This is a genomic window from Promicromonospora kroppenstedtii, from assembly GCF_044389675.1.
Lineage (GTDB): Bacteria > Actinomycetota > Actinomycetes > Actinomycetales > Cellulomonadaceae > Promicromonospora > Promicromonospora kroppenstedtii.
Genome location: NZ_JBIRYI010000008.1, coordinates 111,457 through 167,291, shown reverse-complemented (window position 1 = coordinate 167,291; position 55,835 = coordinate 111,457). Strand labels below are relative to the sequence as shown.

Below are 55,835 nucleotides of genomic sequence, written 5' to 3'. Positions count from 1 at the left end.
CGTACTACGAGAGCGACGTGGCCAAGGCCCGGTTCACGTCCGGCTCGCCCGACTCCGAGTACGTCGTGGCCATCGAGGAGTCGACGCGCGGTCCGGTCATCTCGGTCGATGTGACCGACAGCAGCCCACAGGGCGCCCTGGCGACGCTGGAGCTGCTCACGACGTCGGTCCCCGTGGAGCTGCGCCGCCTCCAGGAGGAGGTCGACGCGCCGGAGAAGGCCATCGTCTCGACACTGGTCCTCGCCAAGGACGAGAAGGCGCAGGCCGACAACAGCGGCACGGTGCGCATGATCATCGCCGCGTCGGGCGTCGGGCTCGTGGTGACCGTCGTCGGCGCCGTGGCGGTCGACGGGCTGGCGCGCAGCCGGGTGCGCGGGCGCAAGCGGGTGGGCCTTCCGGAACCGGTGCCCGGGGATCCACCCGTCGCGGACCCGGCGACGCCGGACGCGAAGGCCGGGGCGAAGCCCTCCGGGCCGAAGCAGGCCGACCCGGAGGCGGAGCAAGCCCAACGGGCGGACCCCGGCACGCACACCGTGAAGCCGTTCGTGGCCAGGCCGCCGACCGTCAAGCTGCCCACCCTCCGCCCGCCGTCGGTACAGCCGCAGCCCGGCGGCGGCTCGGACGACCGGACCCTCCCGCCCTGGCACAACCCCTCACCGGAGTCCCGTGAGCGACGCCGCGACGAGGCGGCCGCCCGGGCCTCCTCCGCGGAGTCCCGGTGACCCAGGCCCGGCCCGCCGCCGTCCAGCGGCACGCCGCACCCTCGCAGCCGCTGCTGCGCGGGGCGGTGCGGTTCGACGTCGTCACCTGGCTCTCGGTCTACCTGCTCCTCCTGTTCGCCATACCCTCCAAGCTGGTGATCGGGCCGCTCGGCAGCGCGGGCGCGCCCTCCATGGTGGTGGGCCTGGCGAGCCTGCTGCTCTGGGTGCTCATGGGCGTCGGGAGGGCCCGGCCCACGCTGAGCGGCCCGCGGCTGATCCGCGTCTCGCTCGCCGTGTTCCTGTTCAGCGTCGGGGTCACGTACGTCCTGGCGATGTCGCGGCCCGTCGTGTCGAACGAGGTGAGCCCGGCCGACGTCGCGATCCTGGCACTGCTCGCCTGGTCCGGGGTGCTGCTGCTGGCGCACGACGGCATCACGTCGGCCGCCCGGCGCGACCAGCTCGTCTGGCGGCTGGCCCTCGCCGGGGGCGCCCTGGCCGTGCTCGGGCTGGCGCAGTTCGTGCTCGGCGAGCTCTTCGTGGACCGGCTGACCCTGCCGGGGCTCACCCTCACGTCGCCGTACGAGCTGGGGCAGCGCAACGGCCTGTTCCGTCCGCAGGGCACCGCGACCCACCCGATCGAGTACGGCGTGCTCGTCACCATGCTGCTGCCACTGACCCTGCACGTCGGCTTCGAGCACACCGAGCGCAGGCCGCTGCTGCGCTGGGCGCCCGCCGCGGCGACGCTCGTCCTGGTCCCCGCGACGGGCTCCCGGTCCGCCTACGTGGGCGCCGCCGTCGCCCTGATCGTCATGCTGGTGGGCTGGAAGGGCTCACGGCGCCGGGTCATGCTCGCCGTCACCGCCGTCGGCGCCGTGGCGGGCATGGTGGTCGCGCCCAACATGCTGTCCTCGATCCTCGGCCTGTTCACCGGAGCCTCGGAGGACCCGAGCGTGACCTCCCGGACCGGCTCGTTCGAGCTGGCGGGCGAGTTCATCGCGCGCGACCCCCTGTTCGGGCGCGGCCTCGGCACCTTCCTGCCCACCTACCGGATCTTCGACAACCAGTACCTGCTGCTGCTGGTGACCGTCGGCCTGATCGGAACGCTGCTGTTCCTGGGCATCTGCGTGGCCACGGTCCGGGTGCTCGTGCGGGTGCGCAGGCGCAGCGCGGGGACCGACGCCCGGACCTACGACCTGGCCCTTGCCCTCATGGCGGCGGTGCTCGTCGGGTTCGTCAGCCTGTTCTTCTTCGACGCCTTCGCGTTCCCGATGACGATGGGCGCGCTGTTTCTCCTGGTCGGTGTCGCGGGTTCGCTGCGCACCCGGGCATAGGTCTGCCGACATGCCCCGAGAATCACCCGGAGAATCACCCGGTAATACATTCCGCGGTGCCGGCCCTTCGTTCACGATAAACAAATGATCAATCTCTGCTTTCACGGTATCGGGACGCCGCCGGACGACGTCCCGGCCGAGGAGGCGGCCTACTGGATCAGCGCCGACACGTTCCGGCGCGTCCTCGACCTGGTCGCCGTCCGGCCCGACGTGCACCTCAGCTTCGACGACGGCAACACCTCCGACCTGACGGTGGCGCTCCCCGAGCTGGTCGAGCGCGGGCGCGCCGCCGAGTTCTTCGTGATCGCCGGCCGGCTCGGGCGCCCGGGCTCGCTGTCGGCCGCCGACGTCCGGGCACTGCGCCGGTCGGGGATGGGCGTCGGGTCGCACGGCATGGACCACCGCGTCTGGCGCCGGCTGACCCCACCGCAGGTGCACACCGAGCTCGTCGAGGCCCGGGACCGGCTCCAGGAGGTGCTGGACGAGCCCGTGGTCACCGCCGCCTGCCCGCTGGGCCGGTACGACCGGACCACCCTGGGGGCCCTGCGCCGGCTCGGCTACGCGCGGGTCTACACGAGCGACCGGGCGCTGGCCCGGCCCGGCGCCTGGCGGCAGGCCCGGTTCAGCCTCCGCGCGCACGACACGGCCGACGACGTCGCCGGCTGGCTCCGGCACGGCGAGCGCTACCCGGTCCGCGCGGCGGACCAGGTCCGCACCTTCGTCAAGGGCCTGCGCTGATGGGGGCCGAGGTCGCCGCCGTCGTCGTCACGTACAACAGCGCCAGGCACATCGACGCCCTGCTGGACAGCCTGCCCGCGGCCTTCGGCGACGTCCCGTACACCACGGTGGTGGTCGACAACGGGTCCACGGACGAGACGCTCACGCTGCTGCGGCGCCGGGGCGACTGCAGCGTCGTCGAGAGCGTCAACGACGGCTACGGCGCGGGGATGAACAGGGCGGTGCGGTACGCACCGGAGGCGGCGGAGATCCTGGTGCTCAACCCGGACGTGGAGCTCGACCCCGACTCCGTTCCGCGCATGCTGCGCGTGCTGCGCCGGCCCGACGTCGGCATCGTGGTGCCGCGCACGCGGGAGGTGGACGGCAGCCTGTCCCCGACGCTGCGCCGCACGCCGACCGTCGCGCGCGCCGGCGGGCTGAGCTTCACCCGCCTGCCGGCCTTCGCCGAGCGGATCGAGGACCCGCGGGCGTACGCCACCGAGCACCCCGTGGACTGGGCCGTCGGCGCGATCTGGCTCGTGGACCGCGAGTGCTTCGACGCCCTGGGCGGGTTCGACCCGTCGTACTTCCTCTACTCCGAGGAGACCGACTTCGCGCTGCGCGCCCGCGACCGAGGCTGGCTCACGGTGTACGCGCCGGCCGCCGGGGGCATGCACGTGGGCGGCGGCTCGGGCACCAGCCACGAGACGCACACCATGATGATGGTCAACCGGGTGCGCCTCGTCCGGCGCCGGCGCGGGGTGCGCGCGGCCTGGATGTACTACGGGATCACCCTGCTGGTGGAGCTGCGGCGGGGCCTGCTCGGGCACCGCGCGTCGTGGCCGACGCTGCGGGCGCTGGTCCGGCCGTCCCGGCGCCCGGTGGCGCTGGGCGCCAGCGACGCGGTGCTGCCGCGATGACCGGCCCCGTGGCGTCCGTCGTCGTGCCGGCGCACGACGAGGAGCGCACGATCGGGCGGCTCCTCGCCGCCCTGTGCGCCACCCCCGGGCTGCTGGAGGTGGTGGTCGCGTGCAACGGCTGCACCGACGGCACGGCGCGGGTGGCCGCGGGGTACCCCGTGACCGTCCTCGACCTGCCGGAACCGTCCAAGTCCCGCGCGCTCCGCGCGGCCGACGCGGTGGCCACGACGTTCCCGCGTGTGTACCTGGACGCCGATGTCGAGATCACCGCCGACGGCGTCGCCCGGCTCGCCGCTGCCGTCGGCCCCGGGCGCGCGGCCGTCGCGGCGCCGTCGCGCACGGTCCCCCGGACAGGGGTCGCGCCGCTCGCCCGCTGGTACCTCGACGTGTGGGAGGCGCTGCCCGCGGTGCGGTCGGGCCTCTTCGGGCGCGGGGTGCTGGCGGTGTCGCGGGAGGGCGCCCGCCGGGCCGCCGCGCTGCCCGAGGTGATGGCCGACGACCTGGCGCTCTCCGAGGCGTTCGCCCCGGACGAGCGCGTCGTGGTGACCGACGTCGCCGTCGTGGTGCACCCGGCACGCACGACGCGTGACCTCGTCCGCCGTCGGGCACGGGTGACCACGGGCAACGTCCAGGCGGACCGCGCCGGGCTGCGGGGGGACGGCGCCCGCACCTCCATGGGCGACCTCTGGCGGGTGGTCCGGGAGCGGCCGGCGCTGGCGCCCAAGGTCCTCGTGTTCGTCGGGGTGGTGCTGGCCGGGCGGCTGCGTGCCCGCTCCGCCGTCCGGGCGGGCGACTTCACGACCTGGGAGCGGGACGCGAGCTCGCGCGCCTGAGGGGCGGGCCGCCCCCTGCCCTTCGAGGCCTAAGTTTCTTCGCTTTCCGCGGTCGGAAAGCGAAGAAACTTAGGCCTCGAAATGGATGCCGCCCAGGGAGGAAAGGGGCAGATCGCGGCAGAGCAGACACCGACGTCCGTCGAGTGTCGTCCCGGCCGTCAGGCGCCGACCGTCAGTTGCCGCTGCCGGCGCACTCGATCGGTTCGCCCGGCCGCGTGGCTCCCCTGCCGACCGTCACGGTGTGCGCCTGCCACTCGGTGAGGGCGCCGCACAGGACGTCGACCGGGCCGTAGCCCCACGCGTCCTGCACGATCTGGAGGTTGCGCACGCTGCCCGGGGTGCCCGCGCGGAACGCGTAGCCGCCGCCCTCGACCAGCAGCCCGTCGACCGTGAGCGACGTGTTGCCCTGGCCGCTCGGGTAGAAGAACGGCGCGGTCCCGTAGCAGTCGGGCGCCTCCTGCATGATGATCCGGACGTTCCGGACGGTCACACTGCCGCCGCCGTAGCCCTGGATGCCGTCGCCGTGCCAGTCCTCGCAGACGTCGGGCGGGACGATCCGGACGTACGTGTCCTCGACGACGACGTCGCCGCACTCCTTGGCGCCGACCCGGATGCCCTCGGGCAGCTCGTCGATCACCACGTCGCGCACGGTGAACCCGCCGTTCCCGATGATGGGCTGGTCGGTGTCGCGGGTCTGGACCGAGCTGCGGACGAACTCGGACTGCTCGACCACCATCCCGGACCCGCACACCCCCGGGGTCGCGTCGTTGACGACCCGCGACCCAAGGGCCTGGACCCGGCGCAGTGTCACGTTCTCGGCCTCGACGTAGATGACGCCGTCCGTGATCCGCAGATCGCTGACGACGGTCCCGGCCTCGCGGATGAAGAGGTCGCCGGTGTGCGTCTCCTTGGGGGTCCAGCCCTCGGGCAGGCCCGCGGTGTCCGGCGTCGGGAAGGTCAGGGGCTCGCCCTCCTCGACCACGCTCGCGGGCGGCGACGGCGCCTCGGTGGACGCCGGGCTCTCCGCGGGCGCGGGGGCGCCGGACCCGGCCGGGTCCGTGCCCGGTGCGGTGGTGGCGACGGTGGTCAGCGCGGCGGCGAGCAGCGCGCCGACGGCCAGACGGAGCGGTGACCGCCACGACAAGGTACCCATGCCGGTCATCGTCACACGCCGGTCGTTCTCGCTCATCCGGACGCCTGTGATCCCGAGGTGAGCCGCGTCGCGGCGACCTGCTCGTACAGCTCCACCATGCGGTCGACCTTGCGCTCCCACAGGTGCGTGGCCGCCACGTGCTCGCGCGCCGCCTCCCCCATCTTGAGGCGCAGGTCGGGGACGGCAACCAGGCGGCGGACCGCCCCGGCCACGTCCCGCGCGAGCTGGTCCGGGGACTGCGCGGGCACCCGGACGGCGCACGCGTCCGACACGTTGGCCCCCGGGCCACCCCGGTCGCAGACGACGAGGGGCAGCCCGTGCGCCATCGCCTCCAGCACGACGGCGCCGCCCGGCTCCCGGTAGCTGGGGAACACGAAGATGTCGGCGCGCTCGTAGAACCCGTCCACCTCGGCGCGGGGAACCGCGCCGTGCACCGTCACCCGGTCGGTCAGCCCGAGCTCGCGCACGAGGTCGTCGCACGCCTGGCGGTCGTTGCCGTCTCCCACGACATCGAGCACCACGGGCAGGTCACGGAGCTGGGCCATGGCTCGGATCGCGTCCCGGGCCCCCTTGGTACGCACCAGGCGGCCGACGTGCAGCAGCCGGACCGGCCCGGTACGCCCCGTGCGGTCGACGGCGGGCCGGACGGCGTCGACGGACACGTCGCCGATCGTCTCGAACCGGCGCAGACGCAGGTCGCCCAGGAGCTCGCGCACATAGGGCGCGATGCCCACCACGCAGTCGGCCTGCTCGTAGGTGGAGCGCAGGAGCGGGTCGTGCCGCAGCCGCACCCCGTCGAGCCGGCGCAGCTGCTGGTACCAGGGCGTGGCCGCCTCCTCGGCGGCGAAGGCGGGCGGTGACTCCAGGCTGCCGCCCACCGGGCCGATCAGGAACGGGATGCCCAGTCCGACGACGGGCGAGGGGTACCGCAGCGCCACGGGCGTCGCCTGGTGCGCGACGTCGAACCGCTCGCCCTCCGCGAGGCGCGCGCGGACCCAGCGACGGGCCCGCCCGTAGAACGGCACGTACGCCGGCTGGAGCAGGCTGTTCAGTCGTTCCGCGCGGTGCACCAGCGGTGGCTCGGGCCACTCCACGACCCGCACCCCGGGAAGCTGCCTGGAAGGCGGTACGTGGCCCTTCTTCCAGGTGGACAGCAGGGTCACCTCGAACCGCCGCGACAGGCGCTGCGCCCACTGGTGGGCGAGCCACGACTCGCCCACGTCGTTGCCGTCGCACGCGGGTGCGACCAGCAGCACGTGGGCCCTGCGGGCGGACCCGGCCCCATCGAAGACGACCACACCCCGATAGTGACGTCTGGCCCGTGCCCGAGGCACCCCCGGGCCGGGTGAACACAGGGGTGAGAAATGCGCCCGCGGCAACTGTTAGGGAATTACCGGATGAAATCAGCGCCAGGCGCCCCTTTCACCCCGGGAACCCCCGCCCGACGCCTTTTCCCGGGGTCATACTCACCGACGTGGCACATTCGAAAGAGGCCGGGCTCGCTCCCGTCACGACAGCCGATCTGCCGCGCGTGGGCGAATTCCTGCATGCGCATCTGGACAGCCGGCTGAGCCCTGCGGTATGGGCCCGTTCGCTGCGGCCCACCTGGAGCACCAGCCATTCCGACCACGGGTTCCTGCTCGAGTCCGAGGGCCGGGTCGTGGGCGTGTACGCGGCGCTCTACTCGGAGGCGGACGGCCCCGACGGACCGAGCGCCGTGTGCAACGTCGCGGCGTGGTGCGTGCTGGACGAGTTCCGCCACCACTCGCTGCGGCTGCTGCGCGCGATGCTCGCGCAGCGCGACCGGGAGCTCACCGACCTCTCCCCGAGCGGCACCGTGATCCCTCTGAACGAACGGGTCGGTTTCCAGCACCTGGACACGGCCGGAGCACTGGTGGCCAACCTTCCGCTGCCCACTCCCGGGGTGCGGCTGCTGACCGGGCGGCCCGACATCGAGTCCGTGCTGCGCGGCGCTGACCTGGCCGCATACCGCGACCACGCGGAGTCTCCCGCCGCGCGGCACGTCGTGGCGGTCGTCCGCGGCAAACCGTGCTGGGTGGTCTTCCGCGCCGTGCGGCGCAAGCGCCTGCGGCTGTTCGCCTCGGTGCTCCACGTGAGCGACCGCGACCTGTTCCGCGCCGCGGCGCCCGCGGTCTACCGGCACGTCCTGCTCACGCACGGGCTGCCGTTCACCCTGCTGCAGGACCGCGTGAGCGGACCCCGGCCGTGGCACTCCGTCCGCCTGCCCGCGCAGCGCCCCACGATGTACCTGAGCCGCACGGGCCGGCCGCCGGAGTCGGTCTCGTACCTCTACAGCGAGCTGACACAGGTGCCGTGGTGAAAACCGGCCGGGTGAATCCCGCAAGGTGAAAAGGGTGCGGAGAAGCGCAATTCACTATGCGCTTTCCTTGAACAGGGGATGACATCCGGTCCATGCACGGTAATTCACCTCCTGCACCTCCTGGGGGTGATTGGCATAGCGCTGCGCACGTGGTGTCGCCGCGCTTTTTTCACCTCTCCCCCGGTTCACCCGCTTTTCGGCCCTATTCACCCTCGCTCGGCCTGCCGAAAATGATCGTGCGCGCTTTACCGTGATGTTCGTGACCACCATCCATCAGCATCTGGAGCATCAGGCGCGCCTGAGGCCCGGCGCACCCGCGCTGTCGGCCCGCGACGCGACCCTGACGTACGCCGAGCTGTGGCGCGCCGTACGGCAGGCCGGCGCCCGCTTCGCCGGGCTCGGCATGGCCCGGCACGACCGGGTGGCGGTCTTCCTCGAGAAGCGGTTCGAGACGGTCGCGGCCCTGTGGGGCACCTCCGTGGCCGGCGGCGTCTTCGTCCCCGTCAACCCGCTCCTGAAGGGCAAGCAGGTCGCGCACGTGCTGCGCGACTCCGGCGCCCGCGTGCTCGTCACCTCGCCCGGCCGGCTGAACGCCGTCCGCGACCACCTCGGCGACACCGGCCTGACCACCGTGCTGCTCGTGGACCCGGCCGACGGCGGCCTGCCGCACGACCTGCCCCACCTGCCCGAGCTGCCGGGGCTGACCGTGCTCCGCTGGGCCCCGGCGTCCGACGACGACGCGGAGCCCGCCGCCGCCCCCGCGGGTGCGCCGGCCCCCGACACCGACATCGCCGCGATCCTGTACACGTCCGGCAGCACCGGCGCCCCCAAGGGCGTGGTCCTGTCGCACCGGAACCTGGTCGTGGGCGCCACCAGCGTGTCCGGCTACCTGCACAACACGGCCGAGGACGTGCTGCTCGCGGTGCTGCCGCTGAGCTTCGACGCCGGCCTGTCCCAGCTCACCACCGCGTTCGCCGTCGGCGCCCACGTGGTGCTGCACGACTACCTGCTGCCGCGGGGCGTCACGGCCGCCTGCGAGCGGTACGGCGTCACCGGCATCACGGGCGTGCCGCCCCTGTGGACGCAGCTGGCCGGCGTCGAGTGGCCGTCGGGCGCCCGCTTCGCCCTGCGCTACTTCGCCAACACGGGCGGCCGCATGCCCGCCGCGCTCCTGGGCGAGCTGCGCGAGCTGTTCCCCGCGGCCGCCCCGTACCTGATGTACGGCCTCACCGAGGCGTTCCGCTCCACCTACCTCGACCCCGCGCAGGTCGACGCGCGCCCCGGCTCGATCGGGCGCGCCATCCCGAACGCGGAGGTGCTGGTGCTGCGCCCGGACGGCACGCCGTGCGGGCCCGACGAGCCCGGCGAGCTGGTGCACCGCGGCAGCCTGGTCGCGCTCGGCTACTGGAACGACCCGGAGCGGACCGCGGCCCGGTTCCGCCCCGTGCCCGGGTACGACGAGCCGTGGCGCGCCGTACCGGAACCCGCCGTGTGGTCGGGCGACACCGTGGTGCGCGACGCCGAGGGCTACCTGTACTTCGTGGGCCGCGAGGACGAGATGATCAAGACCTCCGGGTACCGCGTGAGCCCCACCGAGGTGGAGGAGGCGGCGCTGAGCACCGGCCTGGTGCGCGAGGCCGTCGCGATCGGGGTGCCGGACGAGCGGCTCGGCCAGCGCATCGCGCTCGCCGTGCTGGCCCCCGAACCCGTCGACTCCGAGCGGCTGCTCAAGGAGATGCGTCAGTCGCTGCCCACGTTCATGCTCCCGGCCGAGGTTCACGCGGCCGAGTCGTTCCCCCGTAACCCCAACGGCAAGCTGGACCGTCCGGCCATCCGCGCGGGCCTCGTCGCGGAGGTGGCCGAATGACCGCGCAGGTCGCCGAGGCGACGACGACCCCGACCGCACCCGCCCCGCACCCGGCCGTCGCGGCGCTGCCCGTCGTGGGGGACGAGGTGCTCGTGGGCGGGGTGCCCCTGACCCGCCTGGCCGCCCGGGTGGGATCCACGCCCTTCTTCGCCTACGACCGGCGGCGCATCACCGACCGCGTGGCCGAGGTCAGGGCCGCGCTCGGCGACGCGGTGCGCCTCGGGTACGCCGTCAAGGCCAACCCGATGCCCGCCGTCGTGCAGCACCTGTCCGGGCTGGTCGACGCGCTCGACGTCGCCTCGGCGCACGAGATGCACACGGCCCTGGACACCGGGACCACCCCGGAGCGGATCAGCTTCGCGGGACCGGGCAAGACACCGCAGGAGATCCGCTCGGCGGTCGCGGCGGGCGTGCTGGTCGAGCTGGAGTCGTCCACGGAGGCACGCCGCGTGGTCGCGGCCGGCGAGGAGCTCGGCATCGTGCCGCGCGTGGCGATCCGCGTGAACCCCGACTTCGCCGTTCGCGGCTCGGGGATGCGCATGTCCGGCGGCCCGCAGCAGTTCGGCGTCGACGCCGAGCAGGTGCCCGACCTGCTGGCCTATCTCGGCACCACGGGCGCGGACGTGACCGGGTTCCACGTGTTCGCCGGCTCGCAGAACCTCGACGCGGAGCTGATCGCCGGCGCGCAGCGTGCCACGGCCGACCTCGTCGTGGCACTCGCCGAGCACGCGCCCGGCCCCGTGCGGTACGTGAACCTGGGCGGCGGCCTGGGCATCCCCTACTTCCCCAAGGACCGGCCGGTCGACCTGGCCCGCGTGGGCGAGAGCCTCGCAGCCGTGGTCGCGGAGCAGATCGCCCCGGCGCTGCCCGAGGCCGACGTGCACATCGAGCTGGGCCGGTACCTCGTCGGAGAGGCCGGCACCTATGTGACCCGCGTGGTGGACCGCAAGGTCTCCCGCGGCCGCACCTACCTCGTCGTCGACGGCGGCATGCACCACCAGCTCGCCGCGTCGGGGAACCTCGGGCAGGTGATCCGGCGCAACTACCCGGTGCTCGTGGGCAACCGGATGGCGGCGGCGGAGCTGGAGCAGGCGACCGTCGTCGGCTGCCTGTGCACCCCGCTCGACCTGCTGGCCGACGACGTCCCGCTACCGCGGGCCGACCCCGACGACCTCGTGGTGGTGCTCCAGGCGGGGGCCTACGGCCTGACCGCCAGCCCCACCGGGTTCCTGGGCCACCCGGCGCCCGCCGAGGTGCTGGTTTGAGTACGACCCCTTCGACAGGAGATCTGATGAGCAGCGACGTGACAGACAGCCCCGCGGGCAGCGCGACGGACGACGTGACGCTCGCCGACGTGCTCGAGGTGCTCGGCAAGGTGCTCGGCATCGAGGACCGCGTGCTCACGTTCGACGCCGGCACCCCGCTGTTCGGCGACGTGCCCGAGCTCGACTCGCTGGCGGTGCTGGAGCTGGTGACCGCGCTGGAGGACCGGTTCGCGATCACCGTTGAGGACGACGAGCTGGCCGGCGGCCTGCTGGAGACCGCGGGCAGCCTGCACGCGTTCGTCAGCGCGCGGGCGCGGTGACGGGACGGGGCATGCCATGACCATCGACGAGCAGGGGGCGGCGCGGGTCCAGGACTCGGCCGACGTCGACGACCGCGCCACGATCGGCGCGGGCACCACCATCTGGCACCTGGCCCAGGTGCGCGAGGACGCCGTCGTGGGGTCCGGGTGCATCGTGGGGCGGGGCGCCTACGTCGGGCCCGGGGTGCGCCTGGGCGACGGCTGCAAGCTGCAGAACTACGCTCTCGTCTACGAGCCGGCGGTGCTGGAGGACGGCGTGTTCGTCGGACCGGCCGCCGTGCTGACCAACGACCTGTACCCGCGGGCGGTGACCCCGGACGGCACGGTCAAGACCGGCGATGACTGGCAGGCTGTCGGCGTCACGATCCGCACCGGCGCCGCGATCGGCGCCCGGGCGGTGTGCGTGGCCCCGGTGACGATCGGCCGGTGGGCGACCGTCGCGGCGGGCGCGGTCGTGACGGCCGACGTGCCGGACTTCGCGCTCGTCGCAGGGGTACCCGCCCGCCGCATCCGGTGGGTCGGCCGTGCCGGCGTGCCGCTCGAGCGCACCACCGGTGACGGCTGGCGCTGTCCGGTCACCGGGGACGAGTTCACGGAGACCGACGGGGTGCTGCACGAGACCTCGTCCAACGCGTCTTTTCGCCGCTGAATGAAGCTCGGTTATTTCTTTCCCCGGCTACTGTCTCACCCCTTCACCGAAAAGGGTGAAGTGCCGGGTGAAGGGCCCGGAAAAAGCCGTCCGGCAGACGACAGAATACGGTGACCCTCATATTATCGTGATCAATAAGTAGCAACGAGAACCGGGCACACACCACGCCCCGAGGCTGCTGTCGCAAGGCCCGGACCACCACCCCCCGGCTCCACCAGGGCGCGTAGACGCGCCGCGATCCAGTGCGCCCAAAGCTCATTCCTGGCCAGAGGGAAGGAAGGAATCGACGTGGCGAGCCAGACGATAGGTGGCGGTTTCGAAATTCGCCCGCAAACCGCAGAGAAAAGGGTGAAGAATGCGACGTCGCGTGGTTTTCACGACGTCCGCGCACGGCGCGCTCACCCGCAGTGGCAGGTGCGTTATCGCGCACGGCTGCGCTACACCGACACGGCCGTCGTCCTCGCCTCGGTGATCCTCGCGTCCGTGCTCGACGCGACCCTCCTGGCCGGCACCCCCGGGCACCCCGGACTGCTCGGTTCCCTCGCCGTGTCGGCCCTGGTGGCTGTGGTCTGGATCGGGGCCGTGGCCGCGCGCAGCTCGTACGACCTGCGGGTCGTGGGCCGCGACCACACGGAGTACCGGCGTATCTTCGCCGCCACGTGCACGGCGGTGAGCGTGCTCGTGCTCCTGGCCTGGCTCACCGGGGCGGTCGAGCCCCGGGACGTGCTCGCGCAGGCGATCGTGCTGCCGCTCGGGCTCGCGGGGCTGATCGGCTCCCGCTACGGCTGGCGCCAGTGGGTGGCCCGCACACGGAGCCGCGGCACGGGCTGCATGACGCCCGTCCTGGTGGTGGGTCACCGCGAGCAGGCGGAGCGCGTGATCCGCCGGCTCAACGGCGCGCCGCACCGCGGGTTCGTGGTGGTGGGCGCCTGCCTGCCGTCCGGCGAGACGCCCGCCGGCGAGACCGCACCCGGCGAGGCCCCGCCCCGCGACGGGCTGCCCGGCGACGAGGTGGGCGGGGTGCCCGTGCTGGGCGACCTGTCCCGGGTGGGCGAGGCGGCCGCTCTGGTCCGCGCGAGCGCCGTCGCGGTGAGCGCGTCGGGGAGCATCACCTCCGACGTCGTCCGCCGGCTCGGCTGGCAGCTCGAGCGTGTGGGCGTGGACCTCATGCTCACCACCGAGCTGGCCGACGTCGCCGCCTCCCGGATGAGCGTGTCCCCGACGTCGGGCCTCTCGCTGCTGCACGTGGACGCGCCGCGGTTCCGGGGGGCCAAGTTCCGCGTGAAACAGGGCATCGACTGGGTGCTCGCCGCCCTGATCACGGTGCTCGTGTCGCCGATCCTGCTCGGCGTGGGGCTGGCCGTCGCGTTCACCAGCAAGGGCGGGCTGTTCTACCTGTCCGAGCGCGTGGGCCGCGACGGCAAGATCTTCCGGATGTTCAAGTTCCGCACCATGCGTGTGGGCGCCGACCGCGAGGTCAAGGCCCTCACGGCGGGGAACGACGGCGCGGGCCCGCTGTTCAAGATGCGCACCGACCCGCGCATCACCCGGGTGGGCCGCGTGCTGCGCCGGTACTCGCTCGACGAGCTGCCCCAGTTGTTCAACGTGCTCGGCGGCCACATGAGCCTCGTCGGACCCCGGCCGGCGCTGCCGCACGAGGTCGCGGCGTACGAGGAGCGCATGCGGCGCCGGCTGCTGGTCAAGCCCGGGATGACGGGCATGTGGCAGGTCTCCGGCCGCTCCGACCTGCCGTGGGAGGAGGCGGTCCGGCTCGACGTCTACTACGCCGAGAACTGGACGCCGATGCAGGACCTGGCCATCCTCGGGCAGACCGCCCGCGCCGTGGTCTCGGGGCGCGGGGCGTACTGACGCCCCGCGGCCCGAGCCCTGCCAGGCCTGGCAGAGCGTGGGGTCAGACCTTCTCCCACACCGAGACGTGGTTCTCGGAGTCCGCGGTGAACGGCGACCGGTCCCAGCCCGCCCAGCGGTGCCGCAACCGGAGCCCGGCGATCCGCGCCATCAGATCCATCTCGGCGGGCCAGGCGTACCGGAACGGCACCGAGCGGAACCGGCCGGTGCCGTCAGGCCGCACGGTCACGTGGTTCGACGTGAACAGCTGGGTCGCGACGTCGTACCGGTCGAACCCCACGTAGCCGGTGTCCCCCGGGCCGGGCACGACCGTGAACGGGACGGTGTCCTGGCCCGGCGGCAGGCGGCGCAGGCCCGGCACGCCCACCTCGATCAGGAACAGCCCGCCGGGCCGCAGGTGCGCCGCGGCGTTGACGAAGACGTCGACCTGTCCGTCCTGGGTGGTGACGTTGCTGATCGTGTTGAACACCAGGTAGGCCAGGGCGAAGTCACCTGGCCCGACGGCGCCGCCGAACCCGTCGAACCGGGTGGACGTCATGTCGCCGATGGTGACGCCGACGTCCGCCCCGCCGGGCTTGCCGGCGATCCGCGCGGCCATGGCCCGGCTGAGCTCGATGCCGCCGACCCGGACGCCGCGGGCGGCGAGCGGCGCGGCGATACGCCCCGTGCCGACCGCGAGCTCCAGCACGGGGCCGCCGTCGGCGAGCTCGGTCAGCAGGTCCACGGCGGGTGTCACGACGGCGGCGTCGTTCGCGCCGCCCGGGTCGTCGTAGCCCGCGGCCACGCTCTCGGGGAACTGGCCGTCGGCGGGGTCGTCGCCGGGGTGGTGGGCGCGGAGGTCCGCGGTGTGTGCGTCATCGGTCACGGCACCGAAGCTATGCCCGACGGCGGGGTCGGCTCACCTCTTTTCCGGCGCCGGGCCGGCGCCGGCCGCCAGGATTCAGGCCGAGGCGTGCACCGTGCGACGCATCGGCGTGTGCGGGATGCCGTCGTCGAGGAACTCGTCGCCGTCCGCCACGAACCCGTGCTTGCCGTACCAGCGCGTGAGCGGCGACTGGGCGTCGAGCACGATGTCGCGTTCGTCGCCGGCGGTCTCGATGTACTCGATGGCCGCTCGCATCACGTCGTCGGACAAACCCTTGCCGCGGGCCTCCTTGGCCAGGGCGACCCGCCCGATGCGCCAGACGGCGCCGTCGTCGAGCACGCGGGCCGTGCCGAGCACGCGGGTGCCGCCGTCGGACACCGAGTCGGGCGCGGCCTCGGCCAGCAGCACGACCTGCACGGCGCCCGGCTCGACGTCGCGGCCGTCGAGGTCGTGGTACGGGCAGTCCTGCTCGACGACGAAGACGTCCTGACGCAGCTTCCAGACCCCGTAGGCGATGACGACGTCGAGCTGGGCGAGCGGGGCGGTGATGATCTGCACGGATCGATCCTCGCACGCTCCCACCCCTACCGTGTCAGGCGACCGGCAGGTACCGCCTCCACCAGTCGAGGATCACCTCGAAGCGCTGCTGCCGGTGCCGCGGGCGACCGGACCGGGACAGCTCGTGGTTCTCCCCGGGGAAGACCACCAGCTCGGTCTCCACGCCGTGCCCCTTGAGCGTCGAGTAGTAGCGCTCGGCCTGGGACAGCGGGCAGCGCAGGTCCAGCTCGGAGTGCAGCACGAGCGTGGGTGTCGTCACCTGGCCGGCGACGGCCTGCGGCGACTGCGCGGCCACCTGCTCCGGCTTGTCCCCCACGTACTCCAGGCCGAAGAACGAACCGATGTCGCTGGTGCCGACGAACACCTCCGGGTCGAGGAACCCGCGCTCCACGACCGCGCCGGCGAACCGGTGGTCGTGCGCGATCGTCCAGGCCGTGAGGTACCCGCCGTACGAGCCACCGAGCACGCCCACGCGCGAGCCGTCCAGCCTGCCGTCCGACGCGACCGCGCCGTCCAGGAAGTCGAGCACGTCGTGCAGGTCCACGGTGCCCATGGCCTGCTTGATCGTGCGGCCGTGCGCCTGCCCGTAGCCCGCCGAGCCGCGCGGGTTGCAGTAGACGACGGCGTACCCGGCGTCGACCAGCACCTGCGTCTCGTCGAACAGCCCCGCGGTGTAGGACGCATAGGGGCCGCCGTGGATCATCAGCAGGGTCGGGTGCGTGCCCGTGCCCTCCGGCACCGCGACCCACCCGTGCACCGGGTACCCGTCCCGGCCCCTGACCGTCAGCTCCGTGGGCGTGACGACGCCTGCCGCCCGCAGCGGCGCGGAGAAGTCGGTCCGGCGGTGGATCGCGCCGTCCGCGACGACGCCCACCTCGCCGTAGGTGCCCGGGTCGCCGTACGCCACGGCGACCGTGCCGCCGCCCACCCCGATGTCGGAAACGACGACGTCTCCGCCGGTCAGCCGGGTTGTGGTGCCGTCGTCGTCGACGCGGACCACGTGCTGGGTGCCGCGGCTCGCGAGCACGAGCAGGACGCCGCCGTCGGGCAGCGCCACGGGCTCGTGACCGAGCTCCTGGGTCTCGGGATCGGTGAGGCGCCGCGGCTCCGGGTCGGCCCACGCGGACAGCACGTACAGGGCCGCGTTGCGGGCCACGAAGTCCTTGCCCTCGGGGCCGTGGTCCTGGGCGAGCACGTACAGCTCGCCGCCGGGGCCGAACGCCACCGCCTGCGGGCCGAGCGTGCCGAGCTCCACCTCGGAGCCCCCGCCCTCGACGCCGGCGCCCAGGGGCAGCATCCGCAGCACGCTGCGGCCCACCTGGCCCGCGCCCTGCTCGCGCTCGGCCAGGACGGCGATCGAGCCGCCGTCGGGCGTGAACGTGATCCCGCTGTGGTCGACGTCGTCCGTGGTCACCCGGCGCGGCTGGGCCACGGTGGGCCGGGGCTCGGCCGGACCCTGCGCCGTCGGGGCGGGCTGGACCACGGGCTCGCCCGCGACGTCGGGCACGTCGACCAGGTACACGTGCTGCGGGCGGTCCCGGTGGTAGCCCAGGCCGTTGCGCGTCCAGCTCCACTCGGTGATGCGGCGCGGCCCCTCGGCGGCCGGCGTGATGCCCTCGACCGAGCCGTAGCGGCCCGCCTCGGGCTCGCGGCTCAGGAACGCGAGGCGCTTGCCGTCGGGCGACCAGCGGAACCCGCTGACGCCGAGCGTGCGGTCGGTGACCTGCACGGCCTCACCGCCCGCGACGGGCAGCACCCAGAGCTGCGGGGCGGCCTGGGGCTGGGCGCGCAGGAAGGCGACCAGGGCGCCGTCGGGCGAGAAGCGCGGCTCGGTGTCGCGGAACCCCCGGGTGAGGCGGCTGGGGGCGGCCTCGGCGTCCCCGCCGAGCGGCACCCGCCAGAGCTGGCCCACGACGGCGTCGGCGTCCAGGTCGGGGCGGGTCACGGCCACGACGGCCCAGGTCCCGTCCGGGTGGACGGCGGGCCGGGAGACGGTGCGGATCAGGGGAAGGTCGGCTGCCTGCATGGCCCGGACACTACCCTTGCGGACATGTCCGAAACACAGCAGACCGACGCCCCCACGAGTGCTCACGAGGCCTGGGGCGCGCCGCGGACCCGCGAGCTGACCTGGTACGACCCCATCCAGACCGCGGCGCAGGCGCCGCTGATGACCGGGGTGGAGTTCCTGCGCCGGATGCGCGACGGCGTCATCCCGCCGCCGCCGATCGCCGCGCACTTCGGCCTCGACATCGACGAGGTCGAGGGGGGGCGCGTGACCTTCCGGTGCACGCCCGACGAGTCCGGCTACAACCCGATCGGCACGATCCACGGCGGCGTGCTCTGCACCCTCCTGGACACGGTGTGCGGCTGCGCCATCCAGTCGGTGCTGCCGCAGGGCAAGGGCTACACGTCGATCGAGATCAAGGTGAGCTACGTCAAGGCCGTGCGGGGCGGCGGCGGGCCGCTCAGCGCGGAGGGCACCGTGATCAAGGCGGGCTCCCGGGTCGGCTTCACCGAGGGCGTGGTGCGGGACGCGACGGGCGCGGTGGTCGCGACGGCGTCGAGCACCCTGCTGATCTTCGACCTGCCGACGCCGGGCGCCTGACCCGGCCCACCGCCGAGGTGCGCTTCTACCCAGTCATCGGGCCCGTAATTCACGCTGTTTCCAGGCCGAATGGCTGGGTAGAAGCGCACTTTCGTCGCCGACCCGCCCGGCCCCGGCGTCAGCCCGTGATGAAGAGGCCGACCACCCACGCGCCCGTCGCGATCAGCGAGCCCACGAGCTGGACGCCGATCGTGATCAGCGTGGCCTGGACGGCGGCCTTGGTGGCGCCCCAGGCGGCCGACACGTCCTTGCGGCGCGCCCACTCCAGCAGGAAGATCGCGGCGACGAAGAAGAGGAACAGGCCGATCACGGGCACCACGAAGAAGCCGACGATGCCCGCGATACCGCCGACGGCGAGCGTCAGCACGGGTACCTCGGCCTTGCGCATGTGCTTGCCGGCGAGGATCCACTGGAACACCTCGGCGATCGCGATGGCGACCGCGGCGATGCCGAACACCACCCACGCCTCGACGCCACCCGTGAAGATCGCCCAGACGAGGATGCCGCCCAGCACGAGCACGGCGCCCGGCAACACCTGGACGACGATGCCGATCAGCCCGACCAGGATTGCGACACCGACGAGTACCTCTGCCCAAACGTCCACGCCCGCACACTAGCCTGCTGGTGCAAATCGGACACCGAGTCCGGCGGATATCCTGCTGGCCATGACGCACGCGGCGGCCGGATACCTCGCCCGGCTGGGCCTGGACGAGCGGCCGCCGGCGACCGTGGCGACCCTGTTCGAGATCCACCGGCGGCACGCCGAGCGCATCCCGTACGAGAACCTGCACACCATGCTCGGCAGCCCGCCCGCCGTCGACGTGCCGTCGACCCTGGCGCGCGTGGCGGCGGGCGGCAACGCCGGCTACTGCTTCCACCACAACGGCGTGCTGACCGCGGCGCTGCGGTCGCTCGGGTACGACGTGGTGCCCGCCTGGGGCCACAACTGGGACTCCGCGGCCGAGCGCGCCGACGTGTACGTGGGGCACCTCGCGCTGTCCGTGCGGGGACTGGCCACCGCGGAGAACCCGGGCGGCGTCTGGTGGCCCGACGTCGGCTGCGGGGACGGCCTGCACGAACCCCTGCCACTGGTCGCGGGCACCTACCGGCAGGGCCCGTTCACCTACCGGCTGGAGGTGCGCGCGGACGGCTGGACGTTCCACCACGACCCGCAGGGCAGCTTCGGCGCGGTGGACCTCTTCGACGAGGTGCTCACGCCGGAGCAGGAGCGCGGCGCGCACCGGAAGCTCACCGCGCCGGACGGCGGCGCCTACGCGCGCAGGCTGGTGGTGCAGCGCCGTCTGCCCGACGCCGCGGAGACGCTACGCGGGTGCCAGTTCACCCGGACCGGCGCGCGCGCCGAACGGGTCGGGCTGACGGCGTACGACGACTGGCGGGACGCACTCCGGGCGCTGGGCATCTCGCTGCGGGGCGTCGACGGCGACGCCCTGCGCGGCCTGTTCGACCGCAGCCTGGCCCAGCACCGGGAGTGGTTGGCGTCCCGCTCGCCGTCCTGATGCGGAAGGGTCAGTTCCAGAAGACCGCGACGCCGATGTTCACCAGGGTGAGCCCGAGCACGGAGCCCTTGAGGCCCTGCGACACGTTCTCGCCCTTGCGCACCGCGAGCACGGCGAGCACGGCGACGGCGAGCGCGATGATCAGCTTGACGCCGATCTTCGCCATCGACGGGCCGCCGTCGTCCCAGAGGCCGCCCATCTCCGCGACGCCGACCATGATGACGCCCGCGACGACGGCACCCATGGCACCGTGCGAGACACCCTTGTAGAGGGCCTTGGTGCGCAGCGACGCGATCGCGCCGCCGAACACGAGCGCCCAGCTCGCGAAGTGCAGGAACACGAAGACGTTGTAGAGGAATTCCATGCTCGGCAGCCTATCCGCGCCAGGGGTGCAGAGCGCCTGAAAACCGCGCGTCCGGGCCATTAGTGACAATTTTCACGAGCCCGCCGCGCGCGCGGCAGTTTGCCTCGCAGACTCGGCACTTGGCATTGAGATCGGTTCAGGCCTGTGCCGATGTCGATGCCAACTGCCGACCCTTGAGGCCGACTGCCGAACCGGAGCGGCCATCCGGCGGCCCGCCACCCCCGCCGGCCCACGCGCCACTACCTGCCACGCCTTGGATCAGCCAGTTTCCCGACCTTTCCAGTAGGGAAATACATAGGCAACATTGATGCACCCAATAGACATCCACTATATGGACATGGTCTTCCACCCGTCCGAACCCGCGGTTACGGTCTTCGCCATGACCAAGGCAGCGCGCATCTCCCTCGTGACATCCCGTCACGAGATGCCCATGTGTGCCACGCCGACCTGTGCCTGCGACCGCTGTCGCAGCTGTCAGCCCTGACGCGCCCCTCGCCCCCTGCAAGGTCAGCGCGCGCCGCCGGCCCGCAGCGCTGAGTCCCTGGTCATCCCGGGAACCGGCTACCTGTGCCCGCACGACGCGCACCACTCCCCCCAGCAACGCTCCACGCCCGCGCGCCCCGCACCGAACAGGACCCCGCACATGGTGAACACGGCTCCCACCCCGCCCGAGACCCGCACCCCGGCACGACGCACGCCGACGACGTCGAAGCGCCCCGCCCGGCCGAACGGCCAGTGGAAGGTCGACGGCACCGCGCCGCTGAACCACAACGAGGAGTTCAAGCAGGAGTCGGACCCGCTGGAGGTGCGCGACCGCATCGAGCGCATCTACGCCAAGGAGGGCTTCGACGCGATCCCCGGTGACGACCTGCACGGCCGGTTCCGCTGGTGGGGCCTGTACACGCAGCGCAAGCCCGGGATCGACGGCGGCCGCACCGCCCAGCTCGAGCCGCACGAGCTCGAGGACAAGTACTTCATGCTGCGCGTCCGGATCGACGGCGGGGCGCTGACCACCGAGCAGCTGCGCACCATCGCGGGCATCAGCACCGAGTTCGGCCGCGGGTCGGCGGACATCACCGACCGGCAGAATCTCCAGCTGCACTGGATCGAGGTCGAGTCGGTGCCGGAGATCTGGCGCCGGCTGGAGGCCGTGGGGCTGAGCACCACGGAGGCCTGCGGCGACGTTCCGCGTGTCATCCTCGGCAGCCCCGTGGCCGGCGTCGCCAAGGACGAGCTGATCGACCCGACGCCCGTGATCGAGCAGATCCAGGAGCGCTTCATCGGGGACCCGGCCCTGGCCAACCTGCCGCGTAAGTTCAAGTCGGCCATCACCGGTCACCCGAGCCTGGACGTGGTGCACGAGATCAACGACATCTCGTTCGTCGCCGTCGACCACCCGGAGCTCGGCATCGGCTACGACCTGTGGGTGGGCGGCGCGCTGTCGACGGCGCCGCGCCTCGCGGAGCGCCTGAACGTGTTCGTCACCGAGGAGCAGGCGCCCGACGTCTGGCACGGCGTGGTGCGGATCTTCCGCGACTACGGCTACCGCCGGCTGCGCAACAAGGCGCGCCTGAAGTTCCTGCTCGCCGACTGGGGCACGGAGAAGTTCCGCCGGGTGCTCCAGGACGAGTACCTGGGCTACGCGCTGCCCGACGGCGTCGCCCCGCCCGCGCCCGCCTCGCTCGGGCTCGACGAGCGTGGCGACCACGTGGGTGTGTACGAGCAGTACGACGGCCGGTTCTACGTCGGGGCCGCACCGACCGTCGGCCGAGTCTCGGGCGAGACCCTGGCCGAGCTGGCCGATCTCGCCGAGGCGCACGGCAGCGGCCGGGTGCGCCTGACGCCGCAGCAGAAGCTGCTCGTCCTGGACGTCGCGCAGGAGCAGGTCGAACCCCTGGTCGCGGGCCTGGCCGACCTCGGCCTCCAGGCCCGGCCCAGCCCGTTCCGCCGCAACACCATCGCGTGCACCGGCATCGAGTACTGCAAGCTCGCGATCGTCGAGACCAAGGCGACGTCGGCCGCTGCGATCACGCAGCTCGAGGAGCGCCTCGGCGACCTGAACCACCTCAAGCCGCTGAGCCTGCACGTCAACGGCTGCCCCAACTCGTGCGCGCGGATCCAGACGGCCGACATCGGCCTCAAGGGTCAGCTCGTCATGGACGACGACGGCAACCAGGTGCCCGGCTTCCAGGTGCACCTGGGCGGCGGCCTGGCCTCGACGGACCGGGACGACGCCGGGCTCGGGCGCACCGTGCGCGGGCTCAAGGTGACCGCCGACGGCATCGGCGACTACGTGGAGCGGGTCGTGCGCCGGTACGACGCCGACCACGACGGCGACGAGACGTTCGCGCAGTGGGCGCACCGCGCCGACGAGGAGGCCCTCCGATGACGGCCCTCAACGAGGCGCCGACGTCGTCCGCCGCGCTCTCCCGGGTCGGTGCCGGCGAGAACCCGCGCCTCGCGCGGGTGCGTGCCCGAGCCGCGGCCCGGGCGAGCATCCGCGACGCGCGCCGGGACGCCCGGGCCACGCGCCGCCGTCGGACGCCGGAGGAGCTGCGGGCGGTCGTGGAGCGCGGGCAGGCCCAGCTGCATGCCTCCCCCGGCAACCCCGAGGCGGACGCCGAGGCGGTCATCGCCTGGGCAGTGCGCGAGTTCGGGCCGTGGCTGACCGTGGCGTCCTCGATGCAGGACACCGTGCTGTCGCACCTCGTGGCGCAGCAGCTCCCGTTCGTCGACGTGCTGTTCGGCGACACGGGCTACCACTTCGCCGAGACGCTCGGCACGCGCGGCGCCGTCGACCTGGAGCTCGACGTGAACGTCGTGGACGTGCGCCCCGAGCTGACCGTCGCCGAGCAGGACGCCGCCTACGGGCCGAGGCTGCACGACCGCGACCCCGAGGCCTGCTGCGCAATGCGCAAGGTCGCCCCGATGAAGAAGGCCCTGGAGGGCTACGAGGCGTGGGCCACCGGCGTGCGCCGCAGCGAGACGGCGGCCCGTGCCAACGCTCCGCTGATCACCTGGGACGAGCGCAACGGGGTGGTGAAGATCAACCCGATCGCGGCGTGGTCCGACGAGCAGGTCGCCGAGTACGCCGCCCGGCACGGCCTCGTGGCGAACCCGCTCCTGGCCGACGGCTACCCGTCGGTCGGCTGCGAACCCTGCACCGCCCGCCCGCTGCCGGGTCAGGACGCGCGCTCGGGCCGCTGGGCCGGGCGCGACAAGGACGAGTGCGGTCTCCATGTCTGACGCCGGACGTTCTGCCGCCGCGGGGTCCGATGCCGCACGCCCCGGCGCCGCACGGTCCGACGCCGGCCAGATCTATCCGCTGGGGCTCCAGGTCGCCGGGCGGCTCGTCGTCGTGGTCGGCGGCGGGCCCGTCGCCGCGCGGCGCGTCCGCTCCCTGGTCGACGCCGGCGCGCGGGTGCGCGTCGTCGCTCCGCTCTCCGTGCTCGCGGAGCAGGGCATCGCCGTGGCGCCGGAGTCCTCGGGCAGCGAGCCCGTCGGCGGTGAGCCCGAGCCCGGAACCGTGCAGTGGGTCCGGCGGGAGTACCGGGCGGGCGACCTCGACGGGGCGTGGCTCGCGCACACCGCGACGGGTTCGGCCGCGGCCGACCAGCAGGTGGCCGACGACGCCGAGCGCGCCCGGATCTTCTGCGTCACCGCGGGCGACGCGTCCGTGGGCAGCGCCTGGGTCCCCGCGGTCGCCCGCACCACCCTGACCGACGACGCCGAGGTGACCGTCGCCGTGACCGCCGGCCGGGACCCGCGGCGCGCACGGGCGATCCGGGACGCGGTCGCCGCCGACCTCGCCGCGGGCACGCTCCCGCTCCGCCGCCACCGCCCGCGCAAGACCCCGCCGGGCGAGCCCACCCTGCCGGTCGAGACCCCGGTTTCGACGGGCTCAACCCGCGCAGGCTCAACCCACGTGGCCCCAGGCCGTGTCTGGCTCGTCGGCGGAGGCCCGGGCGACACCGGCCTCATCACCGCCCGGGGCCGGGGCGTCCTGGCCCAGGCCGACGTCGTCGTCGTGGACCGGCTCGGTCCGCGTGCCCTGCTGAAGGAGCTGGCCCCCGACGTCGAGATCGTCGACGTCGGCAAGACCAGCGGCAACCACCCGGTGCCGCAGCACGAGATCAACGCGCTGCTGGTGCAGCACGCGCAGGCGGGGCGCGACGTCGTCCGGCTCAAGGGCGGTGACCCGTACGTGTTCGGCCGGGGCGGCGAGGAGCTCGCGGCATGCCGCGACGCGGGCATCGAGGTCGAGGTGGTCGCCGGCGTGACGTCGGCGGTCTCCGTGCCGGCGGCCGTGGGCATCCCGGTGACGCACCGTGGGGTGGCGCGCGGCTTCAGCGTCCTGACCGGGCACGACGGCGCCGCCCATGTGCCGGGCGGACCCGACCACACACTGGTGCTGCTCATGGGCGTGACCCACCTGGCCGAGACGGCGTCCGCGCTGACCACCGCCGACCGCCCGCCGGACACACCGGCCGCCGTGGTCGAGGACGGCTACGGCCCGCGCCAGCGGGTCACGGTCGGCACCCTCGAGACGATCGCGTCCCGCGCGACCGCGGTCGGCGTCAAGCCGCCCGCGATCATCGTGGTGGGCGACGTCGTCCGTCTCTCCCCGGCCTGGCAGGCCCACCAAGCTCGTTGAGTGCTGGGTATTTGTGGCGCGAAGGCCATCAACCCAACAGATACCCAGCACTCAACGGAACCTCAGAGGAGGCGGCGGGCCACCGCCCAGCGCGTCAGCTCGTAGCGTGAGCTGAGCTGCAGCTTGCGCAGCACCGCGCTCACGTGCGTCTCCACGGTCTTGATCGAGATGAACAGCTCGCTCGCCACCTCGCGGTAGGAGTAGCCGCGCGCGATGAGCCGCATGACCTCCTGCTCGCGCTTCGAGAGCCGGTCGAGCTCGTCGTCGGCCACGGCGATGTCGTTGGCGGACGCGCCGAACGCGTCCAGCACGAACCCGGCCAGGCGCGGCGAGAAGACGGCGTCGCCGCCCGCCACCTGCACCACCGCGGACGACAGCTCCGACGGCGCGATGTTCTTGGTGACGTAGCCGCGGGCGCCCGCCCGGATGACGGAGACGACGTCCTCGGCGGCGTCCGACACGGACAGCGCGAGGAACCGGACGCCGTCGGTGAGCAGGTCGGCGCAGCGCTGCACCACCTCGGCGCCCCCGCCCCCGTTGCCGCCGGGCAGGTGCACGTCCAGCAGCACCACGGGCGGCCGGTGCTCGTGCACCTGCGCCACGGCGCTGTCGACGTCGGAGGCCTCGCCGACCACGGTGACGCGGTCGTCGAGCGAGGCGCGTACGCCCGTGCGGAACAGGTGGTGGTCGTCCACGAGCACCACCGGCACCGGGAGCGGCACCAGCCCGCCGCCGGACGCCGTCGCCTGGGTTGTCATCTGGTCGCGCCTTCCGCTGTGGTGGGTACGGTGGCGGGGGTCGTCGCGGCCCGCGCCCGGCCGTTCTTCTCGGTCTTCTTGTCGCCGCTGCCGGGCTTCTTGTCGCCGTTGCCCGGCTTCCGGTCGCCGTTGCCCGCCTTGCGGTCGCCGTTCGCGGGCTTGTCCAGCGGCATCCGCAGCCGCACCTCGGTGCCCCAGCCGGCCCGGCTGACCACCTCGGCGGTGCCGCCGCGCCGTCGGACGCGGCCGAGGATCGACTCCCGGACGCCGAACCGGTCGACCGCGATCTCGTCGAGGTCGAACCCCTCGCCGCGGTCGCGCACGAACACCTCGGCCACGGAGTCGGTGACCTCCAGGTACACCGACACCGGCGGCTTGCCGTGCTTGAACGCGTTGAGCAGCGCCTCGCGTGCGGCCTGCAGCAGCGCGGCGGTGCACTCGGTGGGCGGGCAGTCGCCCACCACGACGGTCTCGACGGTCAGGGGCGCGACGGCGTCCTCGATCTCGGCGACCAGGTCCTTGAGCTCGGTGGCCACGGAGGTGCCGGGCTCCTGCCGGTCGTCGTACAGCCAGCCGCGCAGCTCGCGCTCCTGGGCCCGGGCCATCCGGGAGACGGCCTCGGCGTCGCCCGCCTGCGACCGGATCAGGGCGAGGGTCTGCAGCACGGAGTCGTGCAGGTGGGCGGCGATGTCGGCGCGCTCGGACTCCCGGGCGCGGGCGGCGCGCTCGTCGCCGAGCTGCCGCACGAGCCGGATCCACCAGGGCACCGAGACCAGCACGAGGCCCGCCACCATGGCGATCGAGGCGACCGTGGCCTGCATCAGCACGGTCAGGGGGGTGTCCTGGCCCACGAGCATCAGCACGCCGAGCATGGTCAGCACCACGCCCCCGGCGAGCCGGAGCAGCGCGGTGCGGGAGCGCAGGAGCGAGCCGGTGCCCGACCCGCCCACCCAGCGGTCCCGGTCGGTCGCGTCGATCTGGCTCCAGGCCAGGGCCACGCCGCCGAGCCCGATGAGAGCGGGCAGCACCCAGGAGGCGACCGGGTCCCAGCCCGCGCGATAGGCCACGAGCAGGGCCGCGCCCGAGAGCAGGGCGACGCCGAGCCAGATGTCGCGGGCCGCGAGCCGGGACACCGGCCCGGACAGGCGCATGCGCTCGGCCAGCGAGGCGGCGTTCCGTTCCTGCGCGCCGGCGTCGGCGTCCGCGTCGGTGGTCAGGCGCGGCGCGAGCCGGGCCCGGTCGGTGGGCACCGCGGCCACGGGCACGGTCGGCACGCCGGCCGGCACGGTGACCCACCAGAAGACGTAGGCGACGGCGCCCGCGCCGGCGAAGCCGGTGAGGATGACGAACGCGAGCCGGACCAGCCACACGGGCAGGCCGGTGTGCGCCGCCAGGCCGGCGGCCACGCCGGCCAGCCACCGGCCGCTGTAGCCCGGCCCGGCCTTGCCGGGTCTGCGAAGGGTGAGTCTTTGGTCCACACCCTGATCGTCACACGTCAGGGCTCCCCTGAACACGCCTGAGCCGGGATCTCAGGGTGTCGCGCGGGGGTAACCAGGGTCGGTTCAGGGCAGGTCCCGATGCCGGATCCGCCGCCGGTCGACCAGCATTGCTGTCATGAGCACCGACGAGACGCGTCCCGAGGACGCCACGAACGAGCCGGGCGGCCCGGCCGACGCCAGGTCCGGCGGACCGGACCCGGTCGACCCCGCGCCCAGCACCGCACCTGACGCAGCCGCCGACCCGAACGTCGGTCCTGCACCCGCCGCTCCCGGCCAGCAGCCGTACCCGGAGACCGGCTTCTTCGCCTCGATCCGCCGGGGCCTGTTCCCCCGCTCCGACCAGCGCTGGGTGGGCGGTGTGGCCGGCGGTCTCGCCGAGCGCATCGGCTGGGACCCGCTGCTGGTCCGCGGCCTGCTGATCGTCAGCTTCTTCCTGGGCGGCCTCGGCCTCATCGCGTACGGCGTGGGCTGGGCACTGCTCCCCGAGCGCGACGGCCGCATCCACCTGCAGGAGGCCATTCGCGGCAACTTCGACGTCGCCATGCTGGGCGCCGTGGCCGTGTTCCTGGTCGGCTTCGCGTGGGGCGGCCCGCTGGGCTGGTGGGACGACGGCGGCTGGCACTGGCTGGTCATCCTCTTCTGGCTGGCCGTCCTGGGCGTCATCCTCTACCTGATCGTGCAGGGCGTGCAGCGGGCCCGCGACAACAACGTGGCCCGGAGCCAGGGGCACGTCCCCGGTGCTCCCACGGTCCCGGGCGCCCCGGTCGGCACGCCGACGCCGGGCACCTCCGCGCCGGGCACGCCGTCCGGCCCCGGTGCCGGTACAGCCGCGCCGTTCACACCGGCGCCGCCGGTCGACTACCGCCGCACCGAGGGCCTGGTCTACGCGACCGGCGCCGGTCCCCGGCACCAGGGCCAGGCGCTGCAGGCCCCGTACCGCCCCGCACCCAACGCGGCGTACCAGCCGCAGCCCGTCTACACCGCACCCCCGGTCCGCACGTCGCGGGGCCCGGGCGGAGCCGCCGTCGGCATCACGCTCGGCGTGATCCTGCTGGCGGGAGCCCTGCTCCTGGCGGCTCACCGCCTGGACGGCGGCAGCTACCTCCTCGACGGCGGTGTGACGTTCCTGGCCGCCTGGCTGGGCATCGGCACCGTGGCGCTCGGCGTCGCGATCCTCGTCTCGGCGCTGCGCGGCCGCACCAGCGGCGTGCTCGGCTTCTTCGCGATCATCGCCCTGCTGTTCGGCCTCGGGTACGTGGCCATCGCCGGCACGACGACGCAGGACTGGGCTGAGGACGCCGTCGTGAGCGGCCGCGAGATCGAGGGTCTCGTGACCGACAACAACAACCCCGACGCCGCCACCATCACCGAGGGCACGATCGCCGTCACGACGGTGAGCGAGGCCGAGAACGGCTTCTACGTGCAGTGGGGCGACCCCACCATCGACCTCTCCGAGCTCGACCTGTCCGACGTCGAGCCCGGCGACCCGGTCGTCGTGCCGATCCAGCTCGGCGCCGGCTCGACCGTCGTCGTCGTGCCGCAGGACGCGGCGGTCGAGGCGAACGCCTACGTCGCCGCCGGGGTCGTCCAGTGGAACGTCGACGAGCAGGACCGCTCCACGAGCGGCGTCGGCTCCGACAACTACTTCGCGAGCGACGAGGTGGGTGACAAGGGCGCCGTGCTGAGCCTCGACATCGAGGCCGGCGCGGGCGAGGTCATCGTCGCCGAGAGCAACTGAGGGAGCACGCCATGAGCGAGCAGACGAACGACCGGAACGACCGGAACGAGATCCACGGCGGGCCGCAGGCCCAGGACACGAGCGAGAACATGGACGAGAAGACCACGCACGACCCGGACATCACCGAGGTGCTGCCCGCGCAGGCGACCCCGCCGACGCAGAAGATCACGCTGGGCGACACGCAGCAGGTGGCCGCGACCTCCGTCCCGGAGGGAGAGGTGCACCCCGCCTACGGCATCGCCGCGGCGCGGGTCGAGGCCGAGGAGCGGGCCGCGGCGGGCGGCGTCCACGACGCACCCGTGGCGGACGACTCCGACCCGCTGGCGCCGCTGCGCGAGCCGGCCGTGCCGGCCCAGCCCGCTGCCGGCCCGGTGGTGAGCCCGGCCGCGCAGCACACGCCGCCGCGGCAGAGCACGCGGCCGGCGCACCCGGCGCCGGGCGCCCAGCCGGCGCACCCCGCCCAGCAGCCGGCCCAGCCGGCCCAGCCGCAGGTCGCGCCCAAGCGCGGCCCGCGCGTGGGCACGGCGGTCTGGGGCCTGATCGTCATCGCGGTCGGGCTGGGCATCCTCGCGGTCGCGGCCGGGGTGGTGTTCGACCTGGGCGTCGCCCTGATCGTGCTGCTGGGTGCCGCGGGCGTGATCCTGGTGGCCGGGTCCGTCATCTCCAGCGTCCGACGGCGCTAGGGGGTCCGGGCCAGCCGGCGTAGTGCTCCCCCGATCACGCCCAGGACGATCCCGAGCCCGACCACCAGGGCACAGACCCCGAACGCGACCACCGAGGTGAACAGCGACGCACGCAGGAACGACGCGTCCATCACGGTGTCGCGGACGGGGTCGTCCTGTTCCAGCTCGGCGTAGGTGGCCCCGCCGGACGCCTCGAGCGCGTGATGGTTGATGATGTCCGCCTGGGCGTAGGCCGTGAGCGGACCCTGCACCTGCTGACCTGCGAAGACGCCTCCCATGAACGTGGAGTCGTCGGACACGGTGATCTTCTCGGCCGACAGCTGCGTCGCCACGAGGATCCACACGGCGATCCCGGCCACGATCATGATGATCCCGGCCACGATCACGAACACACCAGCACCCTTGACCCCTTTTGCGGGGACATTCGTGTAGTCGGTCATCTTTCCACGCTAAGTACGAACTACCCGGACCGCGCGGCGTAGCGCCCTGCGGCGACCCCGCCGGTGCGAGGATGTCGGGCGTGCGCATCACCCACGTCTCCGACACCTACCTGCCGCTGCTGGGCGGGATCGAGGCCCAGGTGAGCCGCCTGGCCGCGCAGCAGGCCGCGGCGGGCCACCAGGTCGAGGTCCTCACGACGACGCCCGCCCGCCCCGGTGCGCACGGGGTGAGCACCGCCGTCGAGGACGGCGTCACGGTGCACCGCATCGCCGCCCGCGTCCCGGGCGGCTGGCCGATACACCCCCGTTCCACCGCCCACGTGACCACGCACCTGCGCGCGGCGATCGCCCGGGGCGAGCGGCCCGACGTCGTGCACCTGCACATGGGGGTGCTCGCCCCCACCGCACAGGCCGCGCTGCGCCCGGTGACCCGGCTGGGGCTGCCCGCCGTGCTGACCGTGCACAGCGTGTGGGGCGGGGCGTCGCGCCTGTTCGCCGCCGCCGACGTCGTCACGGGCTGGTCGCGCTGGCCGGTGCGCTGGTCCGCGGTCAGTGAGCTGACGGCGGAGCCGCTGCGGCAGCTGCTGCCCGACGGCGGCGACGTCGCGATCCTGCCCAACGGCCTGGACCTGGAGTCCTGGCGCGTGCCGCGGACCGAGCGCGGGAACCGGCCCGAGGGTTCCGCCGTGCACGTCGTGGCGGCCGCGCGATTCGCACCCCGCAAGCGCATGCTCCCGCTGCTGGCCGCCGTCGCCTCCGCGGCGGGCCGGCTGCCCGCGGGCGCGCTGTTCGTGACGCTGGCGGGCGACGGGCCGCAGCGCACGGCGGCCCGGCGGTTCGTCGCCGAGCACGGCCTGCGCGACGTCGTCTCACTGCCCGGGCGGCTCACCGCCACCGAGCTCAAGCGGCTCTACGCGCGCGCCGACGTGTTCGCCGCGCCGTCCTCGGACGAGGCCTTCGGCATCGCCGCGCTCGAGGCGCAGGCCTCCGGGCTGACCGTGATCGCCCACTCCCGTTCGGGCGTGGCCGAGCGCGTGGTAGATGGCGCCACCGGCCTCCTGGTGCCCGACGACGCCGCGCTGACCGAGGCCCTCGTGCGGCTCGCGACCGAACCCGGCCTGCTCGACCGCCTGCTCGCGGCCGCCACGACGCCGCCGTCCGGCATGGGGTGGTCGGAGGTGCTGGCCGTGACGGACCGGACGTACGCGGAGGCGGCGGCCCTGGCCGCGAGACGGTGACGAGGCTGGCCGGGCCCCTCGGCCCGGAGGCGACCGACCTCGGGCCCGGGCCCGGGCCCGGGGCCCGCTCCGACCGCACCACCGCCCTCCCCTTTGAGGCCTAAGTTTCTTCGCTTTGGTCCGCCGCAAAGCGAAGAAACTTGGGCCTCGAAGGAGAATGGGCCGGCCGCCCGGCCTGGACCGCGCCCGGATTGCGGCCCGACGGCGGCCCGACGGCGGCCCGACGGCGGCCCGACGGCGCCCAGGCCGCGCCGAACCCGGGCTGTGAACTGCTGCGCCCGACCGGCTCCGCCGGTTAGCCTCCCCGGGTGAGCACCACCGACCCAGCCGCGACGAGCCCCGCCGAGCCCTTCGTCGTGCGCCAGTACCGACGCGCGCGGGACGAGGTGGCGCCCTTCGCGCGCGCCTCCGCCGTCGTCGCGGTGCCGGCCGTGGTCTGGGCCGGCTGGGCGAGCGGCCCGGGCTGGCTCACGCCCGCCTACGTGGTGCTCGCCGTCGTGGGCGCGGCGCTCGGGGTGATCGACGGGCGCACGCACCGGCTGCCCAACGCGCTGGTGTTCCCCCTGACCTGGGCCACGGCCGTACTGCTCGCTGTGGCGGCCCTCGGCACCGGGTCGTGGGCCGACCTCGGCCGGGCCGCGCTGGGCGCGCTCGCCTTCTTCGCGCTCTACCAGGTGCTGTACCTGGTCTCGCCGCGCGGCGGCATCGGGTACGGCGACGTGAAGCTCAGCCTGACCCTGGGCGCCGTCCTGACCTGGCACTCGTGGGGCACGCTCCTGCTCGGTGTCTTCGCCGCACACCTGCTGGCCGGTGTGGTCGCGATCGTCCTGGTGCTCGGCCGGCGCGCGGGCTGGAAGACGGGCATCGCGTTCGGCCCGTACCTGCTGCTCGGCACCATGCTCGGGCTGACCTGGGCGCGGCTGGTCGGCTGACGGCGGGCCGCAGGTCCACGACCCGACGGCCACGGCCGGGAGCTACGGCGCGACGGGCGACGGTGTCGCGCGGGTGTAGCGCCCGGCGAGCCCGCGCAGGTGCGTGACGAGCTCCGGCGGCCCGGTCACGTCGAAGTCCTCCCCCAGCAGGCCCAGGTAGACGCCGAGGGTCTCGACCGTGTCGGCGCCGGTGTGCAGCGTGCACGTGCGCTCGTCGACGGGTTCGACAGTCCCCACCGCCGGGCTGATCCGGGCGGCGACGACCTCGGCCGGGGCGTGCACGGTGACCTGGGACCGATACCGCCATGCGGCGGCGGACACCCGGCTCGACACGTACGCGGCGACGTCCTCGGGCAGGTCGCGCGGGGCGAACCGGGGCCCGGTCGGGACGCGCGGCCGCATCCGGTCGACGCGAAAGGTCCGCCAGTCGTCGCGTTCGACGTCCCAGGCGAACAGGTACCAACGTCGGCCCCAGCTGACCAGGCGGTAGGGCTCGACGGTGCGCACGGCCGCCGCACCCGCATGGTCCTCGTAGTCGAAGCGGAGCCGCTCCCGGTCGCGGCAGACCGCGGTCAGCGTCGTCAGGACCGAGGTGTCGACGCTCGGCCCTCCCGCATCGCCGGGAACCGGCACCGTGTAGCTCTGCAGGGTGTTGACCCGGCGTCGCAACCGGGCGGGCAGCACCTGCTCCAGCTTGGCCAGCGCCCGCAGCGACGCCTCCTCGATGCCCGCGACGGCGCCGTCGGTCGCGGTCCGGAGGCCGACCGCGACGGCCACCGCCTCGTCGTCGTCGAGGAGCAGCGGCGGGACGTCGGCGCCGGCGCCGAGGCGGTAGCCGCCGATGTTCCCACGGGTGGCCACGACCGGGTAGCCGAGGCTGCGCAGGCGCTGGACATCGGTGCGCACGGTCCGCCCGCTCACCCCGAGCCGCTCGGCGAGCTCGACGCCCGTCCACCCACGCGGAAGCTGCAGGAGGGAGAGCAGTCGCAGGAGGCGGGCCGAGGTATCCAACATTGCTCAAGCCTCGCAGACCATGCGGAAGCAAGTCGTCCTAATAGCCGGGCAGAGTTGTCCGCATGAGCATCCACGAGTTCCGGATCGACATCCCCCAGGCAGACCTCGACGACCTCACGCAGCGCCTGTCGCGGGTGCGCTGGACCAACGAGCTGCCCGACGGCGGCACCGACTACGGCGTGCCGCTGGAGTACCTGCAGAGCCTCGTCCAGCGGTGGCGCGACGACTACGACTGGCGCGCCTGGGAAGCGAGGCTCAACCAGTACCCGCAGTTCACCACGACGATCGACGGGCAGAACGTGCACTTCCTGCACGTCCGGTCGCCCGAGCCGGACGCCACGCCCCTGCTGCTGACACACGGCTGGCCGACGACGGTCGTCGAGTACCTGGACGTGATCGACCGGCTGAGCGACCCGCGGGCCCACGGCGGCGACCCGGCCGACGCGTTCCACCTCGTGATCCCGTCCGTGCCCGGGTTCGGCTTCTCCGGCCACACGACCGAGCGGGGCTGGAACCGGTACCGCGTCGCCAGGGCCTGGGCCGAGCTGATGAGCCGCCTCGGGTACGAGCGGTACGGCGCGCACGGCAACGACGGCGGCTCGCTGATCTCCCCCGAGGTGGGTCGCTGCGACCCGGACCATGTACTCGGGGTCCACGTCACCCAGGTCTTCTCGTTCCCGTCGGGCGACCCCGCCGAGCTCGAGGGCCTGTCCGAGGAGGACCGGAAGCGGGTCGAGTTCCTCGGGTGGTGGACGGAGAACGGCGGGGCCTACGACAAGCTGCAGTCCACCGCGCCGCAGACCCTGTCGCACGCGCTCGCCGACTCGCCCGTGGGGCAGCTCGGCTGGAACGCACAGCTGCTCGGGGCGAACCTCGACCCCGACTACGTGCTGACCAACACGATGATCTACTGGCTCACGAACACGGCAGCGTCGTCGGCCCGCCTCTACTACGAGGACTTTCACGCCACCGACAAGCCGACCGAGCCCACCACGGTGCCCCTCGGGCTGGCCAACTTCGCCTGGGACTTTCAGTCGATCCGCGTGTTCGCCGAGCGCGACCACAAGAACATCGTGTCCTGGAACACCTACGACACGGGCAGCCACTTCGCCGCGCACGACGCGCCCGATCTGCTGACCGACGACATCCGTACCTTCTTCCGCCGGGTCAGCTGACCCCCGGCCGACCCGGGAGAACGACCGCGGCCCCGCCCCTCGGAAGGGACGGGGCCGCGGGACGTCACTCCCACTCGATGGTGCCCGGCGGCTTGCTCGTCACGTCGAGCACCACGCGGTTGACCTCACGCACCTCGTTGGTGATGCGGGTCGAGATGGTCGACAGCACGTCGTAGGGCAGGCGCGTCCAGTCGGCCGTCATGGCGTCCTCGGACGAGACCGGGCGCAGCACGATCGGGTGGCCGTAGGTACGGCCGTCACCCTGGACGCCCACCGAACGGACGTCGGCGAGCAGCACGACCGGGCACTGCCAGATCTCGTTGTCCAGACCGGCCTTGGTCAGCTCCTCGCGGGCGATCGCGTCGGCGCGCCGCAGGATCTCCAGGCGCTCGGCCGTGATCTCGCCGACGATCCGGATGCCCAGGCCCGGGCCGGGGAACGGCTGGCGCGAGACGATCTCCTCGGGCACGCCGAGCTCGCGGCCCACCGCGCGGACCTCGTCCTTGAACAGGGTGCGCAGGGGCTCGACCAGCTCGAAGTCCAGGTCGTCGGGCAGGCCGCCCACGTTGTGGTGGCTCTTGATGTTGGCCGCGCCCTCGCCGCCGCCGGACTCGACGACGTCCGGGTACAACGTGCCCTGCACGAGGAACTTGACCTCCTCGCCGTGCGCACCGGCCTCCGCGACGATGTCGCGCTGCGCGTCCTCGAACACGCGGATGAACTCGCGGCCGATGATCTTGCGCTTGGTCTCCGGGTCGCTGACGCCGGCGAGCGCCGTCAGGAAGCGCTCCTTCTCGTCGCGGATCACGAGGTTCACGCCGGTCGATGCGACGAAGTCGGTCTCGATCTGCTCGACCTCGCCGGCCCGCATGAGGCCGTGGTCCACGTGCACGCAGGTGAGCTGGTCGCCCACGGCCTGCTGCACGAGCGCGGCGGCGACGGCGGAGTCGACGCCACCGGACAGCGCGCAGATGACGCGCGCGTCGCCGATCTGCGCCTTGATGGCCGCGACCTGGTCGGCGATGACGTTGCCGGGGGTCCAGTCGGGCTTGAGCCCGGCCCCCTCGTAGAGGAAGTGCTCCAGCACCGTCTGGCCGTGCGCGGAGTGCTTCACCTCGGGGTGCCACTGCACGCCGAACAGGCGGCGGCGGGTGTCCTCGAAGGCGGCGACGGGCGCGCCCTCCGACGTCGCGAGCACCTCGAAGCCGACCGGCGCCTTGTGCACGGCGTCGCCGTGGCTCATCCACGCGGTCTGGTGCTCGGGGGTGTCGGCGAGCAGCACGCCCGAGGCGCACACCTCGACCTCGGTGCCCCCGAACTCGCTCAGCCCGGTCTGCGCGACCTCGCCGCCGAGTGCCTGCGCCATGGCCTGGAACCCGTAGCAGATGCCCATGACCGGGACGCCGGCCTCGAACAGCTTGGGGTCCACGAACGGGGCACCGGCCGCGTACACGGAGGACGGACCGCCGGACAGGATGATGGCCGCGGGGTCCTTGGCGAGCATCTGCTCGACGGTGAACGTGTGCGGCACGATCTCCGAGTACACCCGGGCCTCGCGCACGCGGCGCGCGATCAGCTGGGCGTACTGCGCGCCGAAGTCGACGACGATGACCGGGCGGGGGGTCTGCGGCTGGTTCTCAGGGGCAGTGGACGACACGCGGCAAGTCTATGTGCCCGACGGCGGCCCGGCGCCCCACGGTGGAGTTGGGCTCACCACTCGGCGAACGACCCGTCGTCGTGCCGCCAGACCGGGTTGCGCCAGCGGTGCCCCTCGACGGCGCGCTCCCGGACGTAGTCCTCGTCCACCTCGATGCCCAGGCCGGGCCCCTGCGGGATGGCCACGGAACCGTCCTCGTAGGCGAAGACTCCGGGGTCCACGATGTAGTCCAGCAGGTCGTTCCCGGTGTTGTAGTGGATGCCCAGGCTCTGCTCCTGGATGACGGCGTTGTAGGCCACGGCGTCGAGCTGCAGGCAGGCCGCCAGTGCGATCGGCCCGAGCGGGCAGTGCGGCGCGACGGCGATGTCGTACGCCTCGGCCATGGCGGCGATCTTGCGCACCTCGGTGATGCCGCCCGCGTGGGACAGGTCGGGCTGGATGATGTCGACGACGCCCGTGGTGATGACGTTCTTGAAGTCCCACCGGGAGTACAGCCGCTCCCCGAGTGCGATCGGCGTCGTGGAGTTGCGCAGCACGTCGGCGATCCCGTCCACGTGCTCCGAGAGCACGGGCTCCTCGACGAACATCAGGTGGTAGGGCGCGAGCGCGTCGAGCAGCACGCGCGCCATCGGGCGGTGCACGCGCCCGTGGAAGTCGACCCCGATGCCGATGTTCGGCCCGACGGCGTCACGGACGGCCGCGACGTTCGCGACCACCTTCTCGACCTTGTCGCGCGAGTCGACGTACTGCAGCTCCTCCGGACCGTTCATCTTGACCGCCGTGAAGCCCCGCTCCACGGCGTCCTTGGCCTGGGCCGCGGTCTCCGCGGGCCGGTCGCCGCCGATCCACGAGTAGACCTTGATCCGGTCGCGCAGCCGCCCGCCGAGCAGATCGTGCACCGGCACGCCGAGCGCCTTGCCCTTGATGTCCCACAGGGCCTGGTCGATCCCGGCCAGCGCGCTCATGTGGATACCGCCGCCGCGGTAGAACCCGGAGCGGTACAGCACGGTCCAGTGCTCCTCGATCCGGCGGGGGTCCTTGCCGATCAGGTAGTCGGACAGCTCCTCGACGGCGGCGGCGACGCTGGCCGCGCGTCCCTCCAGCACCGGCTCGCCCCAGCCGACGATCCCCTCGTCGGTCTCGATCTTGAGGAAGAGCCAGCGCGGCGGCAGGACGAATGTCGTCATCGACGTGATCTTCACGGCATACCTCTCAGTTGTACTGCCTTCGGTTCAGCCGGATCAGTGCTGCTGCCAGACCCGGACCAGCTCGGCGGCCCGCGCGCCGACCACGTCGGGCTGGTCGCCCGGGCGGTACAGCGACGTGCCGATCCCGGCGCCCGCCGCGCCGGCGCGGGCCCAGTCCGCGAGATTGCCGACGTCGACGCCGCCCACCGGGACCAGGGCGGTGCCCGCGGGCAGCACGCTCGACCAGGCCCGCATCCCGTCGATGCCGACCGCCGAGCTGGGGAAGAGCTTGATCGACCGAGCGCCGGCGTCGAGCGCCGCGAACGCCTCGGTCGGTGTGGCCGCACCAGGGCAGCTCTCCAGGCCGAGCCGCACCGTCTCGGCGATCACGTCGGGCCGGGTGTTCGGCGACACGACGAGCGACGCCCCGGCGTCGGCCGCGCTCCGCACGTCGTCCGGGGTGAGCACGGTCCCCGCCCCGACCCGGCGGTGGGCCGGGCCGGCCGCACGGATCCGGCGCACGGACTCCAGCGGGTCGGGGGAGTTCAGCGGCACCTCGACGGCGTCGAACCCCGCGGCGAAGACGGCCTCCGCGACGGCGACGGCGTCGTCGGGCGTCACGCCGCGCAGGATGGCGACGAGTCCGGTGGTGCGCTGGTTCATGCGAGCTGCTCCTGGGTGGGTGCGAGCGGGGCCAGGCCGGCGTCGAGGGCGACGCGCCAGAGGCCGCGGGCGGTGGCGTCCTCGCCGACGGCGCGGACCGCGACGCCGGACCGCTCCAGCGCGACGCGGTAGCGGTCCGTGGTGGTCGCCGAGCCGCACAGCGTGACGGCGTCCGCCGGGTCGGCGCGTAGCGCGTGCCGCACCTCGGCTCCGATCAGCAGACCGGAGAGGTAGTCGGCCACCTCCGTGCCGGCGAGGCGGCCGGCCAGTACGAGCGTGCGGGCCGTGAACAGCAGCGCCGGCAAGCCACGCTCGTCGCCCTGCTCGGCCTCCGCCTCGAGCCCCCAGGTGAAGGCGGCCGACGCCGCGGTGCCGGTCTCCCCCTCCGCCAGGCGCGCGAGGATGCTGTCGCCCATCAGGAGGCCGTAGAGCTCGCCGGTCATGGCGGTGGTGAAGCCCGTGACCCGGCCGCCGTCCAGGCGTACCCACTTCGAGTGCGTCCCGGGGAGCACCACGGTCTGCCTGCGGTCGGCGGTGCCGAGCTCCGGCGCTGCGCCGTGCTCCGGCGCGGCCGCAGCCGGCGCGGTCGCAGCCGGCGCGGTCGCGGCCAGCGCGCCGACGAGCTGCACCTCCTCGCCCCGCATGACGTCCGGGTGGGTGCCGGTGGCCCGTAGCCCGGGGACGAGGTGGACCACGGAGTCCCCCGCGGGCACCACCGTCAGGCGGTAGGCGAGGGCGGTCAGCTCGGCGGGCACGTCCAGGTACCCGGCCTCGGCCCAGCCGTGGTTCGAGCCCGCCATGCCGGAGCACAGGACGGGGATGCCGGGGTGCTCGTCGAGCCACAGCCGGCACAGCCGGCCGAACGTCGCCTCGAACGCGGCGGCCCGCGCCCGGGCCGGGTCCGCCCGCTGCGAGAGGGTGAGCGCGCCGTCTGCCGACCGGACCTCGTCCAGCACCGCGCCCGTGGCGTCCAGGAGCCAGGCCCGGAACGTCGTCGAACCCCAGTCGAGGGCCACCAGCGCGGCGTCGCGCCTCGGTGCGTCGTCAGCCATGTGCTGGACGCTAGCCGCTGGTCCCGATAGTTCGAACCGCATCCCTATTATCGGGATACGGTGGGCCGATGACCGACGCCGCTCCCCCGGGCACGCAGACCCTCGCGCGGGGCATCGCCGTCGTCAACGCCGTCTCCCGTGGCCGCACGCGCCTGCGGGAGATCTCGGAGGAGACCGGGGTAGGGCGCAGCACCACCCACCGCCTGCTCCAGCTGCTCCTCGCCACCGGCTACCTGCGCCAGCTCGACGACGGCGCCTACGCGCTCGGCCCCGCGCTGATCGAGCTCGGCTACCAGGCGATGCAGGAGAACCCCGTGACCGGGGTGGCCGCGCCGGTGCTGCGGGTCCTGGCCGAGCGCGTGCACGACACCGTGCACCTCGCCATCGAGGACCGCGGGCAGGTGCTGTACCTCGACAAGATCCCGGGCACGCGCGGGGCGGTGATGCGCTCGCAGATCGGACACCGCATGCCGCTGACCCGCACCGGCATCGGCAAGGCGCTGCTGCTCGACGAGCCGGCCCGCTGGAGCGAGCGGTTCCTGGCCGAGCGGCCCGCCGGCACGGGGCAGGGCCTGGAGCGGGACGTGCTCACCGCCGAGGAGTTCGTGCAGGTCATGAAGGCTTCGGCCGGCCGGGGCGTCACCTTCGACCTGGAGGAGAACGAGCCGGGCATCCTGTGCGTCGCGGCGCCGGTGCGCGACACGTCGGGCTCGATCGTCGCCGCGATCAGCGTCACGGCGACCCGCCCCTACATGCCCCCGGAACGCCTGGAGACGCTGACCCCGATCGTCCGCGACGCGGCGGCCCGCATCTCGGCGGGGCTGGGCCGGCGCCCTCGGCAGTAGGCACGCAGATTCGGCAGTTGGCATCGAGATCGGCTCAGGGCTGTGCCGATCTCGATGCCAACTGCCGAACGCCGGACCAGCGCCGCTACTCGTGCTGCCAGCTCTGCCAGAGCTTGGCGTAGTCACCACCCGCGGCGACCAGCTCGTCGTGCGGGCCGATCTCCGTGATGCGGCCGCCGTCGAGCACCGCCACCCGGTCGGCGTCGTGTGCGGTGTGCAGCCGGTGCGCGATCGCCACGACCGTGCGCCCGTCGAGCACCGCGTTGAGCGAGCGCTCCAGGTGCCGGGCCGCACGCGGGTCCAGCAGAGACGTCGCCTCGTCGAGCACGAGCGTGTGCGGGTCGAGCAGCACGAGGCGCGCGAGCGCGATCTGCTGCGCCTGCGCCGGCGTGAGCTTGTACCCGCCGGAGCCGACCTCGGTGGCGAGGCCCTCGTCGAGCGCCTCCACCCAGCCGTGGGCGTCGACGGCGCGCAGCGCGTCCATCAGCTCGGCGTCGTCGGCCTCGACCTTGGCCAGCCGCAGGTTGTCCGCGAGCGACCCCACGAACACGTGGTGCTCCTGGGTCACGAGCGCGACGTGCTTGCGCAGGTCCTCCAGCGGCAGGTCGACCAGCGGCACGCCGCCCACCTGCACCGAGCCGCCCGTGGGCGGGTGGATGCCGGCCAGCATGCGGCCCAGCGTCGACTTGCCCGACCCGGACGGACCCACGATCGCCAGCCGCTCCCCCACCTTGAGGTCGAGGTCGATGCCGTGCAGCACGTCCGTTCCCGAGCGGTAGGCATACCGCACGTCGGTGCCGCGCACCTCCTCGTCGGCAGGCTCGGCCTCGGTCGCCGTGCGGTCCATCGGCACGAGCCGCACGCCGATGATGCGCGACAGGGAGGTCGCGGCCACCTGGATCTCGTCGAGCCAGAAGATGAGCTCCCAGACCGGGCCCTGGAGCTGGTAGGTGTACATGACGATCGTGGCGACCATGCCGATGGTCACCGTGCCCTCGGAGGCCAGGTAGCAGCCCCACACCAGCACGGAGATCGGCGCGATCATGAACGCGAAGTCCACTCCAGGGAACAGCACGGTCCGCAGGTTGAGCGTGCCGCGCTCGGCCTGGAACGCCTCGTGCAGGTCCTCGTCGCCGCGGTCCGTGCGCCGTCGGCCGATCTTGAGGGCGTCGATGGTGCGCGCGCCCTCGACCGACTCGGTGACGGTGCCGTCGAGCAGTGCGTACGCCGCGGACTCCCGCTGGTAGGCGGGCGTGGCCCGTTTCAGGTACCAGCGGGCGACGCCGACCAGCACGGGCACGCCGACGAACATGGCGATCGCCACCAGGGGCGAGACCACCAGGCTGGCCACCGACGTCAGCACGAGCGTCACGACCGCGATGACCAGCCGCGGCACGCCGAAGCGCACCGCGTTCTGGATCCGGCTGACGTCACGCGTGGTCCGTGCGATGAGGTCACCGGTGCCCGCGGTCTCGACCGTGGACAGCGGCAGAGCCGTGACCGTGTCGACGAACTCCTCGCGCATGTCGGCGAACACCGTCTCGCCGAACACCATGGCGCGGCGCTGGGCGAACCGGGTGATCAGCGACTGGAGCACGACCGCCGCGACGGCCACGAGCACCAGGTTGCGCGCCACCTCGAGGGTCGCCCCGTCGGTCACGGCGTCGACGAGCTTGCCCAGCACGAACGGGCCCGCCAGGCCCGCGACCGCGGCCACCGTGTTCGCCACGGTGATGATGATCAGCGGCCTGCGGTGCCGGCCGAGCAGCGTGCGCGTGTAGCGCCAGGTCTCGGCGGCGTCGGCGATCGGCAGGATCTTTCCGGTGCTCATGCCTTGCCTCCTTCCCCTGCGTTGGTGGGCCCTGTGTTCGAGTTGGCGCGCAACAGCTCGTCGAGCTCCGCGTCCAGGTCGTCGTCGTCCATCGAGCGGCCCACGACCCTGCGGTAGCGGGCGGCCTCGCGCCCGCCCTCCGCCTGGGTGGGCAGGTCGAGCAGCTCGCGGTGGGTGCCGTGGGTGACCACGGTCCCGCCGTCCAGGAAGATCACGTCGTCCACGTGGTCCAGCACCAGCGGGCTCGCGGTGACGATCAGCGTGGTGCGGCCCTGACGCCACGCGGTGAGCCGCTGCGCGATGCGCGCCTCCGTGTGGGCGTCGACCGCGGAGGTCGGCTCGATCAGCACCAGGATCTCCGGGTCGGTGAGCAGCGCCCGGGCGAGCGCCACCCGCTGCCGCTGCCCGCCCGACAACGAGCGCCCCTTCTCGGGGATCTCGCCCTCGATGCCGTCGGGCAGCGACTCCAGCACGTCGTGGGCGTCGGCGATGTGCATGGCCCGCAGCAGCGCCTCGGCGTTCGCGGAGTCGCGCACGTCCAGCTCACCCGCGAGGCGGCCGGAGAACAGTGCCGGGGTCGCGTCCGCGACCACGATGCGTTCCCGCAGCTCCTGCTTGTCGAGGTCGGCCAGCCGGACGCCGCCGAGCGTGACCGGGGTGCCGGCCTCCGCGTCGTCGTCGAACCGGCCCATCCGGATCGCGACCTGTGCCGACTCGTCCGGGTCGGCGCTGACCAGAGCGACCACGCGGCCGGGCGGCAGCGTGACGCCCGTCGTCTCGTCGACCAGCGGGACTCCGGCGGGCGGCATCTGCGCGGTGGACCCCGCGGCGCCGGTGGCGGGCACGACCTGCAGCACCTTGACCACCTTGCCCGCCGCGACGTGCGCCTTGGTGACGACGTTGACCGACTGCACCAGCAGGTGCACCGGCCAGGAGAGGAACGACGCGTACCCGTAGAACGCGACGAGCTGTCCCGTGGAGATGCGCCCGGCGATGGCCTCGGCCGCGCCGAGGTAGACCACGAGCGCGATGAACAGGCCCGGCAGGAGGATCTGCAGCGCGTCGAGCACCGACTGGGTGCCCGCGACGGCCACGCCTGCCTCCCGCACCTTCTGCGACTGCACCTGGTAGCGGCCGGTGAAGACCTTCTCGCCGCCGATCCCGCGCAGGATGCGCAGGCCGGAGACGGTGTCCGCGCCGAGCGTGGTGAGCCGGCCCTGCGCGTCGCGCTGGTTCTTCTGGTGCTTCTGCAGCGGCTTGACGAGCAGCGCGAGGATCGCGGCGACGACCGGCAGACCGAGCGCGATGACGAGTCCCAGCCGGAGCGACTGGTCGAGCATCAGCACCACCACGATGCCGTAGGTGGCGACGCTGCCGATGGTCTGCGCGGCGATGGCGAACACCTCGCCGATGCGCATGGTGTCGTTCGCGACCGAGGACACGACCTCGCCGGTGGGGAGCTCCTTGGTGATGTTGTGCCCGGAGCGGGCCACGGTGCGCGTCACGAGCTGTGAGGTTCGGAACGCCGCGTGCATCCAGGCGGTGATGTCCCACCGGTGGCCGATGGCGTTCGAGGCGATCCAGACGAGGCCGACGGCGACCATGATCCCGGCCCACGTCCACGTGTCCCGGCTCAGCCCGGAGGCGGTGGCGCTGTCGATGATCTTTCCCAGCAGGAACGGCTGGAAGGCGCTGCAGGTGAACCCGAGCACACCGAAGAACATGGCGACGAGAAGCACCCGGAGCTGCTTGCGGGCGAGCCACAGCAGCAGGGTGAGCGGACCGCGCAGCGGCGGCGTGCCGGGATCGGCGAAGGGGAGGGAGCGCACGACAACCACCGTACGGAGCACCACTGACATTCATCCACGCTTTATCCACAGCGTCGGACGGCACCCCGTGGACGGCATATCCTCGATGCTTGTGAGCACCCCGCAGACCACGCCCGAGATCTCCACCGAGGCCGCCGCCACCGCCATCCGCAAGGCCCGCGGTGCCATGTCCCGCTACCGCTTCATGGCTCTGGTCACCGGTGTCATGCTGCTGATCCTCTGCGTCGAGCTGGGCATCAAGTACGGTCTCGGGGCGCTGGTGGACGTCGACGGCGTCATGCCGTTCATCGCCTGGGTGCCGTTCGCGCACGGCTGGATCTACGTGGTGTACCTGGTCACCGTGGCCGACCTGTGGTCCAAGATGCGCTGGGGCTTCGGCCGCCTCGTCACCATGGTGATCGCCGGCGTGATCCCGGTGATGTCGTTCGTGCTGGAGAAGAAGGTGCACACCGAGGCCGAGGCGAAGCTCGCCGCGCTCGAGGCGCGCTACCTCTCCTGAGACCCTCCTGAGACCGGAGGCACCATGGGCCGCAAGATCGCCGTCGCGCTGGGCGTGCTCGTCGTCCTGGCCGCCCTCGGGTTCCTCGCCACCCGCATCTACGCCTCGATGCAGACCGGCGACGACGTCCCTGCGCCCGCCGTCGGCTCCTCCGCGCCCGCGGCCACGGCCGACGTCGCGGACCTCGACGGCGACTGGACCGTGGCCGGCGGCTCCGAGGCCGGCTACCGCGTGGACGAGGTGCTGTCCGGGCAGGACGTCACGGTCGTGGGCCGCACCGAGGAGGTGACGGGTTCCGGCACGGTGGCCGACGGCGAGCTCACCGCCGCGACCGTCGAGGTCGACCTCGCGAGCATCACCACCGACGAGTCCGCGCGGGACGGCCAGTTCCAGGGCATCCTCGACACCCGCGCCTTCCCCACGGCCACCTTCCGGCTCACGGACCCCGTGGACGTCGCAGCGGTCGCCGACGGCGAGACCGTCACAGTGGACGCGCCCGGGTCGATGACCATCAAGGACGTCACCCGCGACGTCACGGCCGGGCTGGAGATCCGCCTGGTCGCCGGCGACGGCGGCGACGTCGTCGCCGAGCTCGCGGCGACCGTGCCCGTCACCTTCGCGGACTACGGCGTCGAGGCCCCCGACCTGGGCTTCGTCACGGTCGAGGACACGGGCTTCGTCGAGGCCGAGCTGACCCTGTCCCGCTGAGCGCGACCGGGCCCAGCAGCCCCGGGAGGTCCGGCATCCCGGACATGGGCACCCGTACCGGCCCCGCGCCCGTACCTGATTCAATGCCTGCGTGAACGACCACGCTTTCGACGCCCTCACCGCCGACCGCCTGCGCGCGAACGGCAGCCTCAAGTGGACGGCCTTCCCGGGCACCATCGGCGCCTGGGTCGCGGAGATGGACTTCCAGGTCGCGCCTCCGATCGCCGCAGCGCTGCACGACGCCGTGGACCGCGGCCTGCTCGGCTACCTCCCGCCCGCGCTCGTGACGGGGATGTCCGAGGCGTACGCGAGGTTCGCGGCCGACCGCTACTCCTGGTCCGTGGACCCGGCGCGGGTCCGGCCCGTCTCCGACGTGCTGACCGCGCTGGACGAGGTCATCAAGCACTTCTCCCGGCCCGGTTCGCCGGTGATCGTGCCCACGCCGTCGTACATGCCGTTCCACACCCTGCCGGGCGAGCTGGGCCGCAAGGTGATCCAGGTCCCGATGCTGCGGGACGCCGACGGCCGGTACGCCTACGACCTCGACGCGCTGGACGCCGCGTTCGCCGCGGGCGGGCACCTGATGATCCTGTGCAACCCGCACAACCCGATCGGCCGGGTGCTGGAGCCCGCCGAGATGCTCGCGATCGCCGAGGTGGTCGACCGGCACGGCGGCCGCGTCTTCGCCGACGAGATCCACGCCCCGCTGGTGCACCCGGGTCGCCGGCACGTGCCGTACGCCTCGCTGAACGAGACGACGGCGGGGCACACCGTCACCGCCACGTCCGCGTCGAAGGCGTGGAACCTGCCGGGCCTGAAGTGCGCCCAGCTCGTGCTCTCGAACGAGGCCGACGCGCGGGTGTGGCACCAGGTCGGCGAGCGGGTCGAGGAGGGCCCCTCGACGCTCGGCATCCTGGCCAACCAGGTCGCGTACGACGACGGCCGCGACTGGCTGGACGACGTCGTCGCCTACGTGCGCGGCAACGTCATGCGGCTCGGCGAGCTGCTCGACGGGACCGGGATCGGCTACCGCGCACCCGAGGGGACCTACCTGGCCTGGCTGGACTGCCGGGGCCTGGACCTGCCGGGGGAGCCCGCGAGCGCCGCCGCGTGGTTCCAGGAGCACGCGGGCGTGGTCCTGGTCGACGGGGCCGCGTGCGGGGACGCGGGCCGTGGTTTCGTGCGGTTCAACGCGGGCATGCCGCGCCCGCTCGTCGAGGAGGCGGCGGCCCGGATGGTGTCGGCGCTCAACCGCTGAGGTTCCCCCTCCTTCGAGGCCTAAGTTTCTTCGCTTTCGGCTGTCTGAAAGCGAAGAAACTTAGGCCTCGAAGGGGAGGGTCACGCCGCCGGCAGCCCCGCGATCCCCGTGTCGGCGTCGGTCGGGGCGCCGCCGCGGCGTCCGCCCGCCATCTCGTCGCGCACCAGGCGGAGCCACAGCAGCACGGCGAAACCGCCGAACAGCCACCACTGCAGCGCGTAGAAGATGTTCTGCAGGTTGGCCCCGGAGCCGCCGTCGATCGTGGGGCGTGGCAGGGCCGCGACCCCGCCCTCCTCGGGCGACCCCGGCCCGGACGTCAGCACGGCGTACCCGGTGTAGATGGGCCCGCCCCACTCGTTGACGAGCGCGCTCAGGGCGATGTGGTCGGTCTGCCCGTCCACGACGGCGGCGCTGCCCGACGTCGACTCGCCCGCCTGGAGCCAGCCCGTCACCGTGACCTCGCCCGAGGGCAGCGTCAGCGCCGCGGCGTCGGCGGGTTCGGCCACCCAACCCTGGACGAGCGCCAGCACGGGCGGGCCGGACAGGTCGGCCCAGGACGCGCCGCCGGTCCCGTCGTCGGACACGCGGAAGGGGGTCAGCACGAGGTAGCCGACGCGTCCCTCCAGGGCGCGGCCCGGAACCAGGAGGGTGCCGGACGGGTCGTACTCGCCGGTGACGCGGACCTCGCGGCCGACCAGCTCGCCGAGGAAGCTCTCCTGCGGCGCGAGCACGTCGCCCAGCCAGGCGGGCCCGGCCGCCACGGCCTCGGCCGCCTCCTGCTGCGCGGCCAGCTCCGCCCGCTCGTAGGCGCGGTCGAGCTGCCAGGCGCCCAGCCGCCCGCACACGAACGCCGCCAGCACGAACACGAGCAGCAGACCGATCATCCGGGGCTGCTTGGCGACCTGGAGAAAGGTACGGCGCTGCGTGGTGGTGTCGACGTCGATCACCTTCGAAGGGGGTGTGCTGGGGGCACTGACAGGCATAACCTCAACGGTAGCCGCCGCCGGCGGGTGAGCGGCACAGGTCACCGGCAGGTTCTGTCGAACACGTCACAGATCCCCGGGCCGCGTGGTCGTCTCGCGTGTACGGCGGTTCTGCGTTCGAATGAACGGGCAGCAGACCGGCACGGATCCACACGTAACCGCAGGGTTCACACGCAGACCGCAGTAGGAGCGTGAGTGATGACGACGACCACAGTCCCCGACTCCCCCGCCACCGGATGGCGCACGACCGGTGTCACCGAGCTGGCCCCCGCCGACCTGGAGCGCATCGACGCCTGGTGGCGGGCCGCCAACTACCTCTCGGTCGGCCAGATCTACCTCCTGGACAACCCGCTCCTGCGCGAGCCCCTGACGGCGGACCACGTGAAGCCGCGCCTGCTGGGCCACTGGGGCACCACGCCGGGCCTGAACTTCCTGTACGCGCACCTGAACCGCGCCATCAAGGAGCGGGAGCAGCAGACGGTCTACGTGACGGGGCCGGGCCACGGCGGTCCGGGCCTGGTGGCCTCCGCCTACCTGGACGGCACCTACTCCGAGGTGTACAGCGACATCACGCAGGACACGGAGGGCGTCAAGCGCCTGTTCCGGCAGTTCTCGTTCCCTGGCGGCATCCCGAGCCACGTGGCGCCGGAGACGCCGGGGTCGATCCACGAGGGCGGTGAGCTGGGCTACGCCCTGAGCCACGCCTACGGCGCCGCCTTCGACAACCCGGACCTGCTGGTGGCGGCCGTGGTGGGCGACGGCGAGGCCGAGACCGGGCCGCTGGCGACGTCCTGGCACTCGAACAAGTTCGTCAACCCGGTCCAGGACGGCGTCGTGCTGCCGATCCTGCACCTGAACGGCTACAAGATCGCGAACCCGACGGTCCTGGCGCGTATCCCGCAGGAGGAGCTGCACGACCTCATGGTGGGTTACGGCCACAAGCCGTACTTCTTCGACGGCGGCTACGACGAGAACGAGTCGCCGCTGGACACCCACCGCCGGTTCGCGGCGCTGCTCGACGAGGTGCTGGACGAGATCGCGGCGATCAAGGCGCGCGCGGCCGACGGCGACCCGATCCGCCCGCGGTGGCCGATGATCGTGTTCCGCACGCCCAAGGGGTGGAGCGGCCCGGCCGAGATCGACGGCAAGAAGACGACCGGCTCGTGGCGCGCGCACCAGGTACCGCTCGCGAACGCCCGGGACACCCCGGAGCACCTCCAGGTGCTGGAGACCTGGCTGCGGTCCTACCGGCCCGAGGAGCTGTTCGACGACGACGGCCGCGTGCTGGCCGAGATCGGCGACCTGGCGCCCCGCGGCACGCTGCGGATGAGCGCCACCCCGCACGCGAACGGCGGGCTGCTGCTCAAGGACCTGCGCCTGCCGGACTTCCGCGACTACGCGGTGGACGTCCCGGTACCCGGCGGGTCGACGTCGGAGGCGCCGCGCGTGCTGGGCCAGTGGCTCACCGACGTCATCCGGCTCAACCCCGACAACTTCCGTATCTTCGGCCCGGACGAGACGGCGTCGAACCGGCTGCAGGCCGTGTACGACGTGACCGACAAGCAGTGGAACGCCGAGTACATCGGCCCCGAGGTGGACGAGCACATGGCCCGCGTGGGCCGCGTCATGGAGATGCTGAGCGAGCACCAGGTCCAGGGCTGGCTGGAGGGCTACCTCCTGACGGGCCGGCACGGGCTGCTGACCAGCTACGAGGCGTTCATCCACATCATCGACTCGATGTTCAACCAGCACGCCAAGTGGCTCAAGGTCACCAACGACATCCCGTGGCGGAGGCCGATCGCGTCGCTGAACTACCTGCTGTCCAGCCACGTGTGGCGGCAGGACCACAACGGGTTCAGCCACCAGGACCCCGGGTTCATCGACCACGTGGTCAACAAGAAGGCGGAGATCGTGCGGGTCTACCTCCCGCCGGACGCCAACACGCTGCTGTCCACCTACGACCACTGCCTGCGCAGCCGGCAGTACGTCAACGTGGTGGTCTCCGGCAAGCAGCCCGCGCCGAACTTCCTGGACATGACCACGGCGATCGAGCACTGCACGCGCGGGCTCGGCATCTGGGAGTGGGCGGGCACAGAGGTGGCGGGTGAGCAGCCCGACGTCGTCCTGGGCTGCGCGGGCGACGTGCCCACGCTGGAGGTGCTCGCCGCGGCCGACATCCTGCGGCAGGAGCTGCCCGGCCTCAAGGTGCGCGTGGTCAACGTCGTGGACCTTATGCGGCTGCAGGACGCCAAGGAGCACCCGCACGGCCTGACCGACTCGGAGTTCAACGGCCTGTTCACCACGGACCGGCCGATCATCTTCGCGTACCACGGCTACCCGTGGCTCATCCACCGCCTCACGTACCGCCGCGCGGGCCACCCCAACATCCACGTGCGCGGGTACAAGGAGGAGGGCACCACGACGACGCCGTTCGACATGGTCATGCTCAACGACCTGGACCGGTACCACCTTGTGATCGATGTCATCGACCGGGTGCCGTCGCTCGGCAGCGCGCAGGCGGGGCTGCGCCAGCGCATGCAGGACGCGCGGCTTCGTGCGCGTGCATGGACCCGGGAGCACGGCGACGACGTCCCCGAGGTGCGCGACTGGGTGTGGCCGGACGCCCAGGACCAGTCCGACAACGGCCAGGTAGACGCTACGCTCGGCACCGGTGGAGACAACGAGTAGCAGCAAATCCCACGAAGTGAACACGGAGCGACACGTGACCGGCGCAACCCGCAGCATCGTCATCGCGAGCCCGGAGGGCGAGAGCGGAAAGTCGACGGTCGCGCTGGGCGTCCTCGACCTGCTGGTCCGCAAGGGCCAGCGGGTCGGGGTCTACCGGCCCGTCTCGCGCGCGAGCGAGACCGAGGACTCCGCGGGCGAGCGCGACCACGTCCTGGAGCTCCTCCTGGAGCACGACGGCGTCGACATCTCCTACGACGACGCGGTGGGCGTGACGTACGCCGACCTGCACACCGACCCCGAGGACGCGCTGAGCCGCATCGTGGCCCGGTTCCACGACCTCGCGGCCCGCTGTGACTCGGTGGTGATCCTCGGCACCGACTACACCGACGTCGCCGGGCCCACCGAGCTGTCGTTCAACGCGCGCATCGCCGCGAACCTGGGCGCGCCGGTGCTGCTGGTCGTCGCGGGCCGGGAGCGCACCCCCGACGGCGTGCGCGCGCTGGTGGACGTGAGCGTGGCCGAGCTGGCCGCGCACCACGCGCAGGCGATCGGCCTGGTGGTCAACCGCGCGGACACGCACAGCGCGCGGGAGGTGCGGAGCGTGCTGGCCGAGGCGCAGCCCGACCTGCCGGTGTGGACCATCCCCGAGGAGCCGTTCCTCCAGGCCCCGACCGTGGGCCAGCTCCTGGAAGCGGTCGACGGCACGCTCGTCCTCGGCGACCCCGAGCTGCTCGGCCGCGAGGCGCTGGACGTGCAGGTGGGGGCCATGAGCTTCGAACACCTCCTGGAGCGGCTGACCGACGGCGGCATCGTCATCACGCCGGGCGACCGCACCGACCTGCTCATCGGCCTGCTCGCGACGCACATGACGCCGTCGTTCCCCTCGCTGGCCGGGATCATCCTGAACGGCGGGTTCTACCCGCAGGGCCGGCCCGCGCAGCTGCTGGAGGCCATGCGCCCCAAGCTGCCGATCATCACCACGGAGCTGGGCACCTACCGCACGGCCCGCGCGGCGGCGACCACCCGTGGGCGCGTGGACAAGAACTCGGTGCGGAAGGTCGAGACGGCGCGTGCCCTGTTCGAGCGCAACGTGGACTCCGCCGCGCTGGCCGCGCGCCTGGACCTGCCGCGGCCGGAGGTGGTCACGCCGCTCATGTTCGAGTACCAGCTCATCGAGCGGGCGCGCGCCGACCGGCGGCACATCGTGCTTCCCGAGGGCTCGGACGACCGAATCCTGCGCGCGGCGTCGACGGTGCTCGCCCGGCAGATCGCGGACCTCACGATCCTCGGCGACGAGGAGCCGATCCGCGCCCGCGCCGCCGAGCTGGGTCTCGACATCGAGGCCGCGCGGGTGCTGTCGCCGCACGACCCCGAGTACGTCGAGAAGTTCGCCACCGAGTACGCCCGGCTGCGTGCCCACAAGGGCATGACGGTCGAGCGGGCGCGCGAGATCGTCACCGACGTCTCGTACTTCGGCACGATGATGGTGCACCTCGGCCTCGCCGACGGCATGGTCTCCGGCGCCGCCCACTCGACGGCGCACACCATCCGGCCGTCGTTCGAGATCATCAAGACGAAGCCGGGTACGTCCTCGGTCTCCTCGGTGTTCCTCATGTGCCTGGAGGACCGGGTGCTCGTGTACGGCGACTGCGCCGTCATCCCGGACCCGACGTCGGAGGAGCTCGCCGACATCGCCGTGTCATCCGCGGCGACGGCCCGTCAGTTCGGCGTCGAACCGCGCATCGCGATGCTGTCCTACTCGACGGGCGAGTCCGGCACGGGCGCCGACGTCGACAAGGTGCGTACCGCGACCGGCCTGGTGCGCAAGCGCACCCCGGAGCTCGACGTCGAGGGCCCCATCCAGTACGACGCCGCCGTGGACGCCTCGGTCGCGGCGTCCAAGCTGCCCGGGTCCGACGTCGCCGGGCGCGCCACGGTGTTCGTCTTCCCCGACCTGAACACCGGTAACAACACGTACAAGGCGGTGCAGCGCTCGGCCGGTGCCGTGGCGGTGGGCCCGGTGCTGCAGGGCCTGAACAAGCCGGTCAACGACCTGTCACGCGGGGCGCTGGTGCAGGACATCGTGAACACCGTGGCGATCACGGCCATCCAGGCGCAGACCAAGGAGTCCGCATGAGCACCGTCCTCGTCCTGAACTCCGGCTCGTCGTCGCTGAAGTACCAGCTGCTCGACCCGGCCACGGGCGAGGTGATCATCACGGGCATCGTCGAGCGGATCGGCCAGGAGGGCGGTTCGGTCACCCAGAAGGCGAACGGCGAGAAGCTGGAGCGGGAGCTGCCCGTCCCGGACTACCGCGAGGCGCTGGCAATCCTTGGTCGCCTCTTCACGGAAGCAGGGATGCCGCTCACGGAGGCGGGCATCACTGCCGTGGGCCACCGAGTGGTGCACGGCGGCGACGTGTTCTCGGCCCCCACCCTGGTGGACGACGACGTCGTGGCCGCCATCCGCGACCTGATCCCCCTGGCGCCGCTGCACAACCCCGCGAACCTGACGGGTATCGAGGTGGCCCGCGAGTTCCTGGACGTGCCGCACGTGGCGGTGTTCGACACGGCGTTCTTCGCGGACCTGCCGGCCGCCGCGTCGACGTACGCCCTGGACCGCAAGGTCGCCGCCGAGCACGGCGTGCGGCGGTACGGCTTCCACGGCACGTCGCACCAGTTCGTGTCGGACGCCGTGGCCGCGCACCCCGCCGTCGTCGCGAAGCTGGCGGCTGAGGGCCGCGGGCCGGAGACGCTGCGGCAGGTGGTGCTGCACCTGGGGAACGGCGCGTCGGCGTCGGCCATCCTGGGCGGCCGGCCCATGGACACCTCGATGGGCCTGACGCCGCTGGAAGGGCTGGTCATGGGCACGCGCTCGGGCGACATCGACCCAGGCGTCGTCTTCCACCTGATGCGCGGCGGGATGTCCGGGGAGGACGTCGACACCCTGCTCAACAAGCAGTCCGGCGTCCTCGGACTGTCCGGGGTGAGCGACATGCGCGAGCTGCGCCGCCTCGTGGCCGACGGCGACGCCGACGCGCGTCTGGCCCGGGACGTCTACCTGCACCGGCTGCGCAAGTACGTGGGCGCGTACGCGGCGGTGCTCGGCGGCATCGACGTGCTGACGTTCACCGCGGGCGTGGGCGAGAACGACCACACCGTCCGGTCGGGCGTGGTGCGCGAGCTCAAGTTCCTGGGTCTCACGATCGACCCCGCGGCCAACGAGGCGGCGTCGGGCGAGGCGCGGGTGATCTCGGTCAGGCCGCAGGTCGAGCCTGCCGGGACCCCCCTCGTCATGGTGGTCCCCACCAACGAGGAGCTGGCGATCGCCCGGCAGGCCGCCGCGCTCGTCGCCGCCGGCTAGGCCCCAGCCCTCGGGCTCCCCCCGGCAGCGGTGACCGGAGGAAGCCCGAGGTGGGCGCGCAACGCCGTCGTCGCCTCGCCCAGCACGTCGAGCTGCTCGTCGGTGAACGCGTCGAGGAAGGTCTCCTTGATCGCCTGCAGGTGCGGCACGGTGCTCGCGCGGAACGCACGCGCCCCCTCGTCGGTGAGCACCACCTGCGAACCGCGGGCGTCCTCGGCGCACGGCTCGCGCCGCACCAGCCCGCGCTTCTCCATCCGGCCCAGGTGGCCGGAGAGCCTGCTGCGCTCCCACTCGATGTGTGCGGCCAGGGCGGACGAGCGGAGCGTGTGCTCCTCCGCCTCGCTGAGCGCCAGCAGCACCCGGTAGTCGCCGTTGGAGAGCTCCGAGTCCTGGTGCAGGCGCGCCTCGAGGCGGTTGCGGAGGATGTCGTAGGTCTCGATGTACCCCCGCCAGATCGCGAGCTCGCGTCGCGTAGGCATGCTCCGGCGCTTCGACGTCGCCATCGTCCCCTCCTCCGTGGGTTATTGACATGTGAACTATATGGAGCGATGATTCACGTGTCAATCAAATGGGCACCCAGAAGGGGCTGGTCATGGTGGATGTCTCGCAGATCGAGTTCGGTATCGACAGCTTCGGCGACCTGCCGCGCAATGCGGACGGCGACGTCGTCTCGCACCCGGAGGCGATCCGGGCCGTCGTCGCCGAGGCGGTCCTGGCGGACCAGGTGGGCATCGACGTCATCGCGCTGGGCGAGCACCACCGCCCCGAGTACGCGATCTCGAGCCCGGAGACCGTCCTCGCCGGCATCGCGACGGCGACGAAGCGCATCAAGCTCGCGTCGGGTGTGACGGTGCTGTCGTCGGACGACCCGGTCCGGGTCTTCCAGCGGTTCGCGACCGTCGACGCGCTCTCGAACGGGCGCGCCGAGGTGATCCTCGGCCGTGGCTCCTTCACGGAGTCGTTCCCGCTGTTCGGGTACGACCTGAAGGACTACGACACGCTGTTCGAGGAGAAGATCGACCTCTTCAGCCACCTCCTCGACGAGAAGCCGGTCACGTGGGAGGGCACCATGCGCGCCTCGCTCCACGAGGCCGACGTCTTCCCGAAGACCGAGTCCGGGCGGCTTACGACCTGGGTCGGCGTGGGCGGTACGCCGCAGTCGGTGCTCCGCACCGCCTACTACGGGTTCGGTCTCATGCTCGCCATCATCGGCGGCCCGCCCGACCGGTTCGCGCAGTACGTGGAGCTCTACCGACGGGCGCACGAGAAGCTCGGCACCACGCCTGGGCCCGTGGGCATGCACTCGCCGGGCTTCGTCGCCGCGACCGACGAGGAGGCGAAGGAGCTGTTCTACCCGGGGTACCGCGAGATCCGCGACCGGATCGGCGCGCTCCGCGGCTGGCCGCCCCTGCGCCGCGACGAGTTCGAGGCCGACGTCGAGCAGGGCTCCCTGTACGTCGGGTCGGTCGACACGGTGGCGCGCAAGATGGCGCGGGCGATCCGCGTCCTCGACGTCGGCCGGTTCGACATGATCTACTCCTCGGCCGGCGCGGTGTCGGCCGACGCGCGGCTGCGCTCGGTCGAGCTGTACGGCACCCAGGTCATCCCGCGAGTGCGCGAGCTGCTCGCCGAGCAGCCCAGCACGGTCGGGGCGGCACTTTGAACCCGGCCAGGACGACCATCGGGATCCTCGGCGCCGGCAAGGTCGGCACCGTCCTGGCGCGGCTGGCTGTCGCCGCCGGCTACCGCGTGCTGATCTCGGGGTCGGGCGATCCGGAGAAGATCGCGCTGACCATCGAGGTGCTCACCCCCGGCGCGACGGCGGTGTGGCCCGCCGAGGCGGCGTCCGCCGACGTCGTCGTCCTCGCGCTGCCGCTCGGCAAGCACCAGGGGCTGCCGGTCACGGAGCTGGCGGGCCGGCTCGTCGTCGACGCCATGAACCACTGGTGGGAGATCGACGGTCCGCGCGACGGGATTCTCCCGGGTGACCTCTCGTCGAGCGAGTTCGTGGCACGGCTGCTGCCGGGCGCGCGTGTCGTAAAGGCCTTCAACCACATGGGCTACCACGACCTCGAGGACGGTGCCCGCCCCGCGGGTGCCGTCGGGCGGAAGGCGATCGCGCTGGCCGGGGACTCCCCCGCCGACCTTGCCGTCGTCGCCGAAGTGGTCGACGCTCTCGGGTTCGACCCGTTGGTGATCGGCGATCTCGCCGAAGGTGTCCGGCTCGAACCCGGCACCCCGGCGTTCGGCGCGAACGTGGGTCTGGACGAACTCCGTACGCTGGCCGATACGCCCGCGCCCACGATCGTTCTGGAGGCCTCATGAAGGACAGGACCGGTGCGCCCGTCACCGTCACGCTGAACACGGGGCGCCCGATCGGGGCGTACGCCGTGCAGGTCGACGGCTCGCCCGTGGTCGGGAGGGCCGACTTCGTGGACGGGCCCGCGGGTTCCGGCGGCTCTGCCGGTGCTGACGACGCCGCGGGCGGTGGAGACCGGATCTTCTTCCACACGGAGGTCGACGAGGAGTACGGCGGGCGCGGCCTCGCGGGCATCCTGGTGCGCGAGGCCCTCGCCGACAGCATCCGCAAGAACATCGTGGTGGTCCCTGTGTGCCCGCTGTTCGCGGCGCACCTGGCGAAGCACGGGGACGAGTACGTGGCGGCGGGCGGGGCGATCCGCCAGCCGACCAAGGACGACATCGCGCAGGTCACCGAGGCCGTGAAGGCGCAGCGGGCGGCGGCTCGGGAGGCTCGGCGGGCGGGGCGGGCGGGCGAGTAGACGACGCGGCGTTCGCCGCCGACGCCGTCGCACTACGGCTTCGTCAGCGACAGCCCATCAACCGGCAGCTTCTCGACGAACCAGTGCTCACGCGCCTGCGGGATGACGATGCCCAGCTCCTGACCGTCGGAGGTGGTGGCGTCCCAGACCGGGGTGCCCGGGTCGAGGAACCACAGGTCGCTCTTGTCGCGCGGACGGGACTCCTGGCTACGCAGCGTCAGCGCCACGGCCTCGCCGGCAGGCTTGACCCAGACCAGCCGACCAGCCTCGTCGGCGGTCGCCTTGGCCTTGATCCACTTCTTCTTCCGGGCGAGCCCGGGGACACGGCCGGCGCGCGCCCAGACGACGATCTCCACGGTGCCCGATCCGGCGCGCTTGGCAGCGCGGCGCCGGAAGATCCACTGCACCACCAGGCCGCCGAGCACGATGCCGCCAAAGATGAAAAGTGGTCCAACAACTTCGTCAGGCACGATCGTTCCTTTTCGT

At 72.9% G+C, this 55,835-nt stretch carries 51 protein-coding genes (1 of these 51 running past the window's edge); 31 read left to right on the top strand and 20 right to left on the bottom strand.

Annotated elements, in window-relative coordinates:
• The 5 genes from ACH47X_RS14640 to ACH47X_RS14620 all read left to right on the top strand — a co-directional run.
• A protein-coding gene (locus ACH47X_RS14640; RefSeq protein ID WP_397405352.1) for a hypothetical protein crosses the window boundary here: on the top strand, positions 1-722 show its 3' portion. It extends 226 nt beyond the left edge of the window; 722 of the gene's 948 nt are visible here — the last part of the coding sequence; its start codon lies beyond the left edge, outside the window; its stop codon occupies positions 720-722.
• Positions 719-2,032 carry an O-antigen ligase family protein gene (locus tag ACH47X_RS14635; RefSeq protein WP_397405351.1) on the top strand — a complete coding sequence of 438 codons (1,314 nt, stop codon included), beginning with the start codon at positions 719-721 and terminating at the stop codon, positions 2,030-2,032. Before ACH47X_RS14640 ends, ACH47X_RS14635 begins: the two co-directional genes overlap by 4 nt.
• Positions 2,033-2,116: 84 nt before the next feature.
• The gene (locus tag ACH47X_RS14630) at positions 2,117-2,770 is read left to right on the top strand and encodes a polysaccharide deacetylase family protein (RefSeq protein WP_397405350.1); all 654 of its coding nucleotides are present in this window, start codon (positions 2,117-2,119) and stop codon (positions 2,768-2,770) included.
• Complete coding sequence (locus ACH47X_RS14625; RefSeq protein ID WP_397405349.1) at positions 2,770-3,669, top strand: glycosyltransferase family 2 protein; 900 nt, start codon at positions 2,770-2,772, stop codon at positions 3,667-3,669. Before ACH47X_RS14630 ends, ACH47X_RS14625 begins: the two co-directional genes overlap by 1 nt.
• Positions 3,666-4,502, top strand: coding sequence for a glycosyltransferase (locus tag ACH47X_RS14620; RefSeq protein ID WP_397405348.1), 837 nt, complete (start codon positions 3,666-3,668; stop codon positions 4,500-4,502). The genes ACH47X_RS14625 and ACH47X_RS14620 overlap by 4 nt, the downstream gene beginning before the upstream one ends.
• Positions 4,503-4,674: 172 nt before the next feature.
• Here ACH47X_RS14620 and ACH47X_RS14615 read toward each other — a convergent pair whose 3' ends face one another.
• Both ACH47X_RS14615 and ACH47X_RS14610 read right to left on the bottom strand, forming a co-directional pair.
• Positions 4,675-5,691 carry a hypothetical protein gene (locus tag ACH47X_RS14615; RefSeq protein WP_397405347.1) on the bottom strand — a complete coding sequence of 339 codons (1,017 nt, stop codon included), beginning with the start codon at positions 5,689-5,691 and terminating at the stop codon, positions 4,675-4,677.
• A complete protein-coding gene (locus tag ACH47X_RS14610) occupies positions 5,688-6,953 on the bottom strand; it encodes a glycosyltransferase (protein WP_397405346.1) in 1,266 nt (421 codons plus the stop codon). Before ACH47X_RS14610 ends, ACH47X_RS14615 begins: the two co-directional genes overlap by 4 nt.
• Before the next feature lie 176 nt (positions 6,954-7,129).
• On the opposite strand from ACH47X_RS14610, the gene ACH47X_RS14605 reads away from it, so the two are divergent.
• The 6 genes from ACH47X_RS14605 (at position 7,130) to ACH47X_RS14580 (ending at position 13,966) form a co-directional block, all read left to right on the top strand.
• Positions 7,130-7,996, top strand: a complete 867-nt coding sequence (locus ACH47X_RS14605; RefSeq protein WP_397405345.1) for a hypothetical protein — start codon at positions 7,130-7,132, stop codon at positions 7,994-7,996.
• Positions 7,997-8,249: 253 nt separating this feature from the next.
• The gene (locus ACH47X_RS14600) at positions 8,250-9,863 is read left to right on the top strand and encodes an acyl-CoA ligase (AMP-forming), exosortase A system-associated (protein WP_397405344.1); all 1,614 of its coding nucleotides are present in this window, start codon (positions 8,250-8,252) and stop codon (positions 9,861-9,863) included.
• A complete protein-coding gene (locus ACH47X_RS14595) occupies positions 9,860-11,128 on the top strand; it encodes a pyridoxal-dependent decarboxylase, exosortase A system-associated (RefSeq protein ID WP_397405343.1) in 1,269 nt (422 codons plus the stop codon). The genes ACH47X_RS14600 and ACH47X_RS14595 overlap by 4 nt, the downstream gene beginning before the upstream one ends.
• Before the next feature lie 26 nt (positions 11,129-11,154).
• Positions 11,155-11,448 carry an acyl carrier protein gene (locus ACH47X_RS14590; RefSeq protein ID WP_397405342.1) on the top strand — a complete coding sequence of 98 codons (294 nt, stop codon included), beginning with the start codon at positions 11,155-11,157 and terminating at the stop codon, positions 11,446-11,448.
• Between the two features lie 16 nt (positions 11,449-11,464).
• Positions 11,465-12,097 carry an acyltransferase gene (locus tag ACH47X_RS14585; protein ID WP_397405341.1) on the top strand — a complete coding sequence of 211 codons (633 nt, stop codon included), beginning with the start codon at positions 11,465-11,467 and terminating at the stop codon, positions 12,095-12,097.
• Positions 12,098-12,511: 414 nt separating this feature from the next.
• A complete protein-coding gene (locus tag ACH47X_RS14580) occupies positions 12,512-13,966 on the top strand; it encodes a sugar transferase (protein ID WP_397405340.1) in 1,455 nt (484 codons plus the stop codon).
• A gap of 43 nt (positions 13,967-14,009) precedes the next feature.
• Here the strand turns inward: ACH47X_RS14580 and ACH47X_RS14575 are convergent, their stop codons facing one another.
• The 3 genes from ACH47X_RS14575 to ACH47X_RS14565 form a co-directional block, all read right to left on the bottom strand.
• On the bottom strand, positions 14,010-14,831 hold the full coding sequence (locus ACH47X_RS14575) for a methyltransferase domain-containing protein (protein ID WP_397405339.1): 822 nt from the start codon (positions 14,829-14,831) through the stop codon (positions 14,010-14,012).
• 75 nt (positions 14,832-14,906) lie between these two features.
• A complete protein-coding gene (locus ACH47X_RS14570; protein WP_036964963.1) occupies positions 14,907-15,389 on the bottom strand; it encodes a GNAT family N-acetyltransferase in 483 nt (160 codons plus the stop codon).
• A 34-nt stretch (positions 15,390-15,423) separates the two neighbouring features.
• A complete protein-coding gene (locus ACH47X_RS14565; protein ID WP_397405338.1) occupies positions 15,424-17,415 on the bottom strand; it encodes a S9 family peptidase in 1,992 nt (663 codons plus the stop codon).
• A gap of 24 nt (positions 17,416-17,439) precedes the next feature.
• Between ACH47X_RS14565 and ACH47X_RS14560 the strand changes: the two genes are divergently transcribed.
• Positions 17,440-17,994 carry a PaaI family thioesterase gene (locus ACH47X_RS14560; protein ID WP_397405337.1) on the top strand — a complete coding sequence of 185 codons (555 nt, stop codon included), beginning with the start codon at positions 17,440-17,442 and terminating at the stop codon, positions 17,992-17,994.
• Positions 17,995-18,112: 118 nt separating this feature from the next.
• On the opposite strand, the gene ACH47X_RS14555 is transcribed toward ACH47X_RS14560, so the two are convergent.
• Complete coding sequence (locus ACH47X_RS14555; protein ID WP_397405336.1) at positions 18,113-18,598, bottom strand: DUF456 domain-containing protein; 486 nt, start codon at positions 18,596-18,598, stop codon at positions 18,113-18,115.
• Positions 18,599-18,659: 61 nt separating this feature from the next.
• Between ACH47X_RS14555 and ACH47X_RS14550 the strand changes: the two genes are divergently transcribed.
• The gene (locus tag ACH47X_RS14550) at positions 18,660-19,511 is read left to right on the top strand and encodes an arylamine N-acetyltransferase (protein WP_397405335.1); all 852 of its coding nucleotides are present in this window, start codon (positions 18,660-18,662) and stop codon (positions 19,509-19,511) included.
• Between the two features lie 10 nt (positions 19,512-19,521).
• Here the strand turns inward: ACH47X_RS14550 and ACH47X_RS14545 are convergent, their stop codons facing one another.
• A complete protein-coding gene (locus ACH47X_RS14545) occupies positions 19,522-19,875 on the bottom strand; it encodes a hypothetical protein (protein WP_036964949.1) in 354 nt (117 codons plus the stop codon).
• Positions 19,876-20,518: 643 nt separating this feature from the next.
• On the opposite strand from ACH47X_RS14545, the gene ACH47X_RS14540 reads away from it, so the two are divergent.
• The 3 genes from ACH47X_RS14540 to cobA are packed head-to-tail and all read left to right on the top strand — an operon-like array spanning position 20,519 to position 24,529.
• A complete protein-coding gene (locus ACH47X_RS14540; protein WP_397405334.1) occupies positions 20,519-22,264 on the top strand; it encodes a nitrite/sulfite reductase in 1,746 nt (581 codons plus the stop codon).
• Positions 22,261-23,121: a phosphoadenylyl-sulfate reductase gene (locus tag ACH47X_RS14535; protein WP_397405333.1), complete on the top strand. Its 861-nt coding sequence runs from the start codon at positions 22,261-22,263 to the stop codon at positions 23,119-23,121. The genes ACH47X_RS14540 and ACH47X_RS14535 overlap by 4 nt, the downstream gene beginning before the upstream one ends.
• Entirely contained in the window at positions 23,114-24,529 is a 1,416-nt protein-coding gene (gene cobA / locus ACH47X_RS14530; RefSeq protein WP_397405332.1) for a uroporphyrinogen-III C-methyltransferase, read from the top strand. Before ACH47X_RS14535 ends, cobA begins: the two co-directional genes overlap by 8 nt.
• A 62-nt stretch (positions 24,530-24,591) precedes the next feature.
• Here cobA and ACH47X_RS14525 read toward each other — a convergent pair whose 3' ends face one another.
• Positions 24,592-25,287: a LuxR C-terminal-related transcriptional regulator gene (locus tag ACH47X_RS14525; RefSeq protein ID WP_036964939.1), complete on the bottom strand. Its 696-nt coding sequence runs from the start codon at positions 25,285-25,287 to the stop codon at positions 24,592-24,594.
• On the bottom strand, positions 25,284-26,765 hold the full coding sequence (locus tag ACH47X_RS14520) for an ATP-binding protein (RefSeq protein WP_397405331.1): 1,482 nt from the start codon (positions 26,763-26,765) through the stop codon (positions 25,284-25,286). Before ACH47X_RS14520 ends, ACH47X_RS14525 begins: the two co-directional genes overlap by 4 nt.
• Before the next feature lie 136 nt (positions 26,766-26,901).
• Here ACH47X_RS14520 and ACH47X_RS14515 point away from each other — a divergent pair, with 136 nt between their 5' ends.
• Together ACH47X_RS14515 and ACH47X_RS14510 are read left to right on the top strand one after the other, a co-directional pair.
• On the top strand, positions 26,902-28,524 hold the full coding sequence (locus tag ACH47X_RS14515; RefSeq protein ID WP_397405330.1) for a PspC domain-containing protein: 1,623 nt from the start codon (positions 26,902-26,904) through the stop codon (positions 28,522-28,524).
• Positions 28,525-28,535: 11 nt separating this feature from the next.
• On the top strand, positions 28,536-29,207 hold the full coding sequence (locus ACH47X_RS14510; protein ID WP_397405328.1) for a hypothetical protein: 672 nt from the start codon (positions 28,536-28,538) through the stop codon (positions 29,205-29,207).
• Here ACH47X_RS14510 and ACH47X_RS14505 read toward each other — a convergent pair.
• The gene (locus ACH47X_RS14505; protein ID WP_036959482.1) at positions 29,204-29,647 is read right to left on the bottom strand and encodes a hypothetical protein; all 444 of its coding nucleotides are present in this window, start codon (positions 29,645-29,647) and stop codon (positions 29,204-29,206) included. The genes ACH47X_RS14510 and ACH47X_RS14505 overlap by 4 nt on opposite strands.
• A 71-nt stretch (positions 29,648-29,718) precedes the next feature.
• Here ACH47X_RS14505 and ACH47X_RS14500 point away from each other — a divergent pair, with 71 nt between their 5' ends.
• Positions 29,719-30,885: a glycosyltransferase family 4 protein gene (locus ACH47X_RS14500; RefSeq protein WP_397405326.1), complete on the top strand. Its 1,167-nt coding sequence runs from the start codon at positions 29,719-29,721 to the stop codon at positions 30,883-30,885.
• Between the two features lie 308 nt (positions 30,886-31,193).
• On the top strand, positions 31,194-31,817 hold the full coding sequence (locus tag ACH47X_RS14495; RefSeq protein WP_397405324.1) for a prepilin peptidase: 624 nt from the start codon (positions 31,194-31,196) through the stop codon (positions 31,815-31,817).
• 42 nt (positions 31,818-31,859) lie between these two features.
• On the opposite strand, the gene ACH47X_RS14490 is transcribed toward ACH47X_RS14495, so the two are convergent.
• On the bottom strand, positions 31,860-32,831 hold the full coding sequence (locus ACH47X_RS14490; protein ID WP_397405322.1) for a helix-turn-helix transcriptional regulator: 972 nt from the start codon (positions 32,829-32,831) through the stop codon (positions 31,860-31,862).
• A gap of 62 nt (positions 32,832-32,893) precedes the next feature.
• Between ACH47X_RS14490 and ACH47X_RS14485 the strand changes: the two genes are divergently transcribed.
• Complete coding sequence (locus ACH47X_RS14485; protein ID WP_397405320.1) at positions 32,894-34,006, top strand: epoxide hydrolase family protein; 1,113 nt, start codon at positions 32,894-32,896, stop codon at positions 34,004-34,006.
• A gap of 64 nt (positions 34,007-34,070) precedes the next feature.
• Here the strand turns inward: ACH47X_RS14485 and guaA are convergent, their stop codons facing one another.
• Genes guaA through ACH47X_RS14465 form a run of 4 tightly spaced genes read right to left on the bottom strand, consistent with a single transcriptional unit; the run spans position 34,071 to position 38,565 of the window.
• Entirely contained in the window at positions 34,071-35,663 is a 1,593-nt protein-coding gene (gene guaA, locus ACH47X_RS14480; protein ID WP_036964931.1) for a glutamine-hydrolyzing GMP synthase, read from the bottom strand.
• Between the two features lie 53 nt (positions 35,664-35,716).
• Positions 35,717-36,850 carry a galactonate dehydratase gene (gene dgoD / locus ACH47X_RS14475; protein WP_449582155.1) on the bottom strand — a complete coding sequence of 378 codons (1,134 nt, stop codon included), beginning with the start codon at positions 36,848-36,850 and terminating at the stop codon, positions 35,717-35,719.
• Between the two features lie 54 nt (positions 36,851-36,904).
• Positions 36,905-37,513, bottom strand: a complete 609-nt coding sequence (locus ACH47X_RS14470; protein WP_397405315.1) for a 2-dehydro-3-deoxy-6-phosphogalactonate aldolase — start codon at positions 37,511-37,513, stop codon at positions 36,905-36,907.
• A complete protein-coding gene (locus ACH47X_RS14465) occupies positions 37,510-38,565 on the bottom strand; it encodes a 2-dehydro-3-deoxygalactonokinase (RefSeq protein WP_397405313.1) in 1,056 nt (351 codons plus the stop codon). Before ACH47X_RS14465 ends, ACH47X_RS14470 begins: the two co-directional genes overlap by 4 nt.
• A gap of 68 nt (positions 38,566-38,633) precedes the next feature.
• On the opposite strand from ACH47X_RS14465, the gene ACH47X_RS14460 reads away from it, so the two are divergent.
• Positions 38,634-39,410, top strand: a complete 777-nt coding sequence (locus ACH47X_RS14460; protein ID WP_397405311.1) for an IclR family transcriptional regulator — start codon at positions 38,634-38,636, stop codon at positions 39,408-39,410.
• A gap of 85 nt (positions 39,411-39,495) precedes the next feature.
• Here the strand turns inward: ACH47X_RS14460 and ACH47X_RS14455 are convergent, their stop codons facing one another.
• Positions 39,496-41,241, bottom strand: a complete 1,746-nt coding sequence (locus tag ACH47X_RS14455; RefSeq protein ID WP_397405309.1) for an ABC transporter ATP-binding protein — start codon at positions 41,239-41,241, stop codon at positions 39,496-39,498.
• The gene (locus tag ACH47X_RS14450; RefSeq protein ID WP_449582154.1) at positions 41,238-43,070 is read right to left on the bottom strand and encodes an ABC transporter ATP-binding protein; all 1,833 of its coding nucleotides are present in this window, start codon (positions 43,068-43,070) and stop codon (positions 41,238-41,240) included. Before ACH47X_RS14450 ends, ACH47X_RS14455 begins: the two co-directional genes overlap by 4 nt.
• Before the next feature lie 85 nt (positions 43,071-43,155).
• Between ACH47X_RS14450 and ACH47X_RS14445 the strand changes: the two genes are divergently transcribed.
• From ACH47X_RS14445 to ACH47X_RS14435, 3 genes are all read left to right on the top strand, one after another.
• The gene (locus tag ACH47X_RS14445) at positions 43,156-43,569 is read left to right on the top strand and encodes a DUF3817 domain-containing protein (RefSeq protein WP_036964916.1); all 414 of its coding nucleotides are present in this window, start codon (positions 43,156-43,158) and stop codon (positions 43,567-43,569) included.
• A gap of 24 nt (positions 43,570-43,593) precedes the next feature.
• Entirely contained in the window at positions 43,594-44,277 is a 684-nt protein-coding gene (locus ACH47X_RS14440) for a YceI family protein (protein WP_397405305.1), read from the top strand.
• A 91-nt stretch (positions 44,278-44,368) separates the two neighbouring features.
• A complete protein-coding gene (locus ACH47X_RS14435) occupies positions 44,369-45,535 on the top strand; it encodes a MalY/PatB family protein (RefSeq protein WP_397405303.1) in 1,167 nt (388 codons plus the stop codon).
• An 80-nt stretch (positions 45,536-45,615) separates the two neighbouring features.
• Here the strand turns inward: ACH47X_RS14435 and ACH47X_RS14430 are convergent, their stop codons facing one another.
• The gene (locus tag ACH47X_RS14430; protein WP_397405301.1) at positions 45,616-46,518 is read right to left on the bottom strand and encodes an SURF1 family protein; all 903 of its coding nucleotides are present in this window, start codon (positions 46,516-46,518) and stop codon (positions 45,616-45,618) included.
• A 198-nt stretch (positions 46,519-46,716) separates the two neighbouring features.
• On the opposite strand from ACH47X_RS14430, the gene ACH47X_RS14425 reads away from it, so the two are divergent.
• The 3 genes from ACH47X_RS14425 to ACH47X_RS14415 are packed head-to-tail and all read left to right on the top strand — an operon-like array spanning position 46,717 to position 52,569.
• Complete coding sequence (locus ACH47X_RS14425) at positions 46,717-49,206, top strand: phosphoketolase (protein ID WP_397405299.1); 2,490 nt, start codon at positions 46,717-46,719, stop codon at positions 49,204-49,206.
• A gap of 34 nt (positions 49,207-49,240) precedes the next feature.
• On the top strand, positions 49,241-51,343 hold the full coding sequence (gene pta, locus ACH47X_RS14420) for a phosphate acetyltransferase (RefSeq protein ID WP_397405297.1): 2,103 nt from the start codon (positions 49,241-49,243) through the stop codon (positions 51,341-51,343).
• Positions 51,340-52,569 (top strand): acetate/propionate family kinase, encoded by a 1,230-nt coding sequence (locus tag ACH47X_RS14415; protein ID WP_397405295.1) that lies wholly within the window; start codon positions 51,340-51,342, stop codon positions 52,567-52,569. Before pta ends, ACH47X_RS14415 begins: the two co-directional genes overlap by 4 nt.
• On the opposite strand, the gene ACH47X_RS14410 is transcribed toward ACH47X_RS14415, so the two are convergent.
• Entirely contained in the window at positions 52,566-53,072 is a 507-nt protein-coding gene (locus tag ACH47X_RS14410) for a MarR family winged helix-turn-helix transcriptional regulator (protein ID WP_142032817.1), read from the bottom strand. The two genes, ACH47X_RS14415 and ACH47X_RS14410, sit on opposite strands and share 4 nt — an antisense overlap.
• Before the next feature lie 65 nt (positions 53,073-53,137).
• Between ACH47X_RS14410 and ACH47X_RS14405 the strand changes: the two genes are divergently transcribed.
• The 3 genes from ACH47X_RS14405 to ACH47X_RS14395 are packed head-to-tail and all read left to right on the top strand — an operon-like array spanning position 53,138 to position 55,349.
• A complete protein-coding gene (locus ACH47X_RS14405; RefSeq protein WP_397405293.1) occupies positions 53,138-54,232 on the top strand; it encodes an LLM class flavin-dependent oxidoreductase in 1,095 nt (364 codons plus the stop codon).
• A complete protein-coding gene (locus ACH47X_RS14400) occupies positions 54,229-54,894 on the top strand; it encodes an NADPH-dependent F420 reductase (RefSeq protein WP_397405291.1) in 666 nt (221 codons plus the stop codon). The genes ACH47X_RS14405 and ACH47X_RS14400 overlap by 4 nt, the downstream gene beginning before the upstream one ends.
• Positions 54,891-55,349: a GNAT family N-acetyltransferase gene (locus ACH47X_RS14395; RefSeq protein ID WP_397405289.1), complete on the top strand. Its 459-nt coding sequence runs from the start codon at positions 54,891-54,893 to the stop codon at positions 55,347-55,349. Before ACH47X_RS14400 ends, ACH47X_RS14395 begins: the two co-directional genes overlap by 4 nt.
• Before the next feature lie 32 nt (positions 55,350-55,381).
• Here ACH47X_RS14395 and ACH47X_RS14390 read toward each other — a convergent pair whose 3' ends face one another.
• Positions 55,382-55,819: a hypothetical protein gene (locus ACH47X_RS14390; protein ID WP_397405287.1), complete on the bottom strand. Its 438-nt coding sequence runs from the start codon at positions 55,817-55,819 to the stop codon at positions 55,382-55,384.
• Positions 55,820-55,835 lie beyond the last annotated feature (16 nt).

Bases quoted from the DNA above. Each gene is read 5' to 3' on its own strand.
- ACH47X_RS14630 (WP_397405350.1), top strand. From the start codon at position 2,117: ATGATCAATCTCTGCTTTCACGGTATCGGGACGCCGCCGGACGACGTC.
- ACH47X_RS14625 (WP_397405349.1), top strand. From the start codon at position 2,770: ATGGGGGCCGAGGTCGCCGCCGTCGTCGTCACGTACAACAGCGCCAGG.
- ACH47X_RS14620 (WP_397405348.1), top strand. From the start codon at position 3,666: ATGACCGGCCCCGTGGCGTCCGTCGTCGTGCCGGCGCACGACGAGGAG.
- ACH47X_RS14615 (WP_397405347.1), bottom strand. From the start codon at position 5,691: ATGAGCGAGAACGACCGGCGTGTGACGATGACCGGCATGGGTACCTTG.
- ACH47X_RS14600 (WP_397405344.1), top strand. From the start codon at position 8,250: ATGTTCGTGACCACCATCCATCAGCATCTGGAGCATCAGGCGCGCCTG.
- ACH47X_RS14595 (WP_397405343.1), top strand. From the start codon at position 9,860: ATGACCGCGCAGGTCGCCGAGGCGACGACGACCCCGACCGCACCCGCC.
- ACH47X_RS14590 (WP_397405342.1), top strand. From the start codon at position 11,155: ATGAGCAGCGACGTGACAGACAGCCCCGCGGGCAGCGCGACGGACGAC.
- ACH47X_RS14585 (WP_397405341.1), top strand. From the start codon at position 11,465: ATGACCATCGACGAGCAGGGGGCGGCGCGGGTCCAGGACTCGGCCGAC.
- ACH47X_RS14565 (WP_397405338.1), bottom strand. From the start codon at position 17,415: ATGCAGGCAGCCGACCTTCCCCTGATCCGCACCGTCTCCCGGCCCGCC.
- ACH47X_RS14560 (WP_397405337.1), top strand. From the start codon at position 17,440: ATGTCCGAAACACAGCAGACCGACGCCCCCACGAGTGCTCACGAGGCC.
- ACH47X_RS14550 (WP_397405335.1), top strand. From the start codon at position 18,660: ATGACGCACGCGGCGGCCGGATACCTCGCCCGGCTGGGCCTGGACGAG.
- ACH47X_RS14545 (WP_036964949.1), bottom strand. From the start codon at position 19,875: ATGGAATTCCTCTACAACGTCTTCGTGTTCCTGCACTTCGCGAGCTGG.
- ACH47X_RS14540 (WP_397405334.1), top strand. From the start codon at position 20,519: ATGGTGAACACGGCTCCCACCCCGCCCGAGACCCGCACCCCGGCACGA.
- ACH47X_RS14535 (WP_397405333.1), top strand. From the start codon at position 22,261: ATGACGGCCCTCAACGAGGCGCCGACGTCGTCCGCCGCGCTCTCCCGG.
- cobA (WP_397405332.1), top strand. From the start codon at position 23,114: ATGTCTGACGCCGGACGTTCTGCCGCCGCGGGGTCCGATGCCGCACGC.
- ACH47X_RS14525 (WP_036964939.1), bottom strand. From the start codon at position 25,287: ATGACAACCCAGGCGACGGCGTCCGGCGGCGGGCTGGTGCCGCTCCCG.
- ACH47X_RS14515 (WP_397405330.1), top strand. From the start codon at position 26,902: ATGAGCACCGACGAGACGCGTCCCGAGGACGCCACGAACGAGCCGGGC.
- ACH47X_RS14510 (WP_397405328.1), top strand. From the start codon at position 28,536: ATGAGCGAGCAGACGAACGACCGGAACGACCGGAACGAGATCCACGGC.
- ACH47X_RS14505 (WP_036959482.1), bottom strand. From the start codon at position 29,647: ATGACCGACTACACGAATGTCCCCGCAAAAGGGGTCAAGGGTGCTGGT.
- ACH47X_RS14500 (WP_397405326.1), top strand. From the start codon at position 29,719: ATGTCGGGCGTGCGCATCACCCACGTCTCCGACACCTACCTGCCGCTG.
- ACH47X_RS14490 (WP_397405322.1), bottom strand. From the start codon at position 32,831: ATGTTGGATACCTCGGCCCGCCTCCTGCGACTGCTCTCCCTCCTGCAG.
- ACH47X_RS14485 (WP_397405320.1), top strand. From the start codon at position 32,894: ATGAGCATCCACGAGTTCCGGATCGACATCCCCCAGGCAGACCTCGAC.
- dgoD (WP_449582155.1), bottom strand. From the start codon at position 36,850: ATGACGACATTCGTCCTGCCGCCGCGCTGGCTCTTCCTCAAGATCGAG.
- ACH47X_RS14470 (WP_397405315.1), bottom strand. From the start codon at position 37,513: ATGAACCAGCGCACCACCGGACTCGTCGCCATCCTGCGCGGCGTGACG.
- ACH47X_RS14465 (WP_397405313.1), bottom strand. From the start codon at position 38,565: ATGGCTGACGACGCACCGAGGCGCGACGCCGCGCTGGTGGCCCTCGAC.
- ACH47X_RS14460 (WP_397405311.1), top strand. From the start codon at position 38,634: ATGACCGACGCCGCTCCCCCGGGCACGCAGACCCTCGCGCGGGGCATC.
- ACH47X_RS14455 (WP_397405309.1), bottom strand. From the start codon at position 41,241: ATGAGCACCGGAAAGATCCTGCCGATCGCCGACGCCGCCGAGACCTGG.
- ACH47X_RS14445 (WP_036964916.1), top strand. From the start codon at position 43,156: ATGCTTGTGAGCACCCCGCAGACCACGCCCGAGATCTCCACCGAGGCC.
- ACH47X_RS14440 (WP_397405305.1), top strand. From the start codon at position 43,594: ATGGGCCGCAAGATCGCCGTCGCGCTGGGCGTGCTCGTCGTCCTGGCC.
- ACH47X_RS14430 (WP_397405301.1), bottom strand. From the start codon at position 46,518: ATGCCTGTCAGTGCCCCCAGCACACCCCCTTCGAAGGTGATCGACGTC.
- ACH47X_RS14425 (WP_397405299.1), top strand. From the start codon at position 46,717: ATGACGACGACCACAGTCCCCGACTCCCCCGCCACCGGATGGCGCACG.
- ACH47X_RS14415 (WP_397405295.1), top strand. From the start codon at position 51,340: ATGAGCACCGTCCTCGTCCTGAACTCCGGCTCGTCGTCGCTGAAGTAC.
- ACH47X_RS14410 (WP_142032817.1), bottom strand. From the start codon at position 53,072: ATGGCGACGTCGAAGCGCCGGAGCATGCCTACGCGACGCGAGCTCGCG.
- ACH47X_RS14405 (WP_397405293.1), top strand. From the start codon at position 53,138: ATGGGCACCCAGAAGGGGCTGGTCATGGTGGATGTCTCGCAGATCGAG.
- ACH47X_RS14395 (WP_397405289.1), top strand. From the start codon at position 54,891: ATGAAGGACAGGACCGGTGCGCCCGTCACCGTCACGCTGAACACGGGG.